The 57154-nt window shown below is 54.0% G+C and carries 55 protein-coding genes (2 of these 55 cut by a window edge); 15 read left to right on the top strand and 40 right to left on the bottom strand.

What is annotated here, in order from left to right; genetic code table 11:
• Positions 1–425: the 5' portion of an HD-GYP domain-containing protein gene (locus M0651_RS09395; RefSeq protein ID WP_248551586.1), read on the bottom strand. 196 nt of this gene lie to the left of the window's left edge; the window shows 425 of its 621 coding nt (coding positions 1–425); it begins with the start codon at positions 423–425; its stop codon lies off the left edge, out of view.
• A 322-nt stretch (positions 426–747) separates the two neighbouring features.
• Complete coding sequence (locus tag M0651_RS09390) at positions 748–1713, bottom strand: tyrosine-type recombinase/integrase (protein ID WP_248551585.1); 966 nt, start codon at positions 1711–1713, stop codon at positions 748–750.
• Positions 1714–1925: 212 nt separating this feature from the next.
• Between M0651_RS09390 and M0651_RS09385 the strand changes: the two genes are divergently transcribed.
• Positions 1926–2750, top strand: coding sequence for a TatD family hydrolase (locus M0651_RS09385; protein ID WP_248551584.1), 825 nt, complete (start codon positions 1926–1928; stop codon positions 2748–2750).
• Positions 2751–2820: 70 nt separating this feature from the next.
• Here M0651_RS09385 and nfsA read toward each other — a convergent pair whose 3' ends face one another.
• Together nfsA and M0651_RS09375 are read right to left on the bottom strand one after the other, a co-directional pair.
• Positions 2821–3564, bottom strand: a complete 744-nt coding sequence (gene nfsA, locus M0651_RS09380) for an oxygen-insensitive NADPH nitroreductase (RefSeq protein ID WP_248551583.1) — start codon at positions 3562–3564, stop codon at positions 2821–2823.
• A gap of 124 nt (positions 3565–3688) precedes the next feature.
• The gene (locus tag M0651_RS09375; protein ID WP_248551582.1) at positions 3689–4309 is read right to left on the bottom strand and encodes a LysE/ArgO family amino acid transporter; all 621 of its coding nucleotides are present in this window, start codon (positions 4307–4309) and stop codon (positions 3689–3691) included.
• A gap of 163 nt (positions 4310–4472) precedes the next feature.
• Here M0651_RS09375 and M0651_RS09370 point away from each other — a divergent pair, with 163 nt between their 5' ends.
• The 5 genes from M0651_RS09370 (at position 4473) to M0651_RS09350 (ending at position 8837) form a co-directional block, all read left to right on the top strand.
• A complete protein-coding gene (locus M0651_RS09370; protein WP_248551581.1) occupies positions 4473–5921 on the top strand; it encodes an aminotransferase-like domain-containing protein in 1449 nt (482 codons plus the stop codon).
• 60 nt (positions 5922–5981) lie between these two features.
• A complete protein-coding gene (locus tag M0651_RS09365) occupies positions 5982–6650 on the top strand; it encodes a hypothetical protein (RefSeq protein ID WP_248551580.1) in 669 nt (222 codons plus the stop codon).
• Between the two features lie 517 nt (positions 6651–7167).
• Positions 7168–8019, top strand: a complete 852-nt coding sequence (locus tag M0651_RS09360) for an SPFH domain-containing protein (RefSeq protein WP_248551605.1) — start codon at positions 7168–7170, stop codon at positions 8017–8019.
• Positions 8020–8038: 19 nt separating this feature from the next.
• The gene (locus tag M0651_RS09355) at positions 8039–8245 is read left to right on the top strand and encodes a type II toxin-antitoxin system antitoxin (RefSeq protein ID WP_248551579.1); all 207 of its coding nucleotides are present in this window, start codon (positions 8039–8041) and stop codon (positions 8243–8245) included.
• On the top strand, positions 8220–8837 hold the full coding sequence (locus M0651_RS09350) for a hypothetical protein (RefSeq protein WP_248551578.1): 618 nt from the start codon (positions 8220–8222) through the stop codon (positions 8835–8837). The genes M0651_RS09355 and M0651_RS09350 overlap by 26 nt, the downstream gene beginning before the upstream one ends.
• A gap of 69 nt (positions 8838–8906) precedes the next feature.
• On the opposite strand, the gene M0651_RS09345 is transcribed toward M0651_RS09350, so the two are convergent.
• The 8 genes from M0651_RS09345 to M0651_RS09310 all read right to left on the bottom strand — a co-directional run bounded on the left by M0651_RS09345 (position 8907) and on the right by M0651_RS09310 (position 17668).
• Complete coding sequence (locus M0651_RS09345; RefSeq protein WP_248551577.1) at positions 8907–11141, bottom strand: heavy metal translocating P-type ATPase; 2235 nt, start codon at positions 11139–11141, stop codon at positions 8907–8909.
• A 152-nt stretch (positions 11142–11293) separates the two neighbouring features.
• Positions 11294–11494 (bottom strand): copper chaperone CopZ, encoded by a 201-nt coding sequence (gene copZ / locus M0651_RS09340; protein ID WP_248551576.1) that lies wholly within the window; start codon positions 11492–11494, stop codon positions 11294–11296.
• A gap of 66 nt (positions 11495–11560) precedes the next feature.
• Positions 11561–11929, bottom strand: coding sequence for a metal-sensitive transcriptional regulator (locus tag M0651_RS09335; RefSeq protein WP_282577840.1), 369 nt, complete (start codon positions 11927–11929; stop codon positions 11561–11563).
• Positions 11930–12394: 465 nt separating this feature from the next.
• On the bottom strand, positions 12395–12679 hold the full coding sequence (qoxD, locus tag M0651_RS09330; RefSeq protein WP_248551575.1) for a cytochrome aa3 quinol oxidase subunit IV: 285 nt from the start codon (positions 12677–12679) through the stop codon (positions 12395–12397).
• Between the two features lies 1 nt (position 12680).
• Positions 12681–13277, bottom strand: a complete 597-nt coding sequence (gene qoxC, locus M0651_RS09325; RefSeq protein ID WP_248551574.1) for a cytochrome aa3 quinol oxidase subunit III — start codon at positions 13275–13277, stop codon at positions 12681–12683.
• On the bottom strand, positions 13274–15247 hold the full coding sequence (gene qoxB, locus M0651_RS09320; RefSeq protein WP_248551573.1) for a cytochrome aa3 quinol oxidase subunit I: 1974 nt from the start codon (positions 15245–15247) through the stop codon (positions 13274–13276). Before qoxB ends, qoxC begins: the two co-directional genes overlap by 4 nt.
• Before the next feature lie 24 nt (positions 15248–15271).
• Positions 15272–16228: a cytochrome aa3 quinol oxidase subunit II gene (qoxA, locus tag M0651_RS09315; protein ID WP_248551572.1), complete on the bottom strand. Its 957-nt coding sequence runs from the start codon at positions 16226–16228 to the stop codon at positions 15272–15274.
• Between the two features lie 465 nt (positions 16229–16693).
• Entirely contained in the window at positions 16694–17668 is a 975-nt protein-coding gene (locus tag M0651_RS09310) for a diaminopimelate dehydrogenase (protein ID WP_248551571.1), read from the bottom strand.
• A gap of 320 nt (positions 17669–17988) precedes the next feature.
• Between M0651_RS09310 and M0651_RS09305 the strand changes: the two genes are divergently transcribed.
• Positions 17989–19677: a copper resistance CopC/CopD family protein gene (locus tag M0651_RS09305; RefSeq protein WP_248551604.1), complete on the top strand. Its 1689-nt coding sequence runs from the start codon at positions 17989–17991 to the stop codon at positions 19675–19677.
• Between the two features lie 38 nt (positions 19678–19715).
• The gene (locus M0651_RS09300; protein ID WP_248551570.1) at positions 19716–20456 is read left to right on the top strand and encodes a YcnI family copper-binding membrane protein; all 741 of its coding nucleotides are present in this window, start codon (positions 19716–19718) and stop codon (positions 20454–20456) included.
• Between the two features lie 76 nt (positions 20457–20532).
• Here the strand turns inward: M0651_RS09300 and M0651_RS09295 are convergent, their stop codons facing one another.
• The 10 genes from M0651_RS09295 to M0651_RS09250 all read right to left on the bottom strand — a co-directional run bounded on the left by M0651_RS09295 (position 20533) and on the right by M0651_RS09250 (position 32731).
• Positions 20533–21759 carry an SLC45 family MFS transporter gene (locus M0651_RS09295; protein ID WP_248551569.1) on the bottom strand — a complete coding sequence of 409 codons (1227 nt, stop codon included), beginning with the start codon at positions 21757–21759 and terminating at the stop codon, positions 20533–20535.
• 4 nt (positions 21760–21763) lie between these two features.
• Positions 21764–22501: a glycerophosphodiester phosphodiesterase gene (locus M0651_RS09290; protein ID WP_248551568.1), complete on the bottom strand. Its 738-nt coding sequence runs from the start codon at positions 22499–22501 to the stop codon at positions 21764–21766.
• Between the two features lie 246 nt (positions 22502–22747).
• Positions 22748–23314, bottom strand: coding sequence for a flavodoxin family protein (locus tag M0651_RS09285; protein ID WP_248551567.1), 567 nt, complete (start codon positions 23312–23314; stop codon positions 22748–22750).
• A gap of 137 nt (positions 23315–23451) precedes the next feature.
• Complete coding sequence (locus M0651_RS09280; protein WP_248551566.1) at positions 23452–25113, bottom strand: MGH1-like glycoside hydrolase domain-containing protein; 1662 nt, start codon at positions 25111–25113, stop codon at positions 23452–23454.
• A 1-nt stretch (position 25114) separates the two neighbouring features.
• Positions 25115–26005: a glycoside hydrolase family 43 protein gene (locus tag M0651_RS09275; RefSeq protein ID WP_248551565.1), complete on the bottom strand. Its 891-nt coding sequence runs from the start codon at positions 26003–26005 to the stop codon at positions 25115–25117.
• Between the two features lie 18 nt (positions 26006–26023).
• A complete protein-coding gene (locus tag M0651_RS09270) occupies positions 26024–26863 on the bottom strand; it encodes a carbohydrate ABC transporter permease (RefSeq protein ID WP_248551564.1) in 840 nt (279 codons plus the stop codon).
• 5 nt (positions 26864–26868) lie between these two features.
• The gene (locus tag M0651_RS09265; RefSeq protein WP_248551563.1) at positions 26869–27819 is read right to left on the bottom strand and encodes a carbohydrate ABC transporter permease; all 951 of its coding nucleotides are present in this window, start codon (positions 27817–27819) and stop codon (positions 26869–26871) included.
• A gap of 83 nt (positions 27820–27902) precedes the next feature.
• Positions 27903–29258 carry an ABC transporter substrate-binding protein gene (locus M0651_RS09260; protein WP_248551562.1) on the bottom strand — a complete coding sequence of 452 codons (1356 nt, stop codon included), beginning with the start codon at positions 29256–29258 and terminating at the stop codon, positions 27903–27905.
• 103 nt (positions 29259–29361) lie between these two features.
• On the bottom strand, positions 29362–30939 hold the full coding sequence (locus M0651_RS09255) for a response regulator transcription factor (protein WP_248551561.1): 1578 nt from the start codon (positions 30937–30939) through the stop codon (positions 29362–29364).
• Positions 30932–32731, bottom strand: coding sequence for a cache domain-containing sensor histidine kinase (locus tag M0651_RS09250; RefSeq protein ID WP_248551560.1), 1800 nt, complete (start codon positions 32729–32731; stop codon positions 30932–30934). The genes M0651_RS09255 and M0651_RS09250 overlap by 8 nt, the downstream gene beginning before the upstream one ends.
• A gap of 323 nt (positions 32732–33054) precedes the next feature.
• Between M0651_RS09250 and M0651_RS09245 the strand changes: the two genes are divergently transcribed.
• A complete protein-coding gene (locus M0651_RS09245) occupies positions 33055–33279 on the top strand; it encodes a PspC domain-containing protein (RefSeq protein WP_248551559.1) in 225 nt (74 codons plus the stop codon).
• Between the two features lie 46 nt (positions 33280–33325).
• The gene (locus M0651_RS09240) at positions 33326–34000 is read left to right on the top strand and encodes a PspA/IM30 family protein (RefSeq protein ID WP_155607457.1); all 675 of its coding nucleotides are present in this window, start codon (positions 33326–33328) and stop codon (positions 33998–34000) included.
• Between the two features lie 54 nt (positions 34001–34054).
• On the opposite strand, the gene M0651_RS09235 is transcribed toward M0651_RS09240, so the two are convergent.
• A complete protein-coding gene (locus M0651_RS09235; protein ID WP_248551558.1) occupies positions 34055–34633 on the bottom strand; it encodes an NAD(P)H-dependent oxidoreductase in 579 nt (192 codons plus the stop codon).
• A 136-nt stretch (positions 34634–34769) separates the two neighbouring features.
• Here M0651_RS09235 and M0651_RS09230 point away from each other — a divergent pair, with 136 nt between their 5' ends.
• Entirely contained in the window at positions 34770–35369 is a 600-nt protein-coding gene (locus tag M0651_RS09230) for a helix-turn-helix transcriptional regulator (protein ID WP_282577839.1), read from the top strand.
• Positions 35370–35427: 58 nt separating this feature from the next.
• Here the strand turns inward: M0651_RS09230 and M0651_RS09225 are convergent, their stop codons facing one another.
• The 10 genes from M0651_RS09225 to M0651_RS09180 form a co-directional block, all read right to left on the bottom strand.
• A complete protein-coding gene (locus tag M0651_RS09225) occupies positions 35428–36363 on the bottom strand; it encodes an SPFH domain-containing protein (RefSeq protein WP_248551555.1) in 936 nt (311 codons plus the stop codon).
• Positions 36363–36797 (bottom strand): NfeD family protein, encoded by a 435-nt coding sequence (locus M0651_RS09220; RefSeq protein WP_248551554.1) that lies wholly within the window; start codon positions 36795–36797, stop codon positions 36363–36365. The genes M0651_RS09225 and M0651_RS09220 overlap by 1 nt, the downstream gene beginning before the upstream one ends.
• A 151-nt stretch (positions 36798–36948) precedes the next feature.
• Positions 36949–37563, bottom strand: a complete 615-nt coding sequence (locus M0651_RS09215) for a hypothetical protein (RefSeq protein WP_248551553.1) — start codon at positions 37561–37563, stop codon at positions 36949–36951.
• Positions 37560–38111, bottom strand: coding sequence for a PilN family protein (locus M0651_RS09210; RefSeq protein WP_248551551.1), 552 nt, complete (start codon positions 38109–38111; stop codon positions 37560–37562). Before M0651_RS09210 ends, M0651_RS09215 begins: the two co-directional genes overlap by 4 nt.
• Positions 38108–39067 carry a type IV pilus biogenesis protein PilM gene (pilM, locus tag M0651_RS09205; RefSeq protein ID WP_248551550.1) on the bottom strand — a complete coding sequence of 320 codons (960 nt, stop codon included), beginning with the start codon at positions 39065–39067 and terminating at the stop codon, positions 38108–38110. The genes M0651_RS09210 and pilM overlap by 4 nt, the downstream gene beginning before the upstream one ends.
• A complete protein-coding gene (locus M0651_RS09200) occupies positions 39034–39813 on the bottom strand; it encodes a prepilin peptidase (protein ID WP_248551548.1) in 780 nt (259 codons plus the stop codon). Before M0651_RS09200 ends, pilM begins: the two co-directional genes overlap by 34 nt.
• Entirely contained in the window at positions 39813–40259 is a 447-nt protein-coding gene (locus M0651_RS09195) for a prepilin-type N-terminal cleavage/methylation domain-containing protein (protein WP_248551547.1), read from the bottom strand. Before M0651_RS09195 ends, M0651_RS09200 begins: the two co-directional genes overlap by 1 nt.
• A 44-nt stretch (positions 40260–40303) precedes the next feature.
• Positions 40304–41512 carry a type II secretion system F family protein gene (locus tag M0651_RS09190; RefSeq protein WP_248551546.1) on the bottom strand — a complete coding sequence of 403 codons (1209 nt, stop codon included), beginning with the start codon at positions 41510–41512 and terminating at the stop codon, positions 40304–40306.
• Positions 41513–41562: 50 nt separating this feature from the next.
• Positions 41563–42624, bottom strand: coding sequence for a type IV pilus twitching motility protein PilT (locus tag M0651_RS09185; protein WP_248551545.1), 1062 nt, complete (start codon positions 42622–42624; stop codon positions 41563–41565).
• Positions 42621–44300 (bottom strand): GspE/PulE family protein, encoded by a 1680-nt coding sequence (locus M0651_RS09180; RefSeq protein WP_248551544.1) that lies wholly within the window; start codon positions 44298–44300, stop codon positions 42621–42623. The genes M0651_RS09185 and M0651_RS09180 overlap by 4 nt, the downstream gene beginning before the upstream one ends.
• A gap of 293 nt (positions 44301–44593) precedes the next feature.
• On the opposite strand from M0651_RS09180, the gene M0651_RS09175 reads away from it, so the two are divergent.
• From M0651_RS09175 to M0651_RS09165, 3 genes are read left to right on the top strand one after another with little or no spacing between them, the layout of a single operon-like run.
• On the top strand, positions 44594–45082 hold the full coding sequence (locus tag M0651_RS09175) for a type IV pilus modification PilV family protein (RefSeq protein WP_248551543.1): 489 nt from the start codon (positions 44594–44596) through the stop codon (positions 45080–45082).
• A gap of 14 nt (positions 45083–45096) precedes the next feature.
• A complete protein-coding gene (locus M0651_RS09170; protein WP_248551542.1) occupies positions 45097–45579 on the top strand; it encodes a prepilin-type N-terminal cleavage/methylation domain-containing protein in 483 nt (160 codons plus the stop codon).
• An 11-nt stretch (positions 45580–45590) separates the two neighbouring features.
• Positions 45591–46859: a hypothetical protein gene (locus M0651_RS09165; RefSeq protein ID WP_248551541.1), complete on the top strand. Its 1269-nt coding sequence runs from the start codon at positions 45591–45593 to the stop codon at positions 46857–46859.
• A gap of 337 nt (positions 46860–47196) precedes the next feature.
• Here M0651_RS09165 and M0651_RS09160 read toward each other — a convergent pair whose 3' ends face one another.
• The 3 genes from M0651_RS09160 to M0651_RS09150 all read right to left on the bottom strand — a co-directional run bounded on the left by M0651_RS09160 (position 47197) and on the right by M0651_RS09150 (position 50308).
• Positions 47197–48150, bottom strand: a complete 954-nt coding sequence (locus tag M0651_RS09160; protein ID WP_248551540.1) for a DUF4367 domain-containing protein — start codon at positions 48148–48150, stop codon at positions 47197–47199.
• The gene (locus tag M0651_RS09155) at positions 48143–48733 is read right to left on the bottom strand and encodes a sigma-70 family RNA polymerase sigma factor (RefSeq protein WP_248551539.1); all 591 of its coding nucleotides are present in this window, start codon (positions 48731–48733) and stop codon (positions 48143–48145) included. Before M0651_RS09155 ends, M0651_RS09160 begins: the two co-directional genes overlap by 8 nt.
• 183 nt (positions 48734–48916) lie before the next feature.
• A complete protein-coding gene (locus tag M0651_RS09150) occupies positions 48917–50308 on the bottom strand; it encodes an L-cystine transporter (RefSeq protein WP_248551538.1) in 1392 nt (463 codons plus the stop codon).
• Positions 50309–50800: 492 nt separating this feature from the next.
• Here M0651_RS09150 and M0651_RS09145 point away from each other — a divergent pair, with 492 nt between their 5' ends.
• Positions 50801–52510: an alpha-amylase family glycosyl hydrolase gene (locus tag M0651_RS09145; RefSeq protein WP_248551537.1), complete on the top strand. Its 1710-nt coding sequence runs from the start codon at positions 50801–50803 to the stop codon at positions 52508–52510.
• A 110-nt stretch (positions 52511–52620) separates the two neighbouring features.
• Here the strand turns inward: M0651_RS09145 and M0651_RS09140 are convergent, their stop codons facing one another.
• From M0651_RS09140 to M0651_RS09125, 4 genes are all read right to left on the bottom strand, one after another.
• The gene (locus M0651_RS09140; protein WP_248551536.1) at positions 52621–54696 is read right to left on the bottom strand and encodes a methyl-accepting chemotaxis protein; all 2076 of its coding nucleotides are present in this window, start codon (positions 54694–54696) and stop codon (positions 52621–52623) included.
• Positions 54697–54783: 87 nt separating this feature from the next.
• Positions 54784–55629, bottom strand: a complete 846-nt coding sequence (locus M0651_RS09135) for a sugar ABC transporter permease (RefSeq protein WP_248551535.1) — start codon at positions 55627–55629, stop codon at positions 54784–54786.
• Positions 55626–56930 (bottom strand): carbohydrate ABC transporter permease, encoded by a 1305-nt coding sequence (locus M0651_RS09130; protein WP_248551534.1) that lies wholly within the window; start codon positions 56928–56930, stop codon positions 55626–55628. Before M0651_RS09130 ends, M0651_RS09135 begins: the two co-directional genes overlap by 4 nt.
• A gap of 97 nt (positions 56931–57027) precedes the next feature.
• On the bottom strand, positions 57028–57154 hold the final stretch of the coding sequence (locus M0651_RS09125) for a sugar ABC transporter substrate-binding protein (RefSeq protein WP_248551533.1). Its footprint extends 1196 nt past the window's final position; only the last 127 of its 1323 coding nucleotides appear in the window; the start codon falls outside the window, past its right edge; its stop codon occupies positions 57028–57030.

Here is a 57154-nt window from a genome sequence, read left to right as displayed (position 1 = left end):
TAAGGGATATCCTCCCCCTGCAGCCTGTCCGGGTATCCAGCTCCGTCCCAACGCTCATGATGCCACCGGACGATATCCGCGATACCTGGGCCAAACGCCGGATCCGCTTCGACGAGTTCCGCCCCGATGATCGGGTGCAGCTTAATAATCTTCCACTGCGCTTCCGTAAGCGGCTCCCGCTGTTCGATGATCGCACGAGGAATCATCGTTTTGCCGATGTCATGCATAAAGCATCCGCGGACCAGCATGTCCTTCTCCGCCCCGCGAATCTCAAGCGGTTCGGCGATCTTCTCTGCCAGCATCGCTACTCGAATACTATGATGATAGGTTTCTGGATGTTTGCGCACGAGCAGGTTAAACCACTTTACTGCATCTGGGCTATTGTCCATATACAGTTCGTCAATGAACTCATTAAAAACAGTCAACCGTTCTGCCCCCTAAAACCTGTGTCTTCATTTGCCTTTCCCGTTCTGGATCCGACCTTCCTTCCTTACTCCGAAGAAAAAAAGAACATTTCGCTAAAATCCAGTTAAATTTTTATGCTTTTTACCCGATGATGAATCAGAGAAAACGGATGAAAAACAGATCATGTCGTACAATAACAATTATGCGACAAGTCTAGGTAGAAAATAGTAAAAAATTGGCAAGGTTTGTAATTAACTCTTGTTACATTATAGGACAAAAGGGCGATTTTTGCATTATTTTAAGCAAAAAAGTAGACAAAAAGCACTAAAATTTTTGCTAGAGCTACATAAATTCCATCAAGCAGTCCTGCACAAAGTCGGGGGCGGCCTTTTTCATTTGCTCGACAGTATGTAAATAGCGTTGGGTCGTGTTGATATGAGAGTGTCCTAAGGTCTCCTGAACCTGCTGCAGCGAGGCGCCCTGAAGCAAAGCCAGCGTCGCGTTCGTATGTCTTAACCAGTGAGGGGTTGGCTGCTTTTGGATCCCGCTGGCGGTCCCTGCTTGCTTGATAATTCTTTCGATTTGCCGCGGTGTTATCGCGAACAAGACTAGCTCCGGATCCGGTTCAGGGGAACCCGCCAGTCTTCGCGCATGCTCCTGGTACATGTTCCAAAGCTCACGCGGTATCTTCACCTCGCGCGTTTTCCCGCGTTTCGCGTGCGCGACCGTTAACCATACGGATGTCTCTAGTAAATCGGCGTTAAAATCCTTCCATTTGATCCCGCACAGCTCGGAAACGCGAAGTCCTAACAGCACCAGCGATAGACCGATCAGATAATTACGGAGGCTTTGGCGCCGCAGCGTTTCCAGCAGCTTGCCGACTTCGTTGCGAGTGAGATAATGCCTGCGGCTCGTAACAGCAATTGCCGGGATGCGTATATTTTGCGCCGGGTTATGATCGAAAAGGCCGATACCGCGGTCGCTTCCCCATTTGTAAAACGACTTCAGCGGTGCGATAAACGCAGCTACGCTGGCTGGAGCAAGCGGCTTTTGAGCATCGCGGTAGAATCCCTTCGTCAAATAGATTTTATAGGCTTCGATTTCTCTCCAGGACACCTCTCGAAACGAAACCCCTGAAAGGAACTGCCTAAACTGCTCCAGCGCCCGGTAGTAGTTCCTACGGGTATTGGGCGCTTTGGCGCACGCGGTCAGAAACATCTGAATGATTTGCTCGTCCTGATATTCCTGTGCGGACGGTAAATGAAAGGGGTATTGTTGGGCTACAGCCGACAAATAGTTAATTGCCATATTTTGTAGTGGACCTCCTGTTGACGTAATTTTTGTCGCATAATTGTTATTGTACGACATGTCTGTTTGGCTGTAATAAAAAGCCATTTGCGGAGAATTGCTTTTCTTTGCAAAAAAGTGAATAAAACCACGGAAATCGCGGAACTGCATACTCAAAAAACAGGTATAATAAAGACATGCTGGTAACCTGTTTCTGGAAAGGGTCTGGTGAAATGTCCTGCGTTCTTCATGGTTTACCGTTTGAAATTCAAATTCCGTTGATCGACGCCCATATTCATTTGGACCTTTACGACGAGGTCACCCGGGAACGCCTGCTGCAAGAGTTACCGGGATGCGGGGTTGAATCCGTGATTTCCGTTTCGATGCATCTGGCCTCCTGCAAGCTGAACTACGCTTTGGCGGAACGTCATCTGAACCTGGTGCGCCCGGCGTTTGGATATCACCCCGAACAGCCGATTCCTGCGGATCAGGAAATCGATCTACTGCTGGATTGGATCAAGCTGCATGCCGGGAAGATGATTGCGGTAGGCGAAGTCGGGCTCCCTTATTATGCTAGGCAAGAGGCGCTGGAGCAAGGAAACCCGTTTGAGCTAGAGCCCTACGTGGAGGTATTGGAGAAATTTCTGATTCTGGCCAAGGAGACCGGTAAACCGGTTGTGTTGCATGCGGTCTACGAGGATGCCGACCTTGTCTGTGACCTGCTCGATCGCCATGGCATCACCAAGGCTCACTTCCATTGGTTCAAAGGCGCGGAATCTACCGTCCGCCGTATGGCTGAACGGGGTTATATGATCTCGTTTACGCCGGATATCGTGTACGAATCTGAGATTCAGGAGTTAGCCCGTCTCTACCCGCCTGAGCAGGTAATGGCTGAAACCGACGGACCTTGGCCGTTTGAAGGACCGTTTGCCGGCCAGCTCACCCACCCGCGTATGACCAGTCATGTCGCCATGGCTTGGGCGAATCTCCAGGGCGTCCCCCCGGAAGAGGCTGCAGCGACATTGTACCTGAATACACGGCGTTTTTACGGACTATGACGTGACCGTCGTCAATAAATAAAAGCTGTCCCCCAGGTCATCACGACCCGGACGGACAGCTTCTTCGCTGTTATTTCAACTCAAAACCGCGTTTGGCCAAAAAATCGCGCATATGAAGGCGCGCTGGTTGAGCCAGCTTCTCGGCCATCAATTCGGACCAAGCGGTATCCTTCGCCCCGCCGGTTCGTTCGCGCAAATACTTCGACATCACTTCATCGTAAGCAGCCACTTGTTCATCTTGACCGGTGGCATCATAGCCGTTCCAGTGCAGCACAGCCGGTAAGGGAAGCCGCGGCCGTAAACCTGGCTCCTGATCCGGATAACCCAGGCACATCCCGAATACGGGATAGGCCAAATGCGGAATGCCTAGGAGCTCGGCTACTTCTTCGCTTCGGTTGCGGATGCCGCCGATGTACACGATGCCAAGCCCCAGCAATTCTGCGGCCACCGCCGCATTTTGCGCCGCCAGCGCCGCATCGACCGTAGCGACGATGAAGTTCTCCGTCGTGCCCTCGTAAGTCTTTTGCGATGGAACATGTCGTTCCGCCGCCCCTTTTAACCTGGACAGATCCGCGCACCAGACCAGGAACACGGGACATTCCGCCACATATGCCTGGTGCCCGCAAAGCTCGGCCAGCTTGGCTCTACGGTCCGCATCCGTCACCGCGATCACGCTATAGGCCTGCACATTACTCGAGCTGGAGGCCATTTGCCCCGCGGACACGATTTGCTCTACCAACTCTCGGGTCACCGGCCGATCGCTGTATTTGCGAATCGAACGATGCTCCATCATTCTCGATATCGTCTCGTTCATCTTCCACACTCCTGTTCCCTGCATGATGTAAGTCCCATTATGGAACTTCCCTCCACCGGAAGCAAGGCGGGCGACTTGATCACTATCGCGACGATCCTTTATCACTTCTCCCACCGCTTCACCCCTAATTTACAGCGGCAACCCCCGTGTACAGCATATAAATCGCCATCCCCCACACGATCAGCGCAGACGCCCGATTGATCCCCCGCAGCAGCACACCCCCTCGATCCAGGCTTCCAATGGTTTTCCCCGCCAGCGCCAAGCCAAAGAACCACATCCACGACACCAGGATCGTGGCTAACGTAAACGCCCATTTCGCGCCGCCCGTATATCCCAGCGAGCTTGTCCCGATCACGCCGATCGTATCCAGAATCGCATGCGGATTCAAAAACGTCACCGATAAAGCGAACACCATCTGCTTCTTGGCAGGCAACCCGGATGGCCCGGCGGAAGCCGGCGCGGAGGCGTCCCGCCAGATCGTCCAGCCGATGTATACCATAAAGACGGCCCCCGCCGCAAACAACACGATTTTTAGCCAGGACCAGGATAAGACCAGCACCGATACTCCCAGTACCGCCAGTAGGATCAATATCGTATCACCCACAGCGGCAGTCAAAATGGCCGGCAAGGCCCGGCGCAGCTTACGTCCGGCGGCCCCTTGATTAAACACGAACACGTTCTGAACGCCTAACGGCAATATAAGACCAAACGCCAGTAGCAACCCGTGGATCGCGGCACCCAACATGCTCTCTCTCCCCCTTCGATCTCTTTCCGAACCTTATTGTACCCGGCCGTGCCCCTTTTGGCTCCATCCATTTGGATGGATTCCAAACCAACCAAACGATATAATGGGGAAAATAACGTCGTTCGCGCGTAAAGCAGCAATCTGCAATAAGGAGGTATCCAACATGACCGCTTCGACTTGGCGTCCCAGCCGAAGTTCGCCTATTCCGCTCCATCGTCAAATTATAGAGCATCTTCGCGACCTGATCGCCGGCGGCGAATGGCCAGTTGGGACGCGTATCCCGTCCCAGCGGGAGCTTGCCGCGCGGTATGGCGTCAACCGTAGCACGGTGGTCGCTGCGCTGGATGAGTTGATCGCCGCCGGTTTGCTTCAGGGCGATCGCGGCGGCGGTACCCGCGTCGTCAATCGGACCTGGGGCGTGTTGACCGCCTCCCCGCCGCCGGACTGGAACGAGTACGTTCGTGCCGGCGTGCAGCACCCCAATCTGCCGGCGGTGCAGGAGATTAACCAGGCCGAGTTCCGGCCTGGCATCCTGCGACTCGGCACCGGCGAGATGGGGCCAGATCTGCTGCCACAAACCGAGATGGCCGAGTTACTTGGGCGGATGGCCGTAAGTCCCCCGAATCTCGGTTATGGCGAACCGAACGGGGATCTGCGGTTGCGGGAAGCGATTGCCTCTCGGTTAAACCGTTTGGGCATTGCCGCATCACCGGCGTCACTGCTGATCGTCTCCGGGGCTCTGCAGGCCCTTCAGCTCATTGCCGTCGGTTTGCTCCATCGGGGCCAAGTCGTGTTGACCGAAAAGCCGTCTTATTTGTATTCGGTTCCTGTATTTCAGAGCGCCGGGATGAAGCTGCGCGGCGTGCCGATGGATGAACAAGGACTACGCGCCGACCTGGTTTCCGTGTACGCCAAGCAATATTCAGGCGCTATGTTATATACCATTCCGACCTTCCATAACCCAAGCGGAACGGTCATGAGCGAGGCCCGGCGACATCAATTGCTGGAGGTCTGCGAGGCAACCCGCCTGCCTATCGTCGAGGACGATGTCTATCGCGAGTTATGGCTGGACGAACCGCCGCCGCTTCCGTTGAAAGCGAAGGACGCCAGCGGCAGCGTGCTGTATCTTGGCAGCTTGTCTAAGTCGCTTAGCCCCGGGCTGCGCATCGGCTGGATCGCCGGCCCTCAGCCCGTGATCGAGCGGCTCGCCGATATTAAGATGCAAAGCGATTATGGCTCCAGCGCTCTTTCGCAGCAGGTCGCGGCGGAATGGCTGGAGAGCGGTCTATACGACCGCCATCTCGAGCGGCTGCGGGCAGCGCTCCGCCTGCGGCGTAAGGCTGCGCTGGACGCTTTAGCGCGGCATTTCCGCGATATCGCTGACTGGGAAGCACCGCGGGGAGGTTTTTACATCTGGCTGAACCTTCACGGCTCACCGTCCCCGCGCAAAGTGTTTGATGCCGCGCTGAAGGCAGACCTGCTCATCAACCCAGGACACTTGTATGACCGCGAAGCGGAAGGACGCTTGCGCCTTTCCTATGCTTATGCCACGGCCGATGAGTTAACAGACGGTATTGCCCGTTTGAGTGAGATCGTTCGCTCTTTGGGCTAAACGAGTCAAGAAACTATTTACCGTTTGGGAGCGTTTATGATGTAAGAAGGGGGAATCCACATGCGTTTGCGAAAGGGGTTGCGAGTCTGCTTGTTCTGCCTGGCCGCAGTGACCGTGTTGATCATGGCAGTCGCCTGCTCTCCAAGCAGCGAAGGAGACACAACAACAGCAGCTCCGCCGACGGTCAAACAGCCCATTTTGGAGCAAGATCCGCCATCCGGTGAAACCGGAGAACTAGAAACAGAAAGCGGAACGGAGAGCGGCAATACCGAGGAAGAAACCGCAAATGGGAACGATGAACTCGAAACGCCGGCCGGAAACAGAAATGGTTCGGCCGGGCAGCTCTATGCCCTCACGTTTGAAGACATGATGAAGATGGACGAAGCGCTGAACCATGAAATGAACTATATCGCTGTCGACCTGAGCGAGATGACTCAACTGACGGAAGACGACAAAACCTATATCATTGAGTATTTGCAAGGCTTCGGCGCCGAAATCCGCGACCGAACGCTGGATCAGCTGGTGGAGGAGGAAAATCCGGATCAGAGCAGTCCTTCCTTAAAAGGTGTGCTGCTGCGCGTCGACAAGGTCGAAATTAACGAGGACTCCGCTCAGATCGAAGGCTCCAAATACCGTTCCGGCACCGGCGCCATCGGCGTCAAAATCACCTTGAAGCTTCAGAAAGGCGCCTGGAAGCTGTCTGACTCCGAGATGACCTGGATCAGTTGAAGATGAAGTCGTCTGCCCCTAGATAGGCTTTTTAAAATGTTGCATAAGATGCAACATTTTTTTGTGTTGCGTCCACCCCGGGCCGAAATGTTGTAAAACCTGCAACATTTTCGGCCGAATCCGTGCCATAACGGAAAAAATGCTGCAGAAACTGCAACATTCTCGGATTATCTCCCCAAAACCCGAGCGAAATGTTGAAAAAAATGCAACATTTTAGCTCAAAATAACTCGAGTTACTCGCCACTCGCCCCATCACTAACAATCAGCCGGGTAACGCTCCATTCGCCTCTCCCACCAAAACCTCAATTAGTCCTAAATACGCTCCCCCTATCCTCCATCCCCTCCAAGCACTCTACAAACCTCCTCCAACTACCCAACAAATCTCCTCCGTCCACTCTATCTCTCCAACCCTTAACTTCTTCTGTTTCGCCTCTCTTGTTGCCTATTTACAATATATTGAAAAAGTGATATCATAACAGTATCAATTCAATATGCAGTTGAAGGAGTGTCATTCATGATGAAAGAAAAAGAGATTTCGTACCTGAACGGTTTTGTCGCCCTGCTGTTTATTTTGGGATTTGCCGCGTTGGGGGTTTACCTTATTACGCTAAACGAGGCCGTGCCGATTGCGGGCGGAGTGCTCTCCTGCGTTATCGCTCTCGTGCTTTTGACCGGTCTGACGACCGTGCAGCCAAATCAATCGGCAGTGGTCACCTTCTTCGGCCGTTATCTTGGCGTCATCCGGAAGAACGGTTTCTATCTGGCGATTCCGTTCTCGACTCGCAAGAAAGTGTCGCTGCGCGTTCGGAACTTCAACAGCGCCAAGCTGAAAGTCAACGATGTCAACGGGAACCCGATTGAAATCGCTACGGTCGTGGTGTTCTCGGTCGTCGACTCCGCCAAAGCGCTGTTTGAAGTGGACGAATACGAAACCTTCGTCGAAATCCAAAGTGAAGCCGCGCTGCGACATGTTGCCAGCAAATATCCGTACGACCAGTTGGATGACGTCGGATTCTCCCTCCGTGCCAATACGGAAGAGATTGCACTGGAGCTGACCGGCGAATTGCAAAACCGTCTGGCCATCGCCGGGGTTAAAATCATCGAGTCGCGTCTGACGCACCTGGCCTATTCGACCGAGATCGCCAGCGCAATGCTGCAGCGTCAGCAAGCCGAAGCCATCATCGCAGCCCGCGAGAAAATCGTCGACGGCGCCGTCACCATGGTGCAAATGGCCATCGAACGGCTGCAAGCCGGCCAGGTTGTCGAGCTGGACGACGAACGCAAAGCCGCGATGATCAACAACCTGCTCGTCGCCGTCGTATCCGACCGTTCCGCCCAGCCGGTCATCAACGCCAGCACGTTGTACTGATTAGGGGCATCCATTCACGATGGCCAGCAAGAAGAGCTTCCCACTTCGCCTTGACCCGACTCTCTATCAGGCTTTGGAACGCTGGGCAGCGGACGAATTCCGAAGCGTGAATGGTCATATCGAATACCTGCTGCGAGAAGCTTTGCGCCGTGAGGGAAGACTGCCTTCCACCCGGGCGCCGGGCAAGGAGGAGGAGAAGCATGACTCAGACGAAAGAAATTCGTAAGCCATGGTGGGAATCCAAGTCGACAGCCCTGCTGAAGGAGTATGCCAGAACCTCCGGAGCAGCCTATGTCGCCGGGAATTTCAACAGCTGGAAGTACAAGGGGCAGCATGTGCGCATGCCGCTCCCCCACAGCTTCGGCAACTGCGAGGTGGCGATCACCGACCCGAGTAACGACTCATCCGGTAATGAGTACGTTATCTCCGTGAAATACAGTTACCGGCCGCGCCGCAAGCTGGAGTTCATTTTATTTTCAGCCAAACGTCATCTCTTAGCCTGGTTAACCGGCGGGCTCCGGGAGACGCCACTCCCGAACTCCGCCATGAACAAGCGGTTTCAGGCCAAGGCTTCCCATCCCAGTCTGCTGCGGTCGGTGCTGAAGCACGAAGGTCTTGAGGAGCTGCTGGACCTTCATCCCAAAGTGCATGTTCGATTACGGATCAAGAACGGACGCGCCACATTAACCTGTACGGAAAAGTTCAAAAAGCCCGACGTGCCTGCCATCGCGGCTTCCGTCGAGCTGTTGAAGAAAATGATCTTCGCCTTGGAGGAACAAGGGATCATTGGGGATTCACAACCCCACTCGCACAAATAGCACAAAAAACAAGCCTTCACGGTGCAAGCCCGGATCAACCCGGAACCTTGCTCCTGAAGGCTTGTTATTTTAGAGCTTCACCCGTTGCAAGCGGAGCGCATTCAGCACCACCGAAACCGAACTCAGCGCCATCGCCGCGCCGGCCAGCCATGGAGCCAAGAACCCTGCGGCCGCTACCGGGATACCAATCGTGTTGTAGGCGAGCGCCCAGAACAGGTTCTGCTTGATGTTGCCCATCGTGCGCTTGCTCATGGCGATCGCGTCCGGCACGCCTTCCAGGTCGCCGCGCATCAACGTCACGTCGGCGGCCTCCATGGCCACGTCGGTGCCCGTGCCGATGGCGATCCCCACGTCGGCTACGGCCAGCGCCGGGGCATCATTGATGCCGTCGCCAACCATCGCTGTCTTCAGGCCGCGGGCCTGCAGCTTTTTCACTTCGTCGGCTTTACCTTCCGGCAGCACCTCGGCCAGCACCTCGTCGATCCCGACTTCGGCGGCGATCGCCTTGGCCGTGCGTACGTTGTCGCCGGTGATCATGACCAAGTGAAGGCCCATCTCCTTCAGCCGCGCCACCGCGGCTTTGGACGTCTCCTTCACAGTGTCGCTCACGGCGACCATGCCGGCGTAAACGCCGTCCACCGCCACGAGCAGCACGGTTTGGCCGGCCGCTTCCAGCGCGGCCATGCCGGTCTCCGCGGCGGCGACGTCGACGCCTTCACGCGCCATCAGGCGGCGCGTGCCGGCGAGCACCCGGCGGTCCTCCACGACCGCCGCAATCCCGTGCCCGGGAACCGCTTCAAAAGCGGTTGCCTCGGGCAGCTCCAGGGCGCGCGCCCGCGCCCCGGCCACCAGAGCATCCGCCAGCGGATGCTCGGAGCCGCGCTCGGCGGCGCCGACGAGCCGGAGCAATGCCGCGTCGTCCCAGCCCTCGGCCGGGACGACTTCCCGCAGCTCCGGCTGCCCCCGCGTGATCGTGCCGGTCTTATCCAGCACGATCGCTTGCAGCCCTTGGGCGGCCTCGAGATGCTCGCCGCCCTTAAACAAGATGCCGTACTCCGCGGCCCGTCCGGACCCGGCCATAATCGACGTAGGCGTCGCCAGCCCCAGCGCGCAAGGGCACGCGATGACCAGTACGGCGATCGCCTTTTCCAGCGCTTCGGCGAAGCTTCCTGGCGCCACGAAGAAAAACCACACCAAAAACGTGACCACGGCAATCCCGACCACGATCGGGACAAAAATCCCGGAGATCACATCCGCCACCCGCTGAATCGGCGCTTTCGAGCCTTGCGCCTCTTCGACGACGCGAATGATTTGTGCCAGTGCGGTTTCGCTGCCAACCTTGGCCGCCTGAACACGCAGCACGCCGTGTTTGTTGACGGTCGCGCCGATTACCGCGTCGCCCTCCTTCTTCTCTACCGGAATGCTCTCCCCGGTCAACATCGATTCATCCACCGACGAAGCGCCGCCGACCACCAAACCGTCGACCGGGATCTTCTCGCCCGGCTTCACGATCAGCACGTCGCCCGGGACAACCGCTTCGATTAGCACCTCGGTCTCAACACCGTCTTTAAGGACGAGCGCCGTTTTGGCCTGCAGCCCCATCAGCGTTTTGATCGCCTGAGAAGAACGACCTTTAGCTAACGCTTCGAACCATTTGCCGAGCAAAATCAACGTAATTAGGATCGAGCTCGTTTCATAATACAGCTGGGGGGTATGCCCGTGAGGCATCGATAAAGAATCCAGGCTCAAATACAAACTGTAAAAATACGCAGCCGACGTCCCCAATGCCACCAGAACGTCCATGTTTGCACTTCGGTTGCGCAACGCCTTGTAAGCTCCGACGTAAAACCCGCGTCCGATGATGAACTGCACCGGCGTCGCCAACACGAGCTGGAACCACGGGTTCATGAACAATTCCGGCGTCCAGATCCACGAGGTGAAGGAAAAATGCCCGGCCATCGCCCACAGCAGCGGGAATGCCAGCACCGCCGAAACAATCAGCTTATTTCGCTGCTTGCGGACTTCCCGCGTACGGATATCCTCGGACTCCTGCTCGGATGGTTTCAACACCGCGCCGTAACCTAACTGGCTCACTTTCTCGATGATTTGATCCAGCGAGACTTGAGTTGACTCGAAACGCACCTGTGCGGTTTCGAGAGCCAGATTAACGTTTGCCTGCTCGACCCCGGGCAACCGATTAAGTCCTTTCTCGATCCGGGCGGCGCAAGCGGCGCAGGTCATCCCGGTAATTTGCAGCGTCGTTTGATCCTGATCCCCGCTGCCAATTGGCAATGCATTCTCCATGACGATTCCTCCATATCAAAAACCAATAAATTAAGTACCCCTAGGGGGTATATGGGGCGCGAACGAAATGTTCACCCTCCGGGATTGCAGCATTCCTGGACTGAGACGCAAGGCGAAGGCCGCACCCCAGTCCCACGAACCGCCGCACCGGATTAAACGACGTCGTATCCTTGATCTTCAATCGCTTCTTTAATTTGCTCTACTGTCACTTTCGTTTCATCAAAAGTCACATCTACTTTCTTAGAGGCCAAGTCGACTTTCCCTGTAGCGCCAAGTCCGGATACCGCTCCTTCTACCGACTTCACACAATGATTGCAGGACATGCCTTCCACGTTTAACGTAATATTTTGCATCGTTAGTTCCTCCTATGATATCAATAATGGCCTAACCTTGCAGCGTACCCCCCGGGGGTTCCGCTGTTATTTCATGAGCTTGTTGACCGTGACCAGCAGCTCGTCGAGCACTTCTGTCTCACCCGCTTGAATTCGTTCGATCACACAGCTCTTCATATGTCCCTCCAGCAGCAGCCGACCCACACTGTTCAGCGCGGATTGCACGGCGGCGATCTGATTCAGCACATCGTCACAGTAAGTATCTCTCTCAATCAGCCCTTTGATTCCGCGGATTTGCCCTTCAATCCGGTTCAATCGGCTGGTCAGATTGCTCTTCATCGCTTCCGAATGGTGGCTGTGCCGCACTAGCTTGCCATTCTCCGTTACGTGATGTCCTTCGCAATGCTCCTCGCAGTGCGCAGACGTCGGATGTTCATGCCCCTCAACTTTCGCCATACGTCTCTCCTTTCTAAACCAGCGTGGTTTGCTGTGGTAAGCTCATTATAATATACCCCCATGGGGTATGTAAAGTAGTTCTGAGAAAACTTTTTTCGAAACGTAACGGACACCAGAGACCTTATTTGTCATTTCCCGCCTCATTTCCCGTGCTAATGGACCGAGCAGACCTTATTGGGCAGAAAAGAGACCTCTCCAACGCGGGTATCGCAAAATAACGGCCGTGGTGTCCGTTAGCGCACAAATGATGCTTGTGGACGTATAATAACGGCTCTACGGTCCGTTAGAGCACTGTCGGGTCATGGGTCATTCCCCCCTCCCTTGTCAGTCCACCGACCGCTCGATAACGGTATTACTCCCACCTTGGATAAAGCCAATCTTTGTACCTAGCGTACCCCGCCAACGCCAAAAAACCCGCTGCCACGATGACGTGACAACGGGTTTCTCCTAACACGAACTATGCTCTTACTGATAACCCCAGATCATCGTCAGCAAGGTACCGAACACGGTAACCAGCCCAACGAACAAGGCGTATACGAGGTTGGCATACAACGCGCCTTTGCTGCGGTTCTCGCCGATGTGCATGAACAGGAAGAGCTGAACCGACATCTGAATGGCCGCGCAGACCAGCAGGATCGTCATGCCGACGCCAACCGACATATCCCAGAAAACCACAGACAGCGCTACGGCAGAAAGGATCAGTGAGAACACATATCCCATAACGTGCTGAATCGGGAACAGTTTTTTCATGTCACATCAGTCCTTTCAAGTATACGAAGCTGAAGATGAAGATCCAGACGACGTCGAGGAAGTGCCAGTACAGCGAGAAAATAAACGATTTATTCGCCGTATCATGGGTAAATCCTTCGCGTTTCACCTGAATCATCAGCCCGCCGCCCCACAGCAGACCCATCGTCACGTGGGCGCCGTGCGTGCCAAGCAGGACGAACAAGCTCGACAGAAATGCGCTCGTTTGGATCGTTGCGTCTTCATGAACGTACGTGACAAACTCGGTAATTTCGATGCCGAGGAACCCGAGGCCCATCAGCAATGTGATGCCGAAGAAAGCCATAAACGGTTTTTTCAGCCCAAGACGCATACTGTGTACCGCCAGCCCGCAGGTAAAGCTGCTGGTCAGCAACAGGAACGTTTCACCCAGAACCGGTCCGATTTCAAAGATCTCCGCTCCGTTCGGCCCGCTTCCGGTTCGATTCCACAGAGTCAGATACACCGAGAACAGTGTGGCGAAGAGTACGATTTCTGCGCCCAGGAACAGCCAGAACCCGAGGACCCGGTTACTGTTCTCTTCCGTTTGATATTCCAAAGGCAAAGTATGATCTACTTTCATGCGTGTTCACCCCGCAATCCTGCATCCGTATCCATCCGACTAGACAAAGCCTTCTCGGTTTTGATAATTTCACTGACCGGAATGTGACGCCCGTGGTCGCGTTCGAACGAACGTACCGCCAGCATGACAACAATTCCCAGGCCCGCAATGATCGCCGGTACCCACCAGCTAAAGACCATAAAGAATCCGAAGAACATGAAAATCATGCCCAAGATAAACGGTTGACCACTGTTGTTTGGCATATGAATCTCTTCGATTTTATCCGTAAACAGCGGTTTTCCGCTTTTCTTCGATTCCCAGAACGCATCCAGCGAATCAACCTTCGGTACGACCGCGAAGTTGTATTCCGGAACCGGAGAATGCGTGCTCCATTCCAGCGTACGTGCATTCCACGGATCCCCGGTAGTATCCCGTTCTGCATAACGGAAGCTCCAATAGATGTTGTACACCAGAACGATAAACCCGATGGCGAGCCCCACGGCCCCGATCGAAGCGATCAGGTTCAGCGGACCAAAGCCCGTGCTTTCCGAGTAGGTGTACATCCGCCGAGTCATCCCTTTCAAGCCGAGGAAGAATAACGGCAAGAATGTAACGTTAAAGCTAATTGCGATAATCCAGAAGGCCAGTTTGCCTTGGCGGTCGTTCAGCCGGAAGCCGAACAGTTTCGGGAACCAGTAGTAGAACCCGGCGATAACCGCGAAGACCGTCCCCGGAATTAGCACATAGTGGAAATGCGCAACCAGGAACATCGTATTATGGTACTGATAATCGGCGCTCGCCATCGCCAGCATAACCCCCGTCACCCCGCCGATTGTAAAGATCGGAATAAAGGCAAGAGAATACAGCATCGGCGTTGTAAATTCAATGCGCCCTTTTTGCAGTGTAAATAGCCAGTTGAAGATCTTGACCCCGGTCGGAACGGCAATCGCCATCGTCGTGATCGAGAAGATCCCGTTGACCATCACGCCGTGTCCCATCGTATAGAAGTGATGCGCCCATACGACAAACGACAGCAGGGAAATGATGATCATACTCCATACCATGGATTTATAACCATACAGGTTTTTGCGCGAGAAGGTCGAAATGACTTCACTGTAAATCCCGAAGGCCGGCAAAATCACGATGTAAACCTCCGGATGTCCCCATACCCAGAACAGGTTGGCCCAGAGCATATCCATCCCGCCGTTGGCCATCGTAAAGAACTGCGTGCCGAACAGCCGGTCGAACATCATCAGCGCCAGCGCCACGGTCAGTACCGGGAACGCAAACAAGATAATGACGTTCGTAATGAGCACCGACCAGGTAAACATCGGCATTTTCATCAGTTTCATCCCCGGTGCACGCATCTTCAGAATGGTCACCAGGAAGTTCACTGCCGTCATCAGGGTCCCGATCCCCGCAATCTGGATGGCGATCGAGTAGTAGTTGTTGCCCACCGTTGGGCTGAACTCGATGCTTGCCAGCGGGAAGTACGCCGTCCATCCAGCATCCGGGGAGCCCCCGATGACGAAGGAGATGTTAAACAGCATCGCTCCGGCGAAGAACAACCAGAAGCTGACGGCGTTCAGTCGCGGAAACGCAACGTCGCGTGCGCCGATTTGCAGCGGAATGACTACGTTCATCAAACCGACGACAAATGGCATCGCCATAAACAGGATCATAATGACCCCGTGTGTCGTAAAAATTTCGTTATAGTGCTGCGCGTCCAGCAATCCGTTCTCCGGAATCGCCAGCTGAGCCCGCATAAGCAGCGCATCTACGCCGCCGCGGAATAACATGATCAATGCTGCAATAATATACATGATGCCGATTCGCTTGTGGTCGACAGTCGTCAACCATTCGCGCCACAGCCAGCCCCATTTTTTAAAATAGGTTAGTCCGATGAGAATCGCCAACGAGACGACCACGATACTAACCATCGCGCCGTAAATCATCGGCTCACCCGTGACGAAAAATTCGTCCCATTTCATGTTAAGCTTCTCCCTTCTCGTTGACTAGTTATGAGCTTCGTGATCGCTGGATTCCGTCATGTCCATATCGGAATGGTCCATCGTAGAATGATCCATCTGTGTCTGCTCGGACTCCTCTGCTGCTCCGTTCTCGCCGCCATGATGATGGCCGGCATTCTCCCCTTCCGGTGCAGGGCGGAACTCTAGATGGGTCGAAGTATACGTTTGGCGGCCGACATGCGCGGTCTCCAGTAATTTGTCAAACTCCGGTTCGGTCAGTTCAGAAGCGGTGTCCTTCACTTCTTTAACCCAGTCGTCATATTCGGACGGCGTCATGGCCAGCGCTTCGAATTCCATATGCGCGAAGCCCTCACCCGAGAAGTTAGAGTTCTTGCCCATATAAGAGCCTTCATGTTCGGCAACGATGTTCAGCGTATTGACCATATCGCTCATCGCATATTTCTGTCCCGCCAGCTGCGGAACCCAGAAGCTCGTAATCGGTCCGAACGAATACAGCCGGAACTCGACCGGACGGTTCGTCGGTAAGTTCACGTAATTCACGGTTTCGATGCCTTCCTCCGGATAGCTAAAATGCCATTTCCAGTTGGACGAGGCCGCGTAAATCACAAGTGGTTTTTGATCCTCGTAACCTTCAGGCACCTTTTCTACAGCTGCAGTACTGCGCACGGTCACGACCGAAAGGACGGCCACGATAATGATTGGAATCGTAATCCAAGTGATTTCCAGCCATTTGCTGCCTTCAACATGCGGCGGTTCATAGTCTGGAGCCGCTTTGGAGGCGCGATATTTCGTTAACATGTAAATGTAAAGCGTGTAAACGACCAGCAAAATAATCGCCATCGTTAAAATAGAAAAAATGATGACTTGCGATTGGGTCTTGGCCACCGGACCTTTCGGATTCAACACCGCCAGTTGGTTACAACCGGTCAGGAGGACAAGAAGGGCCGAGAATAAAGCGAGTAGCAACCCTTTCCTTTTCATAGGATACCGATACCCCTTTCTTCATTATGAACGCCATCCCCTAGCTTGGAGGATAGCTTCGTTCGATCAGTTACTTTCATGTTAGGAAAGGGGCGATTGAATAACAATTCATAGAGATTGTTATATATGTAAATTTATTACAGTGAATAATGTGATTTTTGTCCTATACACCTCTACGAAAGTTGATTAGCGGTGATTTACGGCCAATATCCGTCAAATTTGGCGATTTTGATAATTGTTCACAATGCGTCTCTTCTCCATCAGAGTTCGCAGAATTGTCATATTAAATCCGATATATGTGATCATATTCACAAAAGGTATTGCTGCGATTTGCTTCACCATGCATGATCTTTCCTTTTTCGCCAAAGGGATTTGCGACATTTCTATGACATTTTGGCCGATATAAAAAAAGAGGTTGCTCCCTAGCGGCAACCTCTGCCCTCAGGACAACCTCTTCATCTAGCACTACAGCAGTTCTTTCCGCAACTGCTCCGGCGATTTCGGCGACAGCAAGCCAAACGGAATATCGAAGACGGTCTTCGCTCCCGACTGACCGGCTTGCGACAGCTTGTACGCCGCGCGGGCGTAAGCCACCAGTACGCTGGCTGTAAATTCAGGATTGCTATCCAGCTTCAATCTAAATTCAATCAGCTGCGTGCTGTTCTCGCCGGTCCGACCGCTGCGCAGCACCATACCGCCATGCGGCATCGCGGAGTGGTTCGCCTTCAACTCTTCTTCACTGATGAAGTGTACGGTTGTGTCGTAATCCGAGAAGTAGTTTGGCATCGACTTGATCTCATGCTCAATCTTCGCCAGATCCGCCCCTTCTTCCGCAACCACGAAACATTCGCGCAGATGCTTCTCGCGCGTAGACAACTCCGGATTTTCACCTTGACGCACGCGCTCGACCGCCGCTTCCACCGGAATCGTATACTGAACGCCATTCTTCACGCCCGCCACGCGGCGAATCGCATCGGAGTGCCCTTGGCTAACGCCTTTGCCCCAGAACGTGTAGTCATTCCCTTCCGGCAGCACAGATTCGGCCAGCAGTCGGTTCAACGAGAATAAACCCGGATCCCAACCGGTCGATATCACGCTGACCGTGCCTGCTTTCTCGGCCACTTCGTTCACTTTCGCGAAGTATTCCGGAATTTTCGCATGTGTATCAAAGCTATCGACGGTATTGAACATGGCTGCCAGCTGCGGCCCCTGCTCTGGCAAATCCGTAGCCGACCCGCCGCATAAAATCAACACATCGATGTCGCCCTTATATTTTTCGATCTCGGAGATGTGAACTACGCCTCTCGCCGACGCCACCTCGTCCGGTTGTCTGCGTGAGAAAATCGCTTTAAGCTGGAAATCCGGATTTTGCTTCAGCGCCAGTTCCACGCCGCGCCCCAGATTCCCGTAACCTACGATGCCTACGTTAATTGATGCCACTTTATATCCTCCTTCATTATGGTCAAACCCGTCTTAAGCTATGGACTAACCCCCATTGTAATTTACCCTCATTACTTTTTAAATAGTTAACATGTAAAGTTAGTCTTTTAGTTCAAAAAATATGTAGTTTTGTGCAAATCAACCTGTAATTTATGCAAATCTCGGTTTCGGTATTTCACAAATCAGACACAATTTAACAGGGATTGAGGCATGATATAGCCCATTCTAGTCATACCCGCCCCTGATTAATCATTGTAAAATGTTAATCATTGTGAGAAAGTTCATTGATCATTCTGAATCGAGGCTGAACCTAATTGAAAATGCTGCGATGTAAATGGATTTTGATTGCGGCGGTATGTGCCGTTGTCCTTGCTCTGGCTCCTGCTCCCGCTTTTGCCCATGCTTATGTGGTCTCTTCGAATCCAGGGGCGAACGAAGTATTGGACACTTCGCCCGTTGAATTTGCGATCGAATTTAACGAGCCCATTGAAGCTGGCTTCCATGAACTTGTCGTCATCGGGCCTAACGGAGATAATGTGGCGGACGGGGAGTCACGGATCGACCCGAATAAGCCCTCCCGATTGACCGCCCCCTTGCAACCAAACTTACCGGACGGGCTGTATTCGGCCAAATGGAACGTTGTATCCGGAGACGGACACGCCATCTCCGGAACGATTCCCTTCCAAATCGGGAAGGGAGCTTCGAACGAAATCTTCCCGGATCACCCGTCCACCGATGGGGGCAACTCTCTCCCGGACTGGAGCCTGCTGCTGGTTCGCTGGCTATTTTACGGCGGTATGGCTGGTTATCTTGGAGCTGTCGTATTTCATGGCTGGCTTCTCCCTCGCCCAGACAACACCTGGTCCAACCGCTTGAGGCAGCGCAGCCGAACCGTATGGCTTACCGGCTTGATCGCCGCCTTCTCCGGCATCCTGCTTAGTTTGCCTCAGCAAACGGCCAGCGATGCCGGCGGCGGATGGAGAGAAGCTTTCGACCCCGGTCTTTGGCGGCAAACGTTGGTTTATACGACTTTCGGGGAGATCTGGAAGGTTCAGCTTCTACTGCTTGGAGGTTGGCTCTTGTGGACGCTGTTCCTTCTGCACGCCAGTCGCCCAACCCGTCCACGTCTCTTGCCGCTCGCCGGTGCGATGCTCTTTGGCCTGGGGCTGCTGCTCTCCAAGGCCTTCATCGGACATGCCGCCACCGCCGAGCTGAAGGGTCTCGCCGTTACCGCGGATTTTCTGCACCTGTCCGCCTCATTAATCTGGCTTGGCGGCGTTGGTGCGGTAGCGTTCTTGCTTCCGGCGGCAGCTCAACAGGCCGCTAAGGATGAGACTCGTCCGTCCGAGCCGCTGCATAAGCAGCTCTATTGGCAGACGGTCCGGCGATTCTCGATACTTGCCTTCTTCATGGTGGCCCTCCTGCTGGCATCTGGCGTTTATAGCAGCCTGCTGCATGTGCCGACCCTGTACTCGCTGACACATACGACATATGGTCGCGTACTGCTGGCGAAGATCGCCCTAACCCTGATCTGCCTGCTGCTGGGAGGTTGGTCCTTCTTACGCGGACGACGGGCAGGAAAACCGCTGAACGCCGGGGTATGGGCCGAATTTGGAGCCGGCCTGGCGGTGCTTGTATTAGCTGCTGTCCTGGCAAACCTACCGACGGCGGCGGCTTCTCCGGGGCCCGCTGCATGGACGAAACAACTGGATGACGGCACAAGAGTAACGATTCGAGTAACTCCAAACGCCGTAGGCACCAACCTCTTTCAGGTGAACGTTCACGGGTTGGACGGACAACCCCGCAGCGACGTGGAACAAGTAACGCTTACCCTAACCTCAAAGGAAATGGATATGGGGACGACGGAAATCGTCTTCCCCGGTAGTTCACCGTCAGAAGTCCGCGAGCTCATCACGATGGACGGCCGTTGGAACGTGCATGTCCATATTCTGACGGAATCGCTGGAAAGTTACGATTACGATGCCGAGCTGACGGTAGGAAGTCCATAAAAAAGGGTAACAACCCTATATTAAAGGAGACAATATCTATGTTCAATACAACTCGTTTTTTCGGAACCCGGTTTTGGCGTTACGCTGCCGGCTCCGCAATCGTTTGGCTTCTATCATTCACCTTCTTCTCCGGATTGGCCGACGCACACGTTACCGTGAAACCAAGCCAGTCCGCCCCTGGCGCCTGGGAAACTTACAGCCTCAAAGTGCCCGTCGAGAAAGACATCAACACCGTCAAAGTCGCGCTCAAAATCCCGGAAGGTCTCGCCTTTAAGCAGTACCGTCCGTTACCCGAATGGATCGTGGAGCTGACAACAGCGGAAGATGGTACTGTCACTGCCGTCACCTGGACTTCCGAAGGTGACGGGATCGGCCCCGGGGAATTCCAGCAGTTTGAATTCGTCGCACAGAATCCCAGCGATGACGCGGAACTGGCTTGGGACGCCTTCCAATATTACAGCGACGGCAGCGTGGTGGAATGGACCGGGGCGGAAGGGGACGATCGGCCGCATTCGCTGACGGTCGTCAGCGCCGCAGAGAGCGCCGGGCAGAATGATCCGACTGCCGCCGGGCATGATCACAGCAGCGCTAATACGGCTGCCACGGCCGACCGCACGGAAGCGACCGGTCCCGACGCAGCCACCGAAGCCTCCGCCCCCGCCTCGTCAAGCGGCAGCTCCTCTGCGGCAACCACAGCCATCGTGCTTGGGGCTTGCGCCCTGCTCGTTGCACTCCTCGCTTTAGGGCTGGCTCTGCGCGGCAGACGCAAGGCCGCTTAATTCAAAAAGCAGCGGTTTTCTCTGACGCTTCGTCGCGTTCCGAGATTCCGCTGCTTTTTTCCTTAGCAATATCGATTTACTTCATGCCGACTGGAGTTTGGTCGAACGGGTCTTGGCCTACTCTCTGCCGTTCCCGGGGAACAATAAGCAGGCAGCCCAGCGCCAGCAGCATCCCGGCCGACGCACTGATAAACAACGCCGGGTAGCCGAACACGTCGATCAGCCAGCCGAGCAGCGGGGGCGACGTAATCGCAGCCAAGGAGGATACGAAGTAATAGATCCCTGTGCGTGTTCCGATGCTCTCCTCCCGCCCGGTGGCGACGACCCAGGGGTACGAGTTGATGTTGATGCACGCCCAGAAGATGCCCCCGACAATCAGCAGCACCCGCAGCCACAGAACGGAATCAACGAAGATCATTGCGCCGAAAATAACGAACAATCCGGCAACCCCAATCGAAATGATCCTCTTCTTCCCGTACCGCGCCCCCAACCAGCCGCTCGGCAGGGCGAACAACAGGAACGCAAGCGAAAAGAACGTCAACGAAAACGAGGCTTCGGCATCACTCATGCCGACCTGTTTCGTTCCGTACAGCGTGAACAATGCCTCAACGCCTTGATAGGCCACAAACCAGAAGAAAATTGCCGCTAAAATCAACACGGTCGTCTTGTCCAGTTGGTCCTTAATTCGAATCTGCGGCTTCGGTTCCTCGTTCGCCATTGCTTGTCCTGCCAACCCCAACCCTAAAGCGGCCGGTTCGCGAATGACCGTCTTTAACACCAGCAAGCAAATGATCATCACGACCCCGGCAAACAGAAACGGTACATAGGAACCGATACCATAGAGCTGAGAACCGATCCCGAAGGCCAGCACCGAGCCGATGCCGCCCATGAAGTTGATTACGCCGTTGGCTTTGGTCCGCTGCGGCTCCGGCGTGATATCCGGCATCAGCGCGACCGTCGGCGCCCGGAACAAGCTCATCGACAAATTCATTAATACCATAAACAATATCAGGGTCACGAATCCGGTATGCCACGGAATCAGCGTCGCAAACACGGCGCCCAGCGGCATGCCGAACATCAGATAAGGCATCCGCCGTCCGTACCGGGTAATCGTCTTATCGCTGCGGTGTCCAATCCATGGCTGCAATACAATGGCGAAGTAGTTATCGATCGTCATCATAAACCCGATCATGGCGGCGCTCTTTAAATAGTCGTCCAAAAACAGCGGAACAAACGCATTATACAGCGCCCAGGTCAAGCTAATGCTGAAAAAACCTAGTCCCAGCAGCCATGTTTTTTTCATCCGCTCACACTCCTTGTTTCGCCAGCAGTCCCGCTAAGCGATCCGGATAATCGGTAATGATGCCGGCCACACCTGCAGTTATTAGGGCTTGCATTAATTTCGGATCGTTTACGGTAAACGGGTGGTAGACCACTCCGTTGGCTTTGGCGAGGGCCACCAGCTCCGGTGTCAGCGCGTATTGGTAGGCATGAAGTGCCTCCGCGCCAACCCGCTTCGCATAATCCCATGGCTCGTATAAACCTTCCATGTACAGAATGCCTGTACGGATGTCTGGAGCCAATCTTTTGCATTCCACAAGGGAGTAATGATTGAAACTGGAAATGATGATCCGTTCGCTTAGGTCATAGCGGCGCACCGTATCCAATACCTTCTGCTCAATGCCTGGGTACAACACGACGCCGGTTTTCAGCTCAAGGTTGACGATCGTATCCGTACTGCGCACCAGGTCCAGCAGCTCCTCCAGCGTCGGAATACGTTCGCCTGCGAAGTCTTCGTGGAACCAAGAGCCCGCTTCTCTCTCTTTGATTTCGGCCAAGGTTAAATCCTTCACCCATTCCGGCGTCCCTGCCGTCCGCTGCAGCGTTTCGTCATGAATCAGCACGAGTTTCCCATCGCGTGTCATCTGCACGTCCGTTTCGATGCCGGTCGCCCCTAATTCAAGGGCTTTGGCAAAAGACAGCATCGTGTTCTCCGGGTAATGCCCCGCCGCCCCGCGATGCGCGAAATTGATAATATCGTTCAATAGGATCATCCTCCTAGGGATTTATTTAAAATTAATATTATCCATCCCCCAACTATAATCCTGCATTGTTAGGCCTGTATAAAAAAAGCTTCGTGATTTATGGCCCTTTTCGCCTCTTTCATGATTATCCCTTTCGTTCAGAAATAGAGGATCCTGACGATCAGGTAAAGAAAAATACGTGCCGCTGCAAATGCAGCGGCACGTCACCTATTCACCAAGTAACCCCAATGAGCCACCTTCTTCCCGTCAGGAGCGATTCACCGCCACCGGCTCGGCTTTGCGCAGCTCGGCATTTAGCGTCGCAGCGTCGCGGACGGCTCTGGCGTCTTTGAGCACCTCGCCCGGTTTGCTCCCCTTCCCGATCACGTAACCGGAAAACGGCAGACCGACGAAATCAAATGTATACTGCAGCTGCTGAATGAGCGGCAGCGCTTTGATCCGAGGATTATCGCCGCCTACCACGACGGCGTAAGCGGTTTTGGCCGCCATCTGTTCCTTAAAATTAAAACGCACATCGCGAAGGCTTTGTGACCAGCGATCGATGAAGTTTTTCATTAGACCCGATGCTCCGTACCAATATACCGGCGTGGCGAAGATCAGAATATCATGCTCCAACACCTGCAGGATCAGATCGTCGTAATCGTCATCTACCGGATCAAAGCCGCCCTCGTCGTGCCGTTGATCGCGAATCGGTTTAATTTCTTTCTCACGCAGAACGATATTCGTATAGGGTATACCCTCTAATACCAACCGCGTCAGTTCTTCCGTGTTTCCTCCGTTCCTTGCACTCCCCTGAATGACTGCGATGCGCATCCCTGCACTCCCTTTCCGAATTCTCTAGCGAAACTTTCCCGAAATAACGCCTACTTATTGTTATACGACGGGCACCACATTATATGCCAATCTTAAAAAGTTTATGGCGTTTTTTCGCGAAACGTGCAGGGGGTTGTCTAGTGATGAGTTGGCAGAACAACGTCAGGACCGGATACAGAGCCGTTCCGCTCCATTGACCATACCTCATTTCCGCCGAGGCTGATCGGATAAACCCGGCCTCCGAACTCCAGCAGGCCGTCTACCGTTCGAACGCTCATCCCAACCAATGACTTGGGCTCACCGCTGCGGTTAGTGACAAGGCGGGTTCCGTACGGAAACCGGCAGTAGAGCTCCCCATTCCGGTAAACCGTACTGCCTTCACGTGTATTGACTAGCTCGAATGCCGTTCCATTCACTGTCCGGGCGTAGGCGGTTTCCTCCGCCGGCACTTCGCCGTGATCCATCGGATAAGGCAGCAGTCCGGTAAACCACAGCTCCTCCTCCGGTGTTGGCAAGATGCCGCACAATCTCTCCACGTAGTCGAGCAGGCACAAAATTGCTGGGGAGTAAGTCTCCGTAAAGCCTTCTTCTCCGGTCCAAGGACTCAGGCACTGCGAGAACCGCTGCATGCGGACCATCGCCGATAGAATCGGCTGCAGCACCCATGTCAACTCCACATGCCGGCCGTGGTGTTCGAACGCGTGCGGCGCGCGGATCAGGCTGAGAAAATTCGTTGTTCCCGCCCAGGTGTTATAAGCCGACGACGGGTCAAATCGCGGATCGTCCATCGCAATCGAAGTGAACGGATATTTGGCATAGAACTTTCGTGAGTTCAATAAATATCGGCGTAATGACGAAGCGAAAAACGCCCCGTCTCCTACCTCGCAGGCCAACACACGCAGCAGCACGTCGGACTGGATACGGACAAACTGTCCGCTCGCATCCACGTCGTAGAAGAATTCGTCTTCCGTATCAAAGCAATGTCGCATCAGGCTGGACAAGCTCTCCTCGGCCTTCGTCGCCCAATCCATGCCGGAGGCCATCCCGAGCTCCGCGGCGATGTCCGATAAATGCAGTCGCTGGCAATATACATTAGCCGTCAGGTCCGGCGCCAAGAGCGGCAGCACCGGCGAATCCGGATCGTACCGACGCGGATCGCCTAAATGCGGCGTATCCGGTACATGCCAGAAGCGCGGGGATAGATCATGACCCGTATCAAACGTGCAAAACGCCTCGACGCAACCCGTCCCCCGCGTATCACGGAACGCGGCCAACCAGGCGTCATGCCGCTCCATGGCACGGTACATCTTATCCAGGAACGCCCGATCCGACCGGCCATTCAGCCGATAATGGTTCCATACGGAACGGGCCAGCGGCGTGACCATTTGAATTTGCCGGTACGCCGGCCCCGCTCCGGTCACCTTATACGGCATAAGGCCATCGGATCGTTGGTAGTCGGCGAACAAGGCAAAGCTTGCCTGCGCCACCGATGGCACGAACCGACTGAGCATCTCGGCATTTATCGTGCCGGTGCTTTCCAACCAGGTGCCGAGGTATACGCCGCCTTCATGCAGCACCGGCACACCGCTCACCGAAGGCACGATGCAATCGAGCAGCTTTCTCACGCCCGCGTAATAGACGATCTCCAGCGGGCTCCCCTCGCTTGCTGCAAATTTGACGCCCGAGGCGGCAAACTCCTCCAGCACGGCTTGATCCGTGTTCTTGCGCAGCCCGGCTCCGCTTACAGTCGACCGCAGATCCAGCTTGCGAAGCCGCTCTAACACCCCCGTATCGCCCACCTCACATCACCTCTTCTTTCGGAAACGCGCTTAAATGTCCGTCCCGCTCCTCCACCGGAATGAAGATCGGACGCTCATTCGGGCTGTCATTCGGCGTATGGATCGCCAGCCGCAGCTCCCCTTGGAGCGTGCAGAATACCATTCCGTGTCCGCCGTCTCGCTTGTACAGCGGTTCAGCGTCCTGCACCCAAGGTCCATTGATATCGCCTTCAGCCTGGCGAGCGCAGCCGATCGTATAGCCGCCGTCGCTGAAGCTGGACCAGAGCAGCAACAACTCGCCGGTTCCGGCACGGTAAAGGAACGGACCATCCGTGACATAATTGGCCCCGCCGCGAATCCCCTCGGCCCATGGCGCCTCGGAGGCCCGGAACAGCAGCACCGGCTCGGACACTGGCCGATCTAGCTCGCGGCTCAAGCGCACGGCGCAAATCTCCCCGTCCTGCACTTGAACCCATTCATGGCAGAAGACCATCCAAGGCTCTCCATGCCGATCAACATAAAACGTTCCGTCCAGGCACTCCCAGTCTCGCGGAGTCAACGGCCCGTCGCCAAGCGGACGGAACGGGCCAAGCGGGCTATCCGCGACCAACGTTTGCGTGCCCCGGCACCGGCCGTCCGCCTTGAAAGTGGCGAACATGTAATAACGGCCTTGCCACTCGTGCACCTCCGGCGCCCAGTAGTTGAAGTCCGACCAGAAATCCGGGTCCGGCCGGAACGCCGGGTGCGGGCCTTCCCATGCCGTCAGGTCCGTACTCACGTAGACGTCGAACCCGCGCGGCTTCCCTTTCCAGCACGTCTCTCCAATCGTTCCGTACAGATAATATTTCCCTTCCGCCGGCACCGGCAGGACGAATGGATCCCGAAGATGGATGTCCGATAATGCTAAAGTCATTTGATTTCCCCCCTATCCTTACTTCAGCCCCGTCGTGGAGATCCCCTCGACGATATAACGCTGGAAGATCAGGAAAATCACGATCACCGGCGCGACCGCTACGGTCGACATCGCCATCAGCGAGCCCCAGTTGGATGTGCTGGTGGAGTCGATCAGCGAACGGAGGCCGATCATCACCGTAAACAACTTTGGACTGTTCAGGTAAATCATTTGCCCGAAGAAGTCGTCCCATGTCCAATAGAACGTGAAGATCGACGTCGTAATGACCGCCGGCACGCAAAGCGGCATGATGATTCGCAGATAAATTTGCAACGGCCCGCAGCCGTCAATTCGTGCGCTTTCGTCCAGCTCCAACGGTAAACCGCGAATAAACTGCACCATCAACAGCACGAAGAACGCATCCAGCGCAAAAAACTTCGGCACGACCAGCGGCAGGAACGTATTCACCCATCCGAACGTATGGAACAGAATATACTGCGGAATAAGCGTGACCTGAAACGGCAGCATCAACGTCATTAACATCATGCTGAACCAGAATTTCTGACCGACGAAATTCAAACGCGCGAAGGCAAAGGCTGCCAACGAGCAGGAGATGACATTGCCGATTACCGCCAGTGCCGCGATAATAAATGAGTTGATCAGGAAATGCCCAAACGAATACCCTTGAATCCCCCGCCATCCGTTTACATAATTGGACAACGTGAAGGAGTCCGGCCACAACCCCAGGTCCGAGAAGATTTCCGCGTTTGGCTTGAACGAGCTGCTGATCATCCAAAGCACCGGGTAAATCATGATCATACCGATCACGATCACCACCCCATGTCTCCACAATTTGCTTAAGCTTAGCCTCAACACCATCTCTCTCAGCCCCTTTCGTCCTTGCCATCACCGTAATAAACCCAATACTTGGAGGAGGCGAATACGATCGCCGTAAAGATGCCGATAATGACCAGCATCACCCAAGCCATAGCCGAAGCGTAACCCATGTTAAAATACGAGAATCCCTTCAAGTACAAGTACAGAGAGTAAAACATCGTCGAGTCAATCGGCCCGCCGTGCCCGTCCCCGATGATGTACCCGGAGGTAAACACCTGAAACGAGCCGATCATGTTCATGACCAGGTTAAACAGGATGACCGGTGACAGCAACGGCAGCGTAATCCGCATAAACTGACGTGTCCGGCTGACCCCGTCGACCGCGGCGGCCTCGTAGATTTCGCCAGGGATTTGCTTCAGACCGGCCAGGAAGATCACCATGGAGGAGCCGAACTGCCAAACCGACAGCGCAACGATGGAATAAATGATGTAGCTCGGATTCGCCACCCAATCGGGGGCGTCAATATGAAAAATTTCGAGGAACCGGTTAAACAACCCATCACCTGAGAAGATTTTTTTCCAAACGACGGCAATCGCGACGCTCCCCCCAAGCAACGAAGGGATATAATAAACGGTCCGGTACAACCCCAGCAGCCGTAACCCTTTATTCAAGATCATCGCGACGGCCAATGCAAACACCAGCCGCAAAGGGACCGAAAGGAATACATACTGGAACGTCAATTTCAACGAATGCGTAAACGTGGCATCGCCGGCAAACATCTCCGTAAAGTTATGAAGCCCGATCCAATCGGGGGATTTCAACATGTTATAGTTCGTAAAGGACAAATACAGCGAAGCCAGAATCGGCCCGATCGCCATGCAAAAAAATCCGATCAACCAAGGGAGCAAAAACAAATATCCCGTCATGTTCCGTTTCAAGGATCGACGTTGCTTCCGTTTCACGCTTGCTTGGGTCGCCACGCCTGTCACTGAATTCATAAGTAGGCACCTCCGAATCAATCTATCCTCAGGTTCAGAAAAAGGGGAACCAAACGGATCCCCCTCTCCTTGTGACAGACCTGTTATTTTGTCGTTGAGCTCAAGTTCAACTGCAAGATCTTAAGTCCCTGTGCGTAGAACTCTTCTGCGGCCTTCGCAATATCCATGCGTCCGAAAGCGACGTTCTGGCTGGCTTTCAGCAGCTCCTGCTTGAATTCGTTTGATCCCGGAACGTTGTACAGCAAATCTACGTCATCAACGGCTACGATATCCAGGTAATCGTAAACGACTTTATCCGTTTCGGAGGCTTCTGCCTTCAGGACCGCCCGCATTTCCGAGGATACCGGTACACCGCGGTTATTGCCGAGGATCTTGGCAGCATCCGGATCGTTGACCCAGAAGTCCATCAGCATGGCGACTTCCTTCGGATGTTTGGTATTCGCATAACCAACGATGTTCTGGCTCGATTGGACGGAGATCATACTTCCGTTAGGCCCCATCGGAACCGGGATCAGGGTCAGCTTATCCTGGGACATTTTCTGAAAATCAGCAAACTGGTTGGTCGGAATAAACTGCATGGCCACTTGGCCTTTCGTGACCAGGGACATACTCGTATCGTCCGGATCAGCCGAAATTTGCAGCTCCGGCGTTACAATGCTACCGGCTTTGCGCATGCCTTCCCAGAGGGTAAACCACTCGGCCACGTCCGCGGCCTCGAAGCCCAGCTTCTGTTCGGGCTCATTGTAGATCATCTTGTCACGTTGAGTCAGATACACGCCAAACTGGTCCATCTCCCCGGAATAATCGTAAGACCCGTAGATGCCCTTGCCTGTAGCGGCGATTTGTTCATTGATTTTGATAAAATCGTCCCAGGTCCAATCCTTCGTCGGCATCGTTAGTCCGGCTTTCTCGAACAGCGCCGTGTTGGCCAGGATTGCTGTGGAGTTCGCACCAATCGAAATCCCCTGCAGCTTGCCGTCAAAGGTATTCATGTTGATGAGCTGCGGTGAAATCTTGCTCGTATCGACTTCATTGCCGACGTACGAATTGATGTCAAGCAGCACATTACGCGTTGCATATTCCAAGATGTTGCTCCCTAATGTAAACAGGTCCGGCGCTGTACCCGAAGCGAGCTGCGTATTCAGCTTATCGAAATATCCGTCAAAAGGAGAAAACTCAGGAACCACTTTGATGTTCGGGTGCTTCTCTTCGAACTTCTTCAGCATGGCCGTTGTGATGTCAGCCCGAGTTTGGTCCCCCCACCACATGACGCGAAGCTCAACTTGCTCTTCGCTGGAGGTGTTCCCCGCCTCGGACGGCTGGTTTGAATTCCCGGTCGTTGCGCTGCCCGCATTGTTGTTACCGGACCCGCATGCCGAAACCAAGATGGCGGTTACGAGAAGTAAACTAGCCAACAACATCGCCTTGGTCTTCTTCATCTATACCTTCCCCCTTATGCTTAATGGCCTTTCTGGTTAAATGGTAGCGCATACAAAGGAGGAGAAGAATCCACTTTCTTTGGACATTGCACTTATACTTTTTTTAGCTTTTGTCTGATTGTCGGTGCTCCGAGGGACTGATGCCGAACACCTTCTTGAACCTCGTGCTGAAATAGCTGGCATTGGAGAAGCCCGTCAGCTCCGCGATATCGCTTAAGGCAAGCGGCGTCTCATCGAGCAGTTGCACCGCTTTGTTCATGCGAACATCGGTCAGATATTGGAGAAAGGATTTGCCGGTTTTCGTCTTAAACAGGTCGGACAAATAAGAAAGGTTATAGTGATATTGCTCCGCGATTTGCGACAAATTGAGATCATTCATATAGTTCAGCTCGATCATATCTTTCATCGCTTCCACGATAGAAGGTTCTTCTCGGGTGCCGCAGCCCTTCTTTAAGGTAAATAGCGGGTCGGCCAGCCCGTAAAGGAAGTGGCAGGCTTTAGGGACGGTGCCAAGCCCCCATACCCATTCCGGATCGATCCAGATCTCATCCTTGTCTCGCAGCGCGAATCCTAGAGTATCCGCAGCTAATTCAATGGACAAGCAACATTGAAAAATCAACTTCACGAACTGCGGATGCGAGAAGGCAAGGGCTTTGGTGAGCTCCTCTTCAACCAGCTTCTCGAACGCCTCCTTACGGCCGTCAGCCAAATGCCGTTGCAGCAGCTTCAGCTTATCCTGCATCGCCAGCTGGGCCGGATCCGCCGGGCCCCGCGTGAGCTCGCCCTCGGGTTGCAGCGCATGTTGCCCCATGTACCAGGCCAGGACGGCGGAAAGATACCCTTCCCGCCAGGCCTCAAGACCCTGTGTGGGTTCGCCCGCGATAACGAGAGCCTCCCGCTTTAAGTAGCGGCGGACGATGTCGGTCACCTGGATGGAGAAGCGCTGCACGGCCTCCAGATCGCCCGGCACGATAGCAAACAGCAAATCGGGATGCTTCGCTTCCCGAAATACCGGAATTCCGGGTCCCGTCTCGGTCGTGCCGGCGAGTTCCCGGCACAACAGTTCGAACGGCAGGCGAAGACCCGATTCGTCCGGGGTCTCAAGCGGTGTCAAGCCGATCGCCACAAAACGCACCGGCTGTACGGCCAGCTCGCTCAAGCCATACAACCGAATCCGTTCTTGCCATAAATGACTGCCGCCTGGATAAGCCTTGATGACGCTGTTGATAAATTGCTCCTTCATTTCCTCCAGATAGCGTGACAACTTCCATTCGGCCAGCTTGCGTTCCTCCTGCGCCGAACGCTCCCGCTCCAGCTCGGAGGCGACCCGGGTTAACGCTTCGGCGAGCTCGCTTCGCGAAACCGGCTTTAACAGCAGATCACTGGCCCTATTCTTGATCGCTGCATGCGCGTATTGAAAATCATCGTATCCCGTCAGCACAATGAGACGAATGGCGGGATATTTCCGGGAGCAGCTTTCGAGCAGCTCCACCCCGTCCATGATCGGCATCCGCATATCGGTAATGAGGATGTCACAGTCTCCGGTTTGGAGCCACTCCAGCGCCTCTTGGCCGTTCCCTGCCTCCCCGACGATCTGTAAACCCAACTGCTGCCAATCGATCTTCAGCCTTAAACCTTGGCGTATTTCCCGTTCATCATCAACCAACAACACGTTATACATCGGCATTCCCCTCCCCAATCGGCAAACTCAGCGTGATGGTTGTCCCTTCTCCCGGCGCGGATTGGATCGAAAACTCAAAGCCGGCCCCATAATAAAGTGCACAGCGCGCCAAAATGTTCCGGAGGCCGATCTGTCTTCCACCGGTGCTTAATACCTGCTCCAACTGCGAATGCTGGTACTCCTCGTTTAACTGCCGCACCAGTTCCGGCTCCATCCCCATCCCATTGTCGGCCACCTGCAAGAACAAACGTTGTTCCTCTTCCCAGATCCGGATGCGCACAACGGCGACGTCGCTTTTGACTTGGCTGTATTTGACCGCATTTTCGACGAGCGGTTGCAAAATAAACTTCACGATATAAACCGGACGATCCGGTACGGCGTTCTCCATCGTCAAATCCAACTGCTCGGCGAACCGATGGTTCAAAATGGCCGCAAAAGATTCAGTATACGTCACCTCGTCGCGCAGCGGGATCAAATCGCTTTTTGCATTCAGCGAGAAGCGCAGCATCTTGCCCAGCGATTCAATGACATCGACGGCATCATCCGTCCGCCGCTGAATCACCAGACTGCTGAGAAGCTCCAGCGTGTTGAATAGAAAATGCGGATTGATCTGCATCAGCAGCGCCCGGTATTCCGCCTGTTGCCGTCGCAGCTTCAATTCAAATTCGCTCTTCAAATGGGCGCGCAACCGCACGATCATGTTGCGGAACGTGACCGTTACAAACCCGACCTCATGGTTCACCTGCAACCGCTCGGGGATCCGCTGCTCTGCCTGGGCAAACTCCCCGCGCTGAACAAGCCGCATCGCCGCCACCAAGCCGCCCAGCGGTTTGGTAATGCTGTAGGAAATCCAGACGGCCGCAAGGACGGCGAACACCAGCAACGTCCCGGTTGCCACCAAGATACCCGATTTCAAATTGATGAGATTGGCCAGCAGCTCTTTTTCGGAAACCGCACCCACCAGCATCCAATCGTTAAATTGCAATTTTTTGTACACATAGATCATGTCTTCCCCTTGAGGTTTGGCGTAAAAAACGCCCTCCCGCGGCCCCCGCTCCCGGATCTCCCCCAGTTTGTTCAGGACAGGCTCGCCGAAATCCGACAACGGCTGACCTAGCAGGGGTTCGCCTTCGCCGCTGAGCAGGAAGATCGTGCCGTGCGTCCCGAGATGGACCTGACTTAGCGGATCCTTGAAGTATTCCGCACGGACGTTCACCTTCATAACGGCGGTGGCTTGCGAGATGCTAAACGTCCCGATCGGGATCAGGAAGCTGATTACTTCATGCTGCTTCAAGCGCACCGGCTCAAACGGGTCGACGCCCGCCGGAGCCCAATGCTGCTCCGACTCATAGAAACGGGTATACCAGTCCGCCTCCAAAAACGATGGGTCCTGCAGAATCCGGTTGTCCAGACCAACATAAAGCCCGTCTTTGCGATAAATCGAAGCGGTGGCGATGATCGAATAGTTATTCACTGTACGCGTCAGAAACTTGCTGAGCTGAATGTTCTTCAACATTTTCTGGCCGTCGGAGGGGTTCGGATCGGAGACGAATTCGCTCCATTCATTCGTAATCTCGCTGTTATAGATTACAGAGGAGAAGTCATAGATTTGGCCGATCGTAGAGTTGATCAGTGCGGTGTAGGCTGTCATTTTCTCCAACGCCGCCGTTTCGCTGTCGGAACGCAGGATCGCACTGGATTTGTTATAGCTGATCAGGAACATGACACAAAAGGATATGACCAATAAGACGACAAATACAGCAATCAGCCGATTGCGCAACGAAAAAAACATCGACGCCCCTCCCTTATGCACAACACTATAACCAAATCGGCCGATTCTCGCAATAAGCGCTTACATAGGCATTGCGTCAAGCCTTTTTTCATCGTACCTGCCTGGAGTTCTCTGGTGTTCAAGCCGCTGCCCCGACTTCGAGACGAGGAACTGGCCCGACCAAGGTCCAGTTCACAAACCGTCCCCAGCCCGTTATGTCCTGACGCTAATCTCGGTAGAATGAAGACATGAACAACGGATATGAATTCGTTAAATCAAAGCCTTGAAGCCTTGACCCCAATGATCCTGTGACATGTACAAATAAATGAAAGCGAGTGGTTATCATGAGAAAACTGTATCGTTCAGCAACGGATAAGCAAGTAAGCGGCCTGTGCGGCGGCCTGGCCCAGTGGCTGGGGGTTGACTCCACGGTCGTGCGGCTGGTGGCCGTTATCGCCGTATTCTTCAGCGTTGGTTCGGTCGTCGCCTTGTACCTGATCGCCAGCCTGGTCGTTCCGAAGGAGCCGATCGCCAGCTACAGCTACGATGATCCGTTTTCCCCGTTTTGATCTGTAACGTATTGCAACCATTATTGAACCTAAAGGAGAGATTCGAATGAGTAGCGTATTTGATCGCATTGCCAATCTGGCGAAAGCTTCAATTCACGAGGTATTAAACAAATTGGAGGACCCGGTTCTGATGACCGGCCAATACTTACGCAACCTGGAAGACGACATTGCCGCCGCCGAGAAAATGATCAAGGAGCAGCAAATGACAGCCACCGTCCAAGACCGGAAAAGCACCGACATCGCTCATCTCGCCAAACAAAGCGAAATCCGCGCACTAACCGCCTTGGAACAAGGCGATGAGGTTACGGCACGCCACGCTGCCGCGGAGAAAATCCGTTACGAGGAGCAAGCGCAGCAGTACGCCAAGGAAGCTCAGGAAGCCCGCGATCGCGTAGCCGAGCTGGAGATTCGCCTTGCAGAAGGCAAAGCGGAATTCGCCCGTTTGAAAGAGAAACGCAACGAGTTAGCCGCCCGGGCCCGCAAAGCCCAGGTCAAAGCTGAAGCCGAACGGCCGAACTTCAGCCGCGGTATCGAAAGCGGCGCGGCGGCTCGAGGTTTCGAGCGGATGGAAGAGAAAATCCTGAACTGGGAAGCTCAGCAGGAAGTCTCGGCTAGCTACGGGAACGCATCCGGCGTCGCGGATGCGGGCGGAACCCAATCCTCCGCCGTTAACGAAGAGCTTGAACGCCTGAAGGAGCAATTGTCGAACCGGCATAACTGAGCCGTTGGTATAAAGAGAACCGTCCGATTGCATCTCATCGGACGGTTCTTTGGGTTAGGCCAGCACAGAGCCCAGTTTTTTCACTTTTTCCAGCCATTTGAAGCGTGTAGATTCCTGTGAGGAGGAAACCATGTTGAACTCTGTAATGCGCACCGTCTTGATGCCGCAATAACCCAAAATATTGTTTCTCATCACCCGGTGCCCTGCCCGTTTATAGACCCAGCGATTGTACCAGGATGGCGTATCCATCGTCACGATCAAATGCGCGGTTTTCCCCTTGAGAAGTTTATCCCAGAGCAGGGAATCCGGGCGCTGTCGGTAAGCAAATCCAGGTAAGAAGACGCGGTCGAAGAAACCCTTCAGGACTGCCGGCATCGTCCCCCACCACGTCGGATAAACAAAAACCAGATGATCGGCCCAGCGGATCAGCTCCTGCGCTTCCCTCAGTTCATCCTCGAGTTCGGTTCTTTGTCGATAACCGTATTTAAGATTCAGATGAAAGGAACTTCGACTTAAGTCGATTTCCCGGACCTTTGCGCTGGCTTGAGATGCGGCGGCATCCCGATAAGCCCCTGCCAATGCGGTGCAATAACCCTCGGGATCAGGGTGACCGTTGATAACCAAGACATTCATTTGGTGGACCTCCTTCGATTGGAATTTCAGTGTCATCGGCTTACGATGCATGGTATGGTATCTATAGCATAAGGCGAACATCCAACCGAAGATATGATCGATTGCGTCACATTCACTTCCCATCTCCCGTTATTGCTTGGACGATATGGTGAGCTCGGTTTATCATCTTCTGCTCCGAATGAGCCAGCAGCCTGTTCCGCTTCGTGAGCTGCAGCTCACTTATCCCGCTCCTGAGGATCTCCGTGCTTATTGTGCGATCTTTGGGATTGAACCCCAGTTTGGCGGAGAAGAAGCCTACTTCCGGATGGACCGGGAAGTCCTGCAATATCCGATGTTGTATTCCAATCCGAGGTTACGGCAATCCTTTGAGGCAATTGCAGAGGAGATCAAAAACAAGCTGGTCCGTGGAAAGCAGTGGTCCGCCCAGCTCCGCGGCTGGATATTGTCCTGCCTGCCCGGTTATCTTCCAAGCCTGCAACAGTCGGCGGAGGCGTTTGCGATGAGTCCAAGAACGCTGCAATTGAAACTGAGCGAGGAGGGCACCTCCTACCAGCAATTGTCGGCGAGCATACGCATGGAGATGGCCAAAGCCTATCTGAAGCAGCGAGAATATTCCTCCAGCGATATCGCTTATTTACTGCATTATTCCGAGCCCAGCGCCTTCCACAATGCCTTCAAGAAATGGACCGGATTTACTCCGGGACAATACCGGGCGATGGAGCTTAGAACCGTTTAGACGTGAAAAAGATCCTGGCAAGAACAATCTCTTGCCAGGATCTTTAGGTTTAATGCACTTATTTGCCGTCCTTGCCGGCCTTGAAGACTTCGCTGATGGCGCCGAGGCTCCCCAGCGTCTCAATCGCATTGGACGGGATGAACACCTTGTTCGCCGGTCCCTTAGCCACTTCCTTCAACGCTTCGAAGGACTGGTAAGCCAAGACCGCTTCGTTCAGGGTTGCGTCGCGAAGCATTTCGATCCGCGTTTTCTCCGCCGCAGCAACCGACTCGATCGCTTTCGCTTCCCCAAGCGCCTCGAGTTCTTGGGCTTGACGGAAGCCTTCGGCTTCGCGAATCCGCGCTTCCTTGTCGCCCTCGGCTTTCAGGATTTTACTTTGCTTGTCACCTTCCGCACGCAGGATCATATCCTGCTTAGCCGCTTCAGCTTCAAGCACGATCGCCCGTTTGTTCCGTTCGGCCTTCATTTGTTTGTCCATCGCTTCTTGGATATCTACCGGCGGTCGGATATCGAGTACTTCCACCCGCTCGATCCGTACGCCCCATTTCTCCGTCGCTTCGTCCAACGCGGTCCGGATATCGGTCGAAATCTTCTCCCGACCAGACAATGTTTCGTCCAGCTCCATCTTACCGATAATTTGACGCAGCGTTGCGGTCGTAATGTTCCGAACCCCGTAGACAAAATCGGAGATGCCGTACGTCGCTTGCTCCGGATTCACCACTTGATAGAAGATGATCGTGTCGATCTGAACCTGAACGTTATCCTTGGTGATTACGGTTTGCGGAGGCACATTGGTTTGTTGAATCCGCAAATCATGATACGTACGCACCTGATCGATGACCGGGATCAGTACGTTAAGACCCGGCGTCAGCAAGCGGTTGAATTTACCGAGCCGTTCGACGACTCCCACCCGTTGCTGCGGTACGATTTTGACCGTCAATGAGATAAATACGACGACAACAACGACAATGACCGCAATAATTGCCCATTGCATTAAGAAATTTCCTCCCATCGTTCTACTTCGATAATTGTACTGCCTCGCTCCAGCACCCGGACCTTCTCGTCCCGGCCGATCGGGACAGTCGCCGTAGCGCTCCAAGAATCTCCCCCGACCTTCACGATGCCGTATTGCCCGGGTTCAATCGGTTCCACCACAATGCCTTGCTTCCCTACCAGTTCGGTACCGATATCCTTAAACCCTTTTGCTGCACGAAATTTTCTGGAGAGCGGTTTCGTAAATACCGTCAGGACCAAAGCGACCAGACAGCCCGCAACAACCTGCCAGAAATAGGCTTCGGGGGCCACCAAAGCCACGACTGCCGCAACCAGCGAACCGATGCAGAGCCATAGCAGGTAAAAAGTCATCGTCATCATCTCAAGCACCAATAAGATTCCGGCGACGATGAGCCAAATTGCCCACATTTCCATCCCCCTGTTGCACCACCTTTCAGCATTATAATTATGTATACGGTGAACATACCAAAAAGTATCAAGGAATGATATGGTTTTGCAAAAAAAGCACCCCAGCACATAGCTGGAATGCTTTGTGGATCCCCGAACGTGCTTGGGTATCGCCTAATTAACGGTATAAAGCCAACAACTGGAGGACAGCCGTTTTCGTGCCTGTTGCTTCTTCGTCCCCATAATTGAAGGACTGGACAACATAAAGCCGTTCAGCATCTTGCAGGGCCGCGGCGAAGCTTTTGACCTCCACCAGCGCCCCCTTCAGTTTAAGCCGAAATGACATCTCGTTGAACCCTGCCGAGTTGAAGTCGGCTTCATTCAGCAGTCCGGGATCGTCTATCGGCGTAGGTTCAGCTAGATCTGCGGACGGTTCGATGATCCCGTTCTCCTCGAAGACAACCTCCTGGATCCGCACCCCGGAGGACTTGGCCGCCTGTTCTAGATCAAGCAAAATCCCTTCCCGGTCGGGTTCGCCAGGTACGGCTGCCTCCCGTTTGGCAGCGTCGGCCGAAGCGTTCTCCGCCGCCAGATCCGCTCGCCGGGCCTCCACAATCGCCTGAGTCTTTTGCAGAAATAACCGTTTCTCCTCATGGTCGGACTCAAGGCTCACGGATTGTTCCACTTCCGGTCGGTAACCGAAGAAATAAAATGATCCCGCCGCCAGCATTACGAGGGCTGCAACCAGCATCCAGCGGGCTCCGGCAGATCCGAAGCTTTGTTCCGTCTTCATTCGCCGCCACCTGCCTGTTCCGCCGCTCCCGCTCCCGTTCCCAGCCGTAGTTCAAACGTTCCGATATATCCTTGCCCCGGCAGCTCCTTCACGGATTGAATCAGCTCTCCGCTAAGGTCCGGCTGTTCACGGAGCGCGGTTGAATAAGCGCTGGCCTGGCTCAAGCTGGTGAACAGGCAGGTCCAGATCAGTCCGGTCTCGCCATACTGAACCGTCTCGAGCGTACTGCCAGTAGGCAGCGGAGCTTCCAAGCTGCCGATCAGCGTCTTCACATCAGGCCTCTGTTCGCGCTGCTTCTCAATCAACTCGGCACCCGCGGCGCTGATTCCGGAGGAGCCCAAGCTCTGCAGCTCGCTTTGCAGCTCGGCCTGCTGCTGCTCCGTTTCAGCGATCGAGGTTTTCATGGCGGCAGTATTTTCCTGCATCCCCCAATACTCGTAACCGAGGAAGGCGCTGAGGGCAAGCCCGGCGAGCAGCAACAGGATGGGCAGAACGACTCCGGCCGATGCCTTACGGGGTTTGGGAGGGAGTAAATTGATGTCGATCATCGGCTTTCCGCTCCCTTCATCGCCAAGCCGAGGGCAATCGCATAACTGCCTTGGTCCGCCATTTCATGTCCCGCAAAATACGGAGATACATCCACTTCGGACACGCTCACCTGATCAAAAGCCCCCGACAGCTGCCGGGCGATCTCCGGCTTGTCCGGCGCCGCGCCGGCGATCACGATGCTTTGCACCCGTTCATGTCCTTCATGCAGCGTATATTCGTAGAAATTCATGATCCGGGTCACCGAGGATACGATCTCGCCATACCTCCACGTGTTCAGCTTGTCTCCGGACATCGGTTCCAGCGGAAAGGTGCGTACGAAATCAGGCAACCCGTGGTGATATGTATAGACTTCAGCTTCTTTCGCTTTGAAATTGATCGCCATTACATTACTGGATTCCCCAAGCAAACGCTGCTGCCGGAGAATCCGCGATAGTGCGATCGCGGCCAAATCGACCGCTTCCAGACGTAATCCGGCAAGCTCCAGCGATGTTACCAGCTCCTGAATGACCGGGTGGGGAACAGCCGCGACGAAGGTCAGCAAAACCTCCTCCTGATTCCGATCCTCCATCCAATGGTAGTCGATCACCGGATCCTCGAACGGCAAGCGGATGCTGCCTTCGATCTCCAGTTCGGTTACGCGGCGCTGCTGTCTTCTGCTTACCTTGGGAACGCGGAGCAAACGAATAAACGACTGAGAGGTGGGAGCGGCCAAGCGGACTTTCTTCCCGGTAAGTCCCCGGCGGTTCGCCCAGCGCTTCACCATATCGATTACCCCGGTCACATCGGGAACTCCGTCCTCGTTCAGTTCGGCATCTACCGGCAGCAAGCCGGCCCGTTCCACGGTACCCCGTTTGGGGTTGTATTTGACGTAACGGATGCCATCCTCGTCGATGGTAATTCCGATATGGGCCGGCCGTCGGCTTAGTAAAGGGGAATGACGTTTTGCAGATACCAATGGATGATCTCCTTTCCATACATGTAAACCACCAAGGTGCCGATCGCCAAAAAGGGACCAAACGCCAGCGTCTGGCCGCGGGTTCTGCGGCCTCGCGCCAGTTGCAGCAGTCCGGCGGCCGCGCCGGCCGCGCTGGCCAGAAACAAGGCCAGGAGCACGCCGGGAAAGCCGACGACCCAGCCGAAGACGGTCAGCAGCTTCACGTCGCCCATCCCCATCCCCTTCCCGGAGGTAAGGAGGGCGATCAGCAGCAGCAGACCGCCGCCGCCAAGCGCGCCCAGCGCTTGGCTCCCCAGCGGGACGCCGCCCGCCAGCGGGGCGGCTACGAGCAGCACGGCGCCGAAGCCGAGCACGGCGCCGTTGGGGATGATGTGCGCGGTCAGGTCGGTGACCGCGCACACCACGGCCAGGGCGGTCAGCAGCAGGCCGACCGCCCATTCGCCCGATGCACCGAACTTCAGGTGCATCAGCGCGAACAGCGCCGCCGTCGCGAGGGCGGCGGCGAGGTCTCCGGCCCGGCGCAGCCGGCCGGAGGCGGGGGCGGCAGCGGCGCTGGCGTCAGCCGCGCCGCCCGCAGGCTCGCCCGTGGCGGCCGCTTCGCGCGCCGCCGGGCCTGCGGCTTCGCCGCCGACGGCGCGGAGCAGCCCGCGCCGCGCGAGCAGCCGGCGCCCGTAGCGCGCCAGGGCCGGCCCCAAGGCCAGCCCGGCGATCAAATTCAGCGCCGTCAGGAGTACGTTGGCTTCCATTAAGGCACCTTTGTACCCGGTTTACTATTCTTCAAATCGGTTGCATTGAAGGTAATGGTATCACCACCTGTAACGACGAGCGTTACAACCGTTGCAGTACCTGTCGCTCCCAAGTTAACCGTTGTCGTATCGGCCAAGGTGTTCCCCGATTTCGGATCCGTTAGACCGCTTTGGATATACTTGTCTGCAACTAACTCAGACAACTTATGCGTGCCCGTGATCTCCCCATTATTCTTCGCAATTGATCGCAATCTCGCCGCCTCGTACAGCTGGTTCGCCGTCGCCGATCTGGCATTTGCCTTCGTGTCGTCCAGCAGCCCCGTAATTAATGGCACGGCGATAGCGGCAATGACGCCAATAATCACGATCACGGCTAGCAATTCAACGAGCGTGATCCCCTTCTCTTCCTTACGTAAACGTTGAAAACGTTGGATAAGTGCTATCATGATTAATTAACCTCCTTAAATAATTCGTAACTTTTGAGCCAAGATTAACTAATATTTCGATATAAGCTAAGCATCGGGATCATCACCGAGGCGATAATAAATCCAACCACGCCAGCCAGCAAAAGGATCATCACCGGCTCAATCAACTGCTTCAGCTTGTCCACGGTATTCTCCACGTCGCGTTCGTAGAAATCAGCTACTTTGCCCAACATCGTATCGATCGAGCCCGTCTCTTCGCCAACCCGGATCATCTGAGTCACCAACGGTGGAAATACCCACGACTGGCGCAGCGGCTCAGACAACGGCCGACCTTGGCGCAGCGAGGTCTGGCATTCCCGGAGCGTATCTCCGATGACTCGATTGCCAACCGCCTTCTCCACGATGGCCAGGGCTTGGAGCACCGGCACCGCACTGGCGAACAGCGAGGACAAGGTCCGCGTCAGTTGCGCGATTGCGCTTTTCCGATTCAGTATCCCAAACACAGGAGCCTTGAGCTTGAGATAATCCCAGGCATACGCTCCGCGCTCCCACTTTAGGAGTAGATAGACCGCAGCTACCGCCGCCAAGGCGATCAACAGCCAAACCATCCAATGTTGTTCCAGGCTGCGACTGAGCCCAAGCGTGAACTTCGTAATTGCCGGCAAGTCCCCGCCCAGTTGAGCGAACATCGCTTGAAAGCGCGGAATCATAAATTTCAGCAAAAAGATAATGACAAACACCGCCATCACGCTGACGATCATCGGATAGGTCATCGCTGACTTCACTTTTTCCCGCGTGACATGCGCTTTTTCAAAATACACGGCCAGCCGCTCCAACGTCTCCTCCATGCTGCCCGCCTCTTCACCTGCACGGATCATGTGCACGAAGATCGTCGGAAAGATCCGCGGGTACGCCGAGATCACCCCGGAGAACGTATTGCCTTTACGAAGCTCGGCTGCCACTTCAGCCAACGTCTTCTTCAGCGGTTTGCTTTCGGACTGCTCCGCCAGGATGGCGGTCGCCTCTACGATCGATATCCCCGCTTTGATCATCGTGGCGAATTGCCGGCAAAACACCACGAACTGTTCATTCTTGACCGGGCTGCCCAGGTAAAACTCTTTATTCCAAACGGTCTCCCGCTTTTCGCGCAGACCTGTTACAACGATTTGCTGTCTCTTCAGCTCGGCAAGCGCAGTGGGTCGATCCGGAGCTTGCAAGGCTCCTTTGCGTTGTTTCCCCACCCCATCCTTGCCCTGATATACGTACTGGGGCATCTGGCATCTGTCCTTCCGCTTCTCACATCTGTCTTAGCGCCACCCGTAAATTAGAGCGTGCTTTCCGTCAAGTACGGCCGGGCTGAGGCTTCATCCACTGCACCCAGCCTGAGCAGCTCGCGCAAGCTCATCTCCAGCGTGTGCATTCCAAGCTGGAAATTCGTTTGCATCACGCTTTTGATCTGGTGCACCTTCTCCGTACGGATCAGATTGCCGACCGCCGGCGGGTTCAGCAGCAACTCCGTCGTGCAAATGCGCCCTTTCCCACTGCGGGAAGGAAGCAGCCGCTGGGACAAGATCGCCAGCAGCACCGATGCGAGCTGAATCCGGATCTGCCCTTGTTGGGCCGGCGGAAAAGCGTCGATAATCCGATCGATTGTCTGCGGCGCATCGGCCGTATGTAAGGTGGCGAAGACGAGATGACCGGTTTCGGCCGCCGTGATCGCCGTCCGAATCGTTTCCGGATCACGCATCTCGCCAACTAGAATAATATCCGGGTCCTGGCGAAGCGCCGCCCGGAGGCCGCTGTCAAATGATACCGTATCCAGCCCCACTTCCCGTTGATTAATGATCGACTTATCATGTCGATGCAGATATTCGATCGGATCCTCCAACGTCACGATATGCTTGCGTTGCGTATGATTGATGTAGTCAATCAGGGAAGCCAGAGTGGTTGATTTCCCGCTTCCGGTCGGTCCGGTGACGAGGAACAGGCCTTGCGGCTTCTGGGCCAGCTTCAATAGCACGGACGGCAAATTTAACGTCTCGAAAGCGGGGATGGACGGCGAGATGACTCTTACCGCAATGCTGATCGAACCCCGCTGCCGGAATACATTGATCCGGAACCGGGAGATCCCAGGTACGCCGTAAGAGAAGTCCAGCTCCCCCTGATCCGTGAATTTCTTATACTGAGCCGGGCTCATTAACTCCTGTACGATCTGTTCCAGCGAAGACGGTGACAACAGCTCCTCACCCAGTGCTTGAAGCGTTCCATCGACACGCAGCACCGGCGGAGAGTTCACCGTCACATGCAAATCGGATGCTCCGGCGTTAAACGCTTGTTTTAGCAGTCCGTTAAACGTTTCGTCCGTTACGATAGGTTCTTGATTCATCGTTCTTCCTCTTCCACTTCGCGGATGATTTCCTGCAGGGTGGTTCTTCCCTCCAGCGCCTTCTGAATCCCGTCGGCAAACAACGTCGTCATCCCTTGCTCCTTCGCCATCTGGCGAAGTTCAGGGATTGAACTGCCGTCCACGATCGCCGAACGAAGATCATCGCTAATGAGCAGCGCTTCATGCACCGCCATCCGGCCGCGGTAGCCGGTTTTGCCGCAGGTGCCGCAGCCGGTGCCGCGGTATAGCTTGTCCGCTCCGATACCGAGCCGCTCCAGGTAGATCATTTCTTGCCGTTCTGGCGTATAGGCGGTTTTGCAGTCCGGGCAGATGCAGCGCACTAGCCGCTGGGCCACGATCCCAATCAATGAAGAGGCAATCAGATACGGTTCGATCCCCATGTCGCGCAACCGGACGACCGTACTCACCGCATCGTTGGTATGTAAGGTAGAGAATACGAGATGGCCGGTTAACGATGCGCGAATTGCAATTTCCGCCGTTTCCAGGTCACGGATTTCCCCTACCATGATGATGTTAGGATCTTGTCGCAGGATAGATCGAAGTCCTCTCGCAAACGTCAACCCTGCCGCCGGATGGACCTGCATTTGGTTCACGCCGTCCAGCATATATTCCACCGGATCCTCGACCGTAATGATATTCGTTTCCTCCCGGTTCAAGTGCTGCAGAGCCGAATACAAGGTTGTTGTCTTCCCGCTCCCCGTCGGTCCGGTCAACAGGACCATGCCGTGTTGCTTTTCGATCATACGCTGGAACAGGTTTAACGTAGGCTCCGTCATGCCCAGCTTGTCCAATCCCTTTACGCCTTCGGCAAGATCGAGCAGCCGCATGACGATTTTTTCCCCATGGACGGTCGGTAGGGAGGACAAACGAATATCGATGGGTTTGCCGTCCACCAGCATCTTGATCCGCCCGTCCTGCGGCAGCCGCCGTTCGGCGATATTTAAGTTACCCAATATCTTGAGTCTGGCGATAATCACGCCTTGCATCGACTTTGGAACGGTCCGCTCGTTGCGAAGCTGTCCGTCAATCCGGTAGCGGATGGCCAGCTGCGTATCCATCGGGTCAACGTGGATGTCGCTGGCGCCAAGGCGCACTGCTTGCTCAATCATTTGCTGCACCAGCCGGACCACGGGCGAATCCTCGCCTAAAATCACTGAATCTTCTACGTCAATTTGCGCGATGCCGGTTCCGAGATCCTTGATCATCTCGTTCATGGAATCCTGCAGACCATAGAGACGAGCAATTCCCCGCTGCAGCTCCCCTCGTGAAATAATCGCAGGTTCGATCGTGAACCCCGTGCTCATTCGAAGATCGTCGATCACAAACAAATCCAAAGGGTCAGCCATGGCGACCATCAGTTTACGTCCGTCTGCGCGGATTGGCAGAACTTGATAACGTCTGGCCATCTGCTCCGGAATGACCTGGCTTAATTTGGCGTCGATTTGAAACCTAGACAACGTAACATGCGGGATGCCAAGCTGAAACTCCAATACCTCGATGAGCTGGTGTTCCGTCAAGACGCCTTGCGCCAACAACACGTCGCCAAGTTTCTTCTTGGTACGCTGCTGTTCCTCCAAAGCGATTTGCAACTGCTGTTCCGTAATGATTCCGGATTCCAGTAGAAGTTCACCCAACCTTTTTTTGATCGTGTACATGGTTCACCTCATCACTGTTGGTATTTTTATGAGAGTCTGTGCGTGCATGTGCTGAAAAACAAGCTGTTCCGAGGTTAGTTCCAAAGGCCTATTCTACTACGTTCGGGTCATTTGATAGATTACACGAGGAAAATTTATGTATTCTTAATTTCATAACGATTATATACCTTTCACAAAAACGATGCTATCATTTTTATAGTAAAATATACCTAGAATACATAGCTCGACAGGACTCTCCATCGACTAACAAGACTCAACATTTTTTTATATCGTTTGAAAGCGAGTGGATTGTCATGAAATTCGCCTTAAACCCAAAAAAATCTCCCCTTCGGCATACCATCGCGCGGGAAGACGGTCTGACGTTGCTAGAAGTAGCCCTTGCGCTAGTGATTCTCTCTATCGTCAGCTTATATTTTCTATCCTATTTCACGAACAGCACTACGCAGAGCAAGCTTACGAACCAACGCCTGTCTGCGACCCATTTGGCCAACGCCCGTCTCCACGAGATTCAGGACATGGAGTTTACGGTGCTGCAAACCTGGGCCAACCGCCCCCCGGGTGCGCTGCCTAATGCGACGAAGGACATCTACCTCCTGACGACCGAGATCAGTGACCGCAATTCGAAATACGCTTCCAATCCCGACATTCTGTACATCACCGTAACGGCCTATTGGCAGCCCGATCCGTCCCAAGGAGCCGGCAAGTATAGACATAAAGTTTCAATTACCGGTGCCGTCAAGAAGAACTACGCTGCCGCTTCTACGGGAGGAATCACACCATGAGGAGACGCTTCAGGATGATGCATCGAGAAGACGGGATCACCTTGGTGGAGCTGCTAGCGGCATTGGCTTTATCCGGTCTCTTGGTCATTTTGGTGTCAACCGTATTGACCACGTCGTTGTTCGCCTTTGGACGAGTCAACCATGAAACACAGCTGCGGAATAAGGCGATTACGTTGAGTTCCACGCTCCAGGCCAAACTGAAAAATGCCGTGGCGGTCTCAAGCTCCGGATCTGGATCCGGAGGCAGCTTTACCCAATTTCAGGCCGATGTGGTTACCGACGCGTTATCGGAGGCAACCCAGACAATCCGTATCCAACTGAATGGCGGGCAACTTCTCCTGGATGGGGTTCGCTTCAGCGATGAAACATTGGATTTAACCGGCACCACGTTCTCCAAGGGAAGCAACGATTTACTTCTGAACCTGCGGGTTGCACTAAAGAATGAGCCTAAGGTGGAACCGATCTATCTATTCGTTTCGATAAAACTTGTATCGTGAGGTGCGTAGGGATGAATGGACGTAGGCAAGCGGCTTTCCGACAAGAGCAAGGTTATGCCTTGATTTCTGTATTGCTTCTGGTTGCCCTGCTGCTCGTGATCGGCACGCTAGTTATGCAGTCGGTGACGAACTCCCAAGGCATGGTGAACATCTCCGAAGATATCGTCTCCGCCCAAGCTGACGGCGAAACGAAGTTGCTGATCAAGCTTTCTGAACTTAGAACCGCCATCATGGCGCTGAAGAATAAAGATAAGGTTACGTTGGACGATGTCAAAGCTGCCGCCACTCCTTATGTAGAGTCAGGTACGGTAACCTTGGATAAGGCGAACCAACGATATGTCGCGATTGTCAAAGCCGACGGAGTGTCGGACAAAATAACCCAAACCTTCCGGCGGAAGGTGGAGATTACGCTCTCCTTCACTCCCGGCGATCCTTCCCCGGGAACCGGAACCGGCGGGTATGCCGTGGTTAGCTTTGGAGCAATGGCGTTGAACGGAACGACGATTAATGGCAACGTCTATTCGGCAGGCGCTGTCGCCAACAATCAGTCCAAAATCAACGGAGTTCTCGTATCCCCAACCCTACCGGGCGGATCGAGCTTAACACCACCCAGCCGTCTGGAGATAACCTCCATCGTGAATCAGATTGATAAGGAGTTGAAGACGACCAAGTCGGCCCTCTTCTCCACTCCAGTTACACCGCTGGATTTCGAGGTCAAAGCGAATACCAAATATACCAAGTCAACCGTCTTGAATTCGATCAAATTAATGTCCAATGTCACTCTAACGGTAGAAGGTGATCTTTGGGTGAATGGTGAGGTAACGATGGAAGCTAACTCGTCGATTGTTACCAGCGGGATCATCTACATTAGCGGAAACTTGATAATTAGTGGGGGTACGAGTTCCAAACTGCAGGCTAACCTCATTAAAGTAAACGGGACCACCAACTTTAACAGCGACCCAACGGTGAACATCACCGGAGATTTCTACGGAAGCACATTCAATACAGGCGGTACCCTGCTGGCAAAAAACATCTATTTGACGGGAACGATGAACGGAAACTTGAATGGCATCAATCAATTTGCGTTGTTCGCTGCAGGTTCCGTAACACTGAACAACGGGAATTCCCCTTCGACCTTAACGGGCAGTGTGTATGCGAACGGCGCACTTACAATCAACGGGAACGACAAAGTCACCATTAACGGCATCGCCTCTCCCCCCGCTCCCCCCCAGAAGCCGTCGGAGATCAAGTTTGAGGAGAAGAACGTTGTGATCAACTGATCGTTCTCGCTGCGGTAACACACTTTATGCCCTGAAATAGCGCACCGGAGCGCTTGAGCTACTCTAACGGACTCCAACGCCGTTATTTCGGGATAACAGCCAGCTATAAACATGTAACGGACCCCACAGACCTTATTTGGCGTTTTTGAGCAGCATGTGCGGTATTTTCGGCCAAATAACGGCTCTACGGTCCGTTAGAATTTGAACCGGCCCCATTTGGGGCAAATAAGGTCTCTCAGGTCCGTTAGAGTGACCATTAGCACGTGATGAGCCGATGAGCCTGAGGCAGCGCACAAACAAACCGGCCGCAACTGCGAGCCGGTTTGTTCTCTGCGATTTATTTCAAAGACTCCGCGATTCGGATCAATTCGCTCTCTTCCAATCCTTTGGCGACCAAATCAAACATCACGCCATCCGTTTCCCAAGCGATCGAGTTCCCATTCACGATAACGGCATCTACACCACCGATTTGGGTCTGCTTCACCGCACCTTCCGTAGAGCTGGCATAAGCGGTTTCTTCATCGGCCATCCGCTGCTGAATGTAAATTTCATTTCCAGTACCCGATTTGGCAAAATACAAACTGATGTATTTCGGACTCGCGGTCCCCTGCTCATCGAGATACTGTTCGGCCCGGTTGAAGGCGTAACCTTTCGGCAAGAACTCCGGCATTTTCACCTGGAATGCGGTGTGTTGGCTTAAGGCTTCCGGATCGGTCAATGTAAGGATCCCTTCCTTCACCTCTGCATCTGCTTGAGCCTTGGTTATGATCTCATTGTTGGTGAATCCGGCAATCTCCTCGCCATCCGCTGTATACAACGTCCCTGTATGGGAGTTCACCTCATGAACGGGTTTGCCGTCCTTCGTGAACACCTTACCCTGCAAAACTTCCGGCAACGAGGTTGATGCCTCGTCCGAAGGAGAATCAACCTGATAAACGGTAATATGTCCTAAGGTTACGGTGGAGATGATCCGGTCCAGAATTCCGCTGGCAAACGACGAAGGTGCAAATCCAATTCCGATCACCAAGGCTAGCGCCGCGGCAAAGGCCACCCCTCCGGCAAGCTTGCGGCCCGTCAAGCCACGGGCGGCGCCGCGAGCAGAAGTATGGTTCGTGATCCGCTCTTTTACCGCCTCTTTATGGGCTCCCGCACCCAGTTCGGCAGCGGCAAGCGCTCCTCCGAAAGCTACCAACTCGGCGTACTCTCCGGGCTGGTTCACGGGAACTTCACGCCCTTCCAGCAGGGCATCCAAATCAGCTTCAAAACGGCGGCATTGTTCTGAGTTATCCATCTCTATCCTTCCTTTCAAGTTCCAACTTTAATTTCTTTGTGGCGCGAAACAACATCACCCCGACATGGCTTTCGCTTAAGTCTGTGAATTCGGCGATTTGAACATTCTTCAGACCGGCACCGAATTTGAGGGCAATCACATGTCGTTCCAGGGGTTTTAACATCTGCAAGGCTCGACTCATTTCCGTCTCCGCTTCCCGGACGAGAGTCCGGTCCTCCGGCCTTTGCTCTCGGGATGGCGACTCTTTAAACAGATCCAGGGAATACCACTTCCGTCTCTGCTGCTTGCGGTAATAATCATTTACCGTATTGCGGGCTATCGCGATCAGCCATACCTCAATCGGGGAACGGTCTGCTCGGAAGGTGCCGTAACGGGTCCAACCCTTCTCGAAGACCTGACTGGTTAAATCCTCTGCCGTATAGTCGCAGTCCACCCGGAAGCGAATATATTTGAAGATTCGGGTATAGTAGGTTTCGAAAATCACTTCGAATCCCGTATCGGCCGTTACCGCTGTTGTCTGCTCTACTTGATCTCGCTTGTCCTGCTTCTTAACGGATGGAAACAGCGCGCGCTGCTGCAGCATGTTCCTTCCCCTCCTTTCTCCAAGGGACGGATTTCTTGGGGCCACTTCCTCCGCGCGGCAGGATGCCGCCTCCAAGCCATCCGCATGTTAATACGTTTAAGGCACGGGAATCATTACACTTGCCCACAAAAAGAACCGCCAGGCCTACGCCCAGCGGTTCAGATTCCTATACATTGCTTTATGTTACGCAGTTACGACGTCCAAATCCACGTCGCGTTTGAACGTCTCGGTGTCGTTCTCGCCGAGGATCTTGCCGGTGATTACGCCGGCCGTGATCGAGTCGTTGACGTTCAGGGCGGTCCGGCCCATGTCGATCAACGGTTCAACGGAGATCAAGAGACCCGCCAACGCGACCGGTAGATTCATCGTCGACAGAACGATCAGCGAAGCAAACGTCGCTCCGCCGCCGACGCCGGCGACCCCAAACGAACTTATTACAACAACCAGGATCAACGTCAAGATGAAGTCCCAGCTCATCGGGTTGATTCCTACGGTTGGGGCGATCATAACGGCCAGCATCGCCGGATAAATCCCGGCGCAACCGTTTTGCCCAATCGTTGCACCAAACGAAGCCGACAAGTTGGCGATCCCTTCCGGTACGCCTAAACGTTTCGTCTGTGTTTCCACATTCAGCGGAATCGTTGCGGCACTCGAACGCGAGGTGAATGCAAACACCAGCGTCGGGAGCACCTTACGCACGTATTGAATCGGATTGTACCCAAATGCAGCCAACAGGATCAGGTGAATGATAAACATCACGATCAAGGCCACATAGGAAGCACCAACGAACTTGATCAGCTTCAAAATCTCTTCCGCATTGGTTGTGGCCGCGACGTTCGTAATCAACGCCAAAATGCCGTAAGGTGTCAAACGCAGTACCAGCGTAACGATCCGCATCACGACGGCATAGACCGCTTCAACCACTTTGCGGAACGTATCTGCCTGCTCCGGCTTCTTCTTATCCAACCCAAGCACCGCTACCCCGATAAACGCTGAGAAAATCACGACAGCCAAGGTCGATGTGCTACGCGCGCCCGTCATATCCGCAAACGGATTGGTCGGAATGAAGTCCAGCACTTGCTGCGGAATCGTCTTGTCTTCCACCGTGCCAAGCCGTTCTTCAAGCGCCGTCCCGCGCGCCTGTTCCCGTTCGCCCGCCTGGATTTCGATCGCCTTAAGATCGAAGCTCAAGCTGGTCACGATACTGACGCTCGCTGCGATTGCCGTCGTAATCAACAGCACCGCAATGATCAGTCCGCTCATTTTGCCCAGATTCTGCTTGCCTTTCAGGTTCATGATCGCTGAGATGATCGATACCATGATCAGCGGAATCACGACCATCTGCAGCAGCCCTACATAACCACGGCCGGCCAGATTAAACCAGTCGGTTGACTTCGCAATAACCTCCGAGCCTGCCCCATAGGACAACTGCAAAATAACGCCGAACACCAGCCCAAGGCCCAGCCCGGTAAATACCCGTTTTGTAAAAGAAACGTGCTTCTTCTGCATCCAAATCAGAACGCCGATCAGCACCAGCATGACAGCTACATTAATGATGATACGCAAGGTATCCATACCCAGATCTCCCCCTGAAAAATAATACATCCATTCGTCCTCGCACCAAGGTAGGTTAACGCCCAGATGCGATTTACAAATCGTATAATATCACATATACGAGTATTTTGATAGGATTAATTTTTACAGGGCTTGTCATGTACTTGAAGAAATTCCAGCTTCTCGTATAAGGCCGTAAACCCGCGGCCATACCATACAGAGAGTTCGTTCTTAACGGCCGAGTTCTAACGTTTGCACTTCAATATTCGGTAAATATTTAACGTTTATAGCTTAGTTTATGTTAAATTAGTTGGATTAGCTTAAGTTTTACCCCATAAATCAGCATGATTAGGCCGAAATAGGAAGTATTAATAAGAAATCCAGAGATAATCTGGAGTATTGCTGAAATAACGTCTAATTTTCCCTGATTTCATTTGTGCAAACGTTTTAATTATCTCATTAGGTCAGGTATGATAGTGAAATAAAGGAAAGATTGAGAAAGGAAGATGATCCATGCAAACCACAGGCCTTCTCAGGCGTACGAAGCTGCGGCGGATTGGAAGCGCTGTCCTCATCCTGCTGTTGCTGGCGGGCTGCACCGGAACGCCAGATGGGAACGGCACTGCCGCAAAACCAAAGGACAACAACGCAGGAACAAAGGCTGATTCTAGTCATAATTCGGGTGGGAGCGCAAAAGCCGTTACGGCCGATGCCGTAGATCCCCAGCCGTCAACGGTGTTCTATGAAGTCTTCGTCCGTTCCTTTGCCGATTCGAACGGCGACGGCATCGGAGACTTCAAAGGCTTGACTCACAAACTCGACTACTTGAACGACGGAAACCCGGATACCGACTCCGATCTGGGCATTGGCGGGATTTGGCTGATGCCGATTAATCCTTCGCCAAGTTACCACGGTTATGATGTGACCGACTATCGGGAGATCAACCCGGACTATGGTACATTGGACGACTTTCGCGAATTTCTGAATGAGGCGCATAAACGCGGGATCAAGGTCATCATGGACCTGGTCGTCAACCATACCAGCAAGGAGCACCCTTGGTTCAAGGAAGCGGCCGCTGAAAAGTCCAGTAGCTATCGGGATTGGTACGTTTGGGCCGAGGATAGCGGGCGGGCCACGTCCGGCTCCAGCGCCGCAGGAAGCGGCAACCCTTGGCATAGCGTACGGGGTGACCACTATCTAGGGATATTCTGGGAAGGGATGCCCGATCTCAATTTTGATAACCCGGAAGTACGGAAAGAAATGACCGAGACCGGTCAATTTTGGCTGGAGCAAGGGGTAGACGGATTCCGTCTGGATGCGGCAAAACATATCTACGAGGATCTGCAGACGGATAAAAGTCAAGCAACCACGGATAAGAACGTCGCCTGGTGGCAGGAATTCCGCAGCGGGCTGAAAGAAGTCAAGCCAGACGCCTACCTCGTGGGTGAGGTATGGGATCCTTCGGCAGCGTTGATCGCCTCCTACCTGGATGGGGCGCTGGATTCCGGGTTTAACTTTAGCTTGGCCGAAACGATCCTCAGCAGCGTCAAGAATGAGAAGGATGCGAATATCCCCTTCACGCTGGAGCGATCGTATAAGCTCTACGGCGAGAAATCCGGCGGAAATTTCGTCGATGCTACGTTCCTGACCAACCATGATCAGAACCGGGTCATGACCCAGCTGGAAGGCGATTTACCCCATGCGAAGATGGCGGCAAGCCTATTGCTGACACTTCCCGGCAACCCGTTTATTTATTACGGCGAGGAAATCGGCATGTATGGCGCAAAGCCAGATGAGCTGATCCGCGAGCCGATGCGTTGGACACAAGACGACAGCGACGGGCAGACGACCTGGGAAACCGCGGTGAACAATGCCGGCAAGAAAGCACTTAGCGTGAAGGAGCAAATCATTGACCCTGCTTCGCTGCTATCGCATTACCGCAAGCTGATTCAGATCCGGAATGAGTTTCCCGCGCTTAAAGACGGAGCCATTCTGGAATATGAAACGGACCAGCCGGGCATTACGGCCTTTGTGCGCGCCACGAAGGACCAGGCCGTACTCGTTGTCCACAACCTGACCGGCGGCAAACTTACCTTCACATTGAATTCGAATCAAGCGGACGGCAAGAGCTTCGCTAAGCTGCTGGCTGAAACAAGCGAAGGAGCCGAGCTTAGCGGGAACATGCTAGTAATACCAGCATATTCGACGGCCATTTTGGAATAAAGCTCGTCGCTGCACCTGAGTCCGTTAGCAGCCCGCCATAATAAAAACGCTCCGGCGGAAGGAAGTCTAGGCATCCTTCAACGCCGGAGCGTTTGTTATAAACGAAATTGTCAGTGGCTCCCCGCGCTCTCCACCTGAAACGCACTTAGCGACCGCTGCAGCTGCGCCGCCAGCTCCTCCAGCCGCGCCGACAGATCAACCAATCCGGCACTGACCCGATGCTGTTCCTGTGACATGGAAGCAACCTCCTCAGTGGAGGCATTCGTTTGTTCCACAACAGAACTGACCGTATCCACAAAGTCATTCAGGATCGATTGCGAATGCAGCAGCTCCTGTACGGAGGCGGACGAACTCCGAATCTCCGTTACAAAACGCTCCATCTCCCCCTTAACGTTCTGGAAGATACCCGCCGCCTCTTTCACGGCTTCCGTTTGCGCGGCAAACAGCGGGGAAATGCCCGTGAGCACCTCGACGGTTTGTCCGATCGCCTCCTGGATCTCCTCGGTGATCGCCGATACGGTTTGGATCGATTCCCCCGAAGCCGCGGCCAACTCCCGAATTTCTCCGGCGATGACCATAAACCCTTTGCCGGCAGTTCCCGCCCGGGACGCTTCGATCGAAGCGTTAAGGGACAATATATTCGTCTGCTTCGTCATCTCCACCATCGGGGCGAGGATCGACCGAATCGAGTGTGTGCTCCGGCTCAGCTTGTCCGAATTTTCCTCCAACAAGGCCGTCATACGCGCCACCGATTCGGTTTTCTCCACCAGTTGCTCCATGTACGCTTCCCCTCGTTGGCTCACGTCGATGACGCGGCCTGCCGATTCGTCCATCGCCGTGTTAAGCTGAGCTACGCGGCCCATTTGATCGCCGATCCGCTCTGCCGTCTCGGTTCCCTTCTCCGCTTCTGCAGCAAGACTCTCCGCCCCGGCTGCAATTTCTCCCGTCGCTTGCGCAATTTCAGCAGCGGTTTGCGAAGTCTCGCGCGAGGCTCTCGTCAGATTCTCTGCCGTCGTCAGCAATTCCACTGCAGACACGTTTGTTTGATTCACCAGCCGAGAAATTTGCTCCAGCATCCGGTTAAAGCTGTGGCCCAACCGTCCGATTTCATCTCGCCCCTTGAAATGGGTGCGAACCTGCAAATTCCCGCGTTCGCCTTCCTCCATCAACCGGCAGAGCTTCTCCAAAGGCCGGCCGACCATGCGCACCAGCAAGTATCCGATCAGCGCCGCAACCACCACGGCACCCAATAAAACAAATCCCATCACCACCAGCAGCCGATCGGCCGCGCTCAGAAAATCGCTCTCCGGAGCGTACCCGACAATACGCCAGTCTACGGTTTGCAAGGGTCTATACACAACCAGCTGCTGAACCCCTTGCTCGTCGGCGGCCTGGAACGAACTCTTCCCTGATTCTGCCCGTTTCGGATCTACCTTGATCACGGATTCCGTCTCCAGCAGGGCTTGATCCGCTGCATGGACAATGCGGTTATCCGCAGTAAGCACCCGAACCTGTCCGGTCTTTCCGATTTGCAGATTGCCCAGAATGTCCCCCAACGCCTGCGCTTTAATCTCAAACAGCAGGACGTACTCCGCCTCCGGATGATTCATGTTCCGCAGCAATCGCGCCATCGTAACCGTCGGTTCGGTGTAGGCGTCAAAGAACCCCTTCTGCAGCGCCGGGAACCATACAGGTTCGCCTTCAGCTTCCAGCACCGATTTCACCCGGCCTTGCACCACTTCGTCCGTACGAACCGAGCTGACTCCCGATGACTTATACGATTTCACGTCTTCCAGGCCTTTGGTGACCAAACGCACCCCTTGAAGGCGTTCGTCTGCCCCCTTCAACGCATCGAGCTTCTTGCGAATTCGATCTTCGGCTTGCGTTTTGGCGACCGTCCCGATCCCCGGTTGGTTGACCGTCTCCAAATCGCTCCGCAACGTCTGATCGACGGCTAACTGCCGCGAGGACGCCTCATACTGGTCAAGCAGGAAATCAAGCTTGTCCGCCGCCTGCTCCACCGCCTGGGCGGAAGCCGACGCCACCTGCTCACGGATAATCTCCCGCGACGCCCGGTAGGAGCTGAATCCAAGTACTCCTGACAACACGACAACAGCAGCAAATACAATCACAAACAACTTAAAGCCCACGGAATTCCAACGCCACTGACCGCGAAGCTTCTTCATACCCGCATCCCCTTTTTCATTATGTATAAAAGAAAGGGTATAGCCCATGACTGTGGCTATACCCAGATGTCTTGCATCCCTAAAGCTTTATCCCTTGCTGGCGCCCGAAGTTAAGCCGTCAACAAGCAACCGCTGCAGGAACATGAACAGGATCGTGATCGGCAGTGCGATCAGAACCGCTCCTGCGGCAAACAAGGTAAAGTTACTATTTTGGTTACTGCTGACCATATCCCACATGCCGACTGCCAACGTCCAATTCTCCTTCGTCCGCAATACGAGCCGGGCAAAGATGAAGTCAACCCATGGACCCACAAACTGGGTCAACGCCATGTACGTCAGCATGGGTCTAGACAGCGGGAGAATGATTCGCCGGAAAATCAAGAAGTTGCTGGCGCCGTCAATTCGCGCCGCCTCATCCAGCGATCGCGGGATCGTATCGAGGAAGCCCTTGGCGATAAACGTCCCCCCGAGTGGCGCCCCCGCTGCATACACGATAATCAGGGCAATATGCGTATCGAGCAACTGTAGTTCCCGCAGTAGCAGGTAAATGGCGATCATGCTCATGAAGCCCGGGAACATCCCCAGAACAAGCATGCCGGATAACGCCGTTTTGCGCCCACGGAACCGGAACCGGGATAACGCATAGCTGGTGAGCAACGTCAGCAGCACGCCCAGGAGCATGGAGAATACGGCGATTTTCAGCGTATTCAAGTACCAGGTACCGAACAAATAAGTTTTCGACGTGAACAGTTCGGTATAATGGTCAAGCGTAAACTTCTCCGGGATCAATGTTTTGCTATACAGCGATTTACCCGGCCGCAAAGAACCGAAGACGACCCATAGCACCGGGTAAACGGCGGCAATGCTCAGCATAACCAGCACAATATAACTGGCGCCTAGGCGAATCGCGTTTCGTATTTTCCGTCCGCTCATTGGATCATATCCTCCTCTTTAAACGACTTGGTTCTGCGGTAGTTATAAATCGAGAACGAAGCGATAATGATGAAAATAATGATCCCGATAGCAGAGGCCATGTTGTATTTGTTTTGGTTCAGCGTCAGTTTGTAGAGCCATGTTACCAGAAGGTCGGTGGCCCCGGCATACTGATAATCGCCTTTAACCGGATCGCCGCCCGTCAACAGGAAGATGGCGTTAAAGTTGTTGATATTACCGGCAAACTGAGTAATGAGTGTTGGCGCGGTTGTGAACAGGATCATCGGCAGCGTCACGATTCTGAACTTCTGATATCCGGTAGCTCCGTCCACTTCAGCCGCTTCGTACAGATCCTTCGGAATCGTGGTCAGTACACCCAGGATCAACAACATGGAGACCGGAATCCCCACCCACATATTAACGACGATAACCGTCACTTTCGCCCAGAACGGATCGGTCAGCCACGGTAACCCGCCTAACCCGAAATAGCCGAGATATTGGTTAATCGGGCCAAATTGGCCGTTAAACATATTTCTCATGACAAGCAGCGAAATCAGCTGCGGAATGGCGTAAGGAAGAATTAAAATCGTTCTCCATAACCCCTTAAAGCGAATGCCCCTCTGATTGATAAGCAAGGCCACAAGCAACCCGCCAAAATAAGTCGTTACCGTTGACAAAATCGCCCAGATAATCGTCCAGGTCAAAACACCGTAGAAGGTATGGCTCCAGGTTTTGAGCGCTACCAGATTCTTAAACGTTCCGAATCCCACCCAATCGACCAGCATGGCCGGCGGAATGTGCTTCGGCGCCGAATAGTTGGTGAACGCTAGAAGGATCATGAAAATGATCGGCATGACGGTAAAGAATAAAATACCGACAGCAGGAATACTCAAAAATGCGACCGCAAATTTATAGTCCAATACATAACGTACCGATTGCTTAAAGTTATTCGGTTTCTTGCCATTCTCGCGTTCCAACCCGATTTTGCGGGCATCCCGAACGTTCATGACATACACGAGAATAAAAATCGCCACAAACAGCAGCGTAATCAAACTTTGAATCATGATGAAAATGGAGTGATCCCAATCCCCGTTCATATTCGCCCCGGTTCTTGGTGTTTCCCCAAGCGTGACGATTCCCCAAACTGCATATCCTAAGTTTCCAATGAAATAAATAACGCTAAAAGCTTCAAATAGGACGAGGAGCAACCCTTTGATATATTGCCGATTATATAGTTGTCCAAGACCCATGCACAGTATCGACAAAATCGTCGCCCGATCCCGGTGTTGGTGTCGGTCCATTTCCCTTCCTTCTCCTCTCCCTTGGGAAATTAAGGATGACCCGCCGCTATAAGCGGCGGGCTCAACCTTTCCTCACTGGGTGAAAGTAAGTTCTGACTTACTCAGCTGCCCCGCTGTTCAAATCTTTAATTTGCTTGATTGCACTTTCCATAGCTTGTTTCGGATCCGCATTATTATTCCAGATTTCCGGGAACGCTGCGTTTACAGGAGACCAAACGTTAGAC

It is taken from the genome of Paenibacillus mellifer, assembly GCF_023195895.1.
GTDB classification, from domain to species: domain Bacteria; phylum Bacillota; class Bacilli; order Paenibacillales; family Paenibacillaceae; genus Fontibacillus; species Fontibacillus mellifer.
The sequence above is the reverse complement of the archived record's forward strand: the minus strand, read 5'-3'. Positions and strand labels throughout refer to the sequence as shown.

What these genes read in the sequence shown, in the direction of transcription:
- M0651_RS09220 (WP_248551554.1), bottom strand. Translation starts at nt 36,797, where the DNA reads ATGGAAATGTGGGCAATTTGGCTCATCGTCGCCGGAATCTTATTGGTG.
- M0651_RS09150 (WP_248551538.1), bottom strand. Translation starts at nt 50,308, where the DNA reads ATGGATACCTTGCGTATCATCATTAATGTAGCTGTCATGCTGGTGCTG.
- M0651_RS09155 (WP_248551539.1), bottom strand. Translation starts at nt 48,733, where the DNA reads ATGCTGCAGCAGCGCGCGCTGTTTCCATCCGTTAAGAAGCAGGACAAG.
- M0651_RS09160 (WP_248551540.1), bottom strand. Translation starts at nt 48,150, where the DNA reads ATGGATAACTCAGAACAATGCCGCCGTTTTGAAGCTGATTTGGATGCC.
- M0651_RS09235 (WP_248551558.1), bottom strand. Translation starts at nt 34,633, where the DNA reads ATGAATGTCTTGGTTATCAACGGTCACCCTGATCCCGAGGGTTATTGC.
- M0651_RS09275 (WP_248551565.1), bottom strand. Translation starts at nt 26,005, where the DNA reads ATGACTTTAGCATTATCGGACATCCATCTTCGGGATCCATTCGTCCTG.
- M0651_RS09180 (WP_248551544.1), bottom strand. Translation starts at nt 44,300, where the DNA reads ATGTACACGATCAAAAAAAGGTTGGGTGAACTTCTACTGGAATCCGGA.
- M0651_RS09370 (WP_248551581.1), top strand. Translation starts at nt 4,473, where the DNA reads ATGACCGCTTCGACTTGGCGTCCCAGCCGAAGTTCGCCTATTCCGCTC.
- M0651_RS09270 (WP_248551564.1), bottom strand. Translation starts at nt 26,863, where the DNA reads ATGGTGTTGAGGCTAAGCTTAAGCAAATTGTGGAGACATGGGGTGGTG.
- M0651_RS09285 (WP_248551567.1), bottom strand. Translation starts at nt 23,314, where the DNA reads ATGCGCATCGCAGTCATTCAGGGGAGTGCAAGGAACGGAGGAAACACG.
- M0651_RS09245 (WP_248551559.1), top strand. Translation starts at nt 33,055, where the DNA reads ATGAGAAAACTGTATCGTTCAGCAACGGATAAGCAAGTAAGCGGCCTG.
- M0651_RS09390 (WP_248551585.1), bottom strand. Translation starts at nt 1,713, where the DNA reads ATGGCAATTAACTATTTGTCGGCTGTAGCCCAACAATACCCCTTTCAT.
- M0651_RS09335 (WP_282577840.1), bottom strand. Translation starts at nt 11,929, where the DNA reads ATGGCGAAAGTTGAGGGGCATGAACATCCGACGTCTGCGCACTGCGAG.
- M0651_RS09240 (WP_155607457.1), top strand. Translation starts at nt 33,326, where the DNA reads ATGAGTAGCGTATTTGATCGCATTGCCAATCTGGCGAAAGCTTCAATT.
- M0651_RS09185 (WP_248551545.1), bottom strand. Translation starts at nt 42,624, where the DNA reads ATGAATCAAGAACCTATCGTAACGGACGAAACGTTTAACGGACTGCTA.
- M0651_RS09355 (WP_248551579.1), top strand. Translation starts at nt 8,039, where the DNA reads ATGGCCAGCAAGAAGAGCTTCCCACTTCGCCTTGACCCGACTCTCTAT.
- M0651_RS09190 (WP_248551546.1), bottom strand. Translation starts at nt 41,512, where the DNA reads ATGCCCCAGTACGTATATCAGGGCAAGGATGGGGTGGGGAAACAACGC.
- M0651_RS09360 (WP_248551605.1), top strand. Translation starts at nt 7,168, where the DNA reads ATGAAAGAAAAAGAGATTTCGTACCTGAACGGTTTTGTCGCCCTGCTG.
- qoxD (WP_248551575.1), bottom strand. Translation starts at nt 12,679, where the DNA reads ATGAAAAAACTGTTCCCGATTCAGCACGTTATGGGATATGTGTTCTCA.
- M0651_RS09345 (WP_248551577.1), bottom strand. Translation starts at nt 11,141, where the DNA reads ATGGAGAATGCATTGCCAATTGGCAGCGGGGATCAGGATCAAACGACG.
- M0651_RS09350 (WP_248551578.1), top strand. Translation starts at nt 8,220, where the DNA reads ATGACTCAGACGAAAGAAATTCGTAAGCCATGGTGGGAATCCAAGTCG.
- M0651_RS09265 (WP_248551563.1), bottom strand. Translation starts at nt 27,819, where the DNA reads ATGAATTCAGTGACAGGCGTGGCGACCCAAGCAAGCGTGAAACGGAAG.
- M0651_RS09195 (WP_248551547.1), bottom strand. Translation starts at nt 40,259, where the DNA reads ATGATAGCACTTATCCAACGTTTTCAACGTTTACGTAAGGAAGAGAAG.
- copZ (WP_248551576.1), bottom strand. Translation starts at nt 11,494, where the DNA reads ATGCAAAATATTACGTTAAACGTGGAAGGCATGTCCTGCAATCATTGT.
- M0651_RS09215 (WP_248551553.1), bottom strand. Translation starts at nt 37,563, where the DNA reads ATGAAGACGGAACAAAGCTTCGGATCTGCCGGAGCCCGCTGGATGCTG.
- M0651_RS09260 (WP_248551562.1), bottom strand. Translation starts at nt 29,258, where the DNA reads ATGAAGAAGACCAAGGCGATGTTGTTGGCTAGTTTACTTCTCGTAACC.
- M0651_RS09135 (WP_248551535.1), bottom strand. Translation starts at nt 55,629, where the DNA reads ATGAGCGGACGGAAAATACGAAACGCGATTCGCCTAGGCGCCAGTTAT.
- M0651_RS09365 (WP_248551580.1), top strand. Translation starts at nt 5,982, where the DNA reads ATGCGTTTGCGAAAGGGGTTGCGAGTCTGCTTGTTCTGCCTGGCCGCA.
- M0651_RS09140 (WP_248551536.1), bottom strand. Translation starts at nt 54,696, where the DNA reads ATGAAGAAGCTTCGCGGTCAGTGGCGTTGGAATTCCGTGGGCTTTAAG.
- M0651_RS09375 (WP_248551582.1), bottom strand. Translation starts at nt 4,309, where the DNA reads ATGTTGGGTGCCGCGATCCACGGGTTGCTACTGGCGTTTGGTCTTATA.
- M0651_RS09295 (WP_248551569.1), bottom strand. Translation starts at nt 21,759, where the DNA reads ATGAAAAAAACATGGCTGCTGGGACTAGGTTTTTTCAGCATTAGCTTG.
- M0651_RS09165 (WP_248551541.1), top strand. Translation starts at nt 45,591, where the DNA reads ATGAATGGACGTAGGCAAGCGGCTTTCCGACAAGAGCAAGGTTATGCC.
- M0651_RS09130 (WP_248551534.1), bottom strand. Translation starts at nt 56,930, where the DNA reads ATGGACCGACACCAACACCGGGATCGGGCGACGATTTTGTCGATACTG.
- M0651_RS09200 (WP_248551548.1), bottom strand. Translation starts at nt 39,813, where the DNA reads ATGGAAGCCAACGTACTCCTGACGGCGCTGAATTTGATCGCCGGGCTG.
- M0651_RS09145 (WP_248551537.1), top strand. Translation starts at nt 50,801, where the DNA reads ATGCAAACCACAGGCCTTCTCAGGCGTACGAAGCTGCGGCGGATTGGA.
- M0651_RS09255 (WP_248551561.1), bottom strand. Translation starts at nt 30,939, where the DNA reads ATGTATAACGTGTTGTTGGTTGATGATGAACGGGAAATACGCCAAGGT.
- M0651_RS09250 (WP_248551560.1), bottom strand. Translation starts at nt 32,731, where the DNA reads ATGTTTTTTTCGTTGCGCAATCGGCTGATTGCTGTATTTGTCGTCTTA.
- qoxA (WP_248551572.1), bottom strand. Translation starts at nt 16,228, where the DNA reads ATGAAAAGGAAAGGGTTGCTACTCGCTTTATTCTCGGCCCTTCTTGTC.
- qoxC (WP_248551574.1), bottom strand. Translation starts at nt 13,277, where the DNA reads ATGAAAGTAGATCATACTTTGCCTTTGGAATATCAAACGGAAGAGAAC.
- nfsA (WP_248551583.1), bottom strand. Translation starts at nt 3,564, where the DNA reads ATGAACGAGACGATATCGAGAATGATGGAGCATCGTTCGATTCGCAAA.
- M0651_RS09225 (WP_248551555.1), bottom strand. Translation starts at nt 36,363, where the DNA reads ATGCAATGGGCAATTATTGCGGTCATTGTCGTTGTTGTCGTCGTATTT.
- M0651_RS09170 (WP_248551542.1), top strand. Translation starts at nt 45,097, where the DNA reads ATGATGCATCGAGAAGACGGGATCACCTTGGTGGAGCTGCTAGCGGCA.
- qoxB (WP_248551573.1), bottom strand. Translation starts at nt 15,247, where the DNA reads ATGAAATGGGACGAATTTTTCGTCACGGGTGAGCCGATGATTTACGGC.
- M0651_RS09305 (WP_248551604.1), top strand. Translation starts at nt 17,989, where the DNA reads ATGCTGCGATGTAAATGGATTTTGATTGCGGCGGTATGTGCCGTTGTC.
- M0651_RS09300 (WP_248551570.1), top strand. Translation starts at nt 19,716, where the DNA reads ATGTTCAATACAACTCGTTTTTTCGGAACCCGGTTTTGGCGTTACGCT.
- M0651_RS09210 (WP_248551551.1), bottom strand. Translation starts at nt 38,111, where the DNA reads ATGATCGACATCAATTTACTCCCTCCCAAACCCCGTAAGGCATCGGCC.
- M0651_RS09175 (WP_248551543.1), top strand. Translation starts at nt 44,594, where the DNA reads ATGAAATTCGCCTTAAACCCAAAAAAATCTCCCCTTCGGCATACCATC.
- M0651_RS09385 (WP_248551584.1), top strand. Translation starts at nt 1,926, where the DNA reads ATGTCCTGCGTTCTTCATGGTTTACCGTTTGAAATTCAAATTCCGTTG.